General features: G+C 46.3%; 48 protein-coding genes and 1 pseudogene (1 of these 49 running past the window's edge). 35 read left to right on the top strand and 14 right to left on the bottom strand.

Annotation, left to right across the window (positions count from 1 at the left end):
• The 8 genes from ppc to glmS all read left to right on the top strand — a co-directional run.
• A protein-coding gene (gene ppc, locus ASL11_RS19065) for a phosphoenolpyruvate carboxylase (RefSeq protein ID WP_056618199.1) crosses the window boundary here: on the top strand, positions 1 to 47 show its final stretch. 2,740 nt of this gene lie to the left of the window's left edge; only the last 47 of its 2,787 coding nucleotides appear in the window; the start codon falls outside the window, past its left edge; its stop codon occupies positions 45 to 47.
• 119 nt (positions 48 to 166) lie between these two features.
• Positions 167 to 1,036, top strand: a complete 870-nt coding sequence (locus ASL11_RS19060) for a DMT family transporter (RefSeq protein WP_056618190.1) — start codon at positions 167 to 169, stop codon at positions 1,034 to 1,036.
• 80 nt (positions 1,037 to 1,116) lie between these two features.
• Complete coding sequence (gene sigW / locus ASL11_RS19055; RefSeq protein WP_056618187.1) at positions 1,117 to 1,713, top strand: RNA polymerase sigma factor SigW; 597 nt, start codon at positions 1,117 to 1,119, stop codon at positions 1,711 to 1,713.
• 73 nt (positions 1,714 to 1,786) lie between these two features.
• On the top strand, positions 1,787 to 2,392 hold the full coding sequence (locus ASL11_RS19050; protein WP_056618184.1) for a zf-HC2 domain-containing protein: 606 nt from the start codon (positions 1,787 to 1,789) through the stop codon (positions 2,390 to 2,392).
• Positions 2,393 to 2,560: 168 nt separating this feature from the next.
• Positions 2,561 to 3,382 carry a diadenylate cyclase CdaA gene (gene cdaA / locus ASL11_RS19045; protein WP_056618181.1) on the top strand — a complete coding sequence of 274 codons (822 nt, stop codon included), beginning with the start codon at positions 2,561 to 2,563 and terminating at the stop codon, positions 3,380 to 3,382.
• Positions 3,375 to 4,619 carry a CdaR family protein gene (locus ASL11_RS19040; protein WP_056618178.1) on the top strand — a complete coding sequence of 415 codons (1,245 nt, stop codon included), beginning with the start codon at positions 3,375 to 3,377 and terminating at the stop codon, positions 4,617 to 4,619. The genes cdaA and ASL11_RS19040 overlap by 8 nt, the downstream gene beginning before the upstream one ends.
• A 30-nt stretch (positions 4,620 to 4,649) precedes the next feature.
• The gene (glmM, locus tag ASL11_RS19035) at positions 4,650 to 5,990 is read left to right on the top strand and encodes a phosphoglucosamine mutase (RefSeq protein ID WP_056618175.1); all 1,341 of its coding nucleotides are present in this window, start codon (positions 4,650 to 4,652) and stop codon (positions 5,988 to 5,990) included.
• 465 nt (positions 5,991 to 6,455) lie between these two features.
• Complete coding sequence (glmS, locus tag ASL11_RS19025; protein ID WP_056618169.1) at positions 6,456 to 8,285, top strand: glutamine--fructose-6-phosphate transaminase (isomerizing); 1,830 nt, start codon at positions 6,456 to 6,458, stop codon at positions 8,283 to 8,285.
• A 305-nt stretch (positions 8,286 to 8,590) separates the two neighbouring features.
• Here the strand turns inward: glmS and ASL11_RS19020 are convergent, their stop codons facing one another.
• The 5 genes from ASL11_RS19020 to ASL11_RS19000 all read right to left on the bottom strand — a co-directional run bounded on the left by ASL11_RS19020 (position 8,591) and on the right by ASL11_RS19000 (position 12,414).
• Positions 8,591 to 9,013, bottom strand: coding sequence for a hypothetical protein (locus ASL11_RS19020; protein WP_056618166.1), 423 nt, complete (start codon positions 9,011 to 9,013; stop codon positions 8,591 to 8,593).
• Between the two features lie 15 nt (positions 9,014 to 9,028).
• Positions 9,029 to 9,724 (bottom strand): ATP-binding cassette domain-containing protein, encoded by a 696-nt coding sequence (locus ASL11_RS19015; protein WP_082595595.1) that lies wholly within the window; start codon positions 9,722 to 9,724, stop codon positions 9,029 to 9,031.
• On the bottom strand, positions 9,717 to 10,094 hold the full coding sequence (locus tag ASL11_RS19010; RefSeq protein ID WP_056618163.1) for a GntR family transcriptional regulator: 378 nt from the start codon (positions 10,092 to 10,094) through the stop codon (positions 9,717 to 9,719). The genes ASL11_RS19015 and ASL11_RS19010 overlap by 8 nt, the downstream gene beginning before the upstream one ends.
• 2 nt (positions 10,095 to 10,096) lie before the next feature.
• The gene (locus ASL11_RS19005; protein ID WP_056618160.1) at positions 10,097 to 10,819 is read right to left on the bottom strand and encodes a hypothetical protein; all 723 of its coding nucleotides are present in this window, start codon (positions 10,817 to 10,819) and stop codon (positions 10,097 to 10,099) included.
• Between the two features lie 392 nt (positions 10,820 to 11,211).
• On the bottom strand, positions 11,212 to 12,414 hold the full coding sequence (locus ASL11_RS19000) for an MFS transporter (RefSeq protein ID WP_056618157.1): 1,203 nt from the start codon (positions 12,412 to 12,414) through the stop codon (positions 11,212 to 11,214).
• 190 nt (positions 12,415 to 12,604) lie between these two features.
• Here ASL11_RS19000 and ASL11_RS18995 point away from each other — a divergent pair, with 190 nt between their 5' ends.
• A complete protein-coding gene (locus tag ASL11_RS18995; RefSeq protein ID WP_056618154.1) occupies positions 12,605 to 13,183 on the top strand; it encodes a TetR/AcrR family transcriptional regulator in 579 nt (192 codons plus the stop codon).
• Positions 13,184 to 13,396: 213 nt separating this feature from the next.
• Here ASL11_RS18995 and ASL11_RS18990 read toward each other — a convergent pair.
• A pseudogene (locus ASL11_RS18990) lies at positions 13,397 to 14,005 on the bottom strand (MATE family efflux transporter); the annotation flags it as partial.
• A gap of 67 nt (positions 14,006 to 14,072) precedes the next feature.
• On the opposite strand from ASL11_RS18990, the gene ASL11_RS18985 reads away from it, so the two are divergent.
• From ASL11_RS18985 to ASL11_RS18970, 4 genes are all read left to right on the top strand, one after another.
• Positions 14,073 to 14,657 carry a TetR/AcrR family transcriptional regulator gene (locus ASL11_RS18985; RefSeq protein ID WP_056618151.1) on the top strand — a complete coding sequence of 195 codons (585 nt, stop codon included), beginning with the start codon at positions 14,073 to 14,075 and terminating at the stop codon, positions 14,655 to 14,657.
• A 318-nt stretch (positions 14,658 to 14,975) separates the two neighbouring features.
• A complete protein-coding gene (locus ASL11_RS18980; protein WP_056618147.1) occupies positions 14,976 to 15,686 on the top strand; it encodes an SDR family oxidoreductase in 711 nt (236 codons plus the stop codon).
• 54 nt (positions 15,687 to 15,740) lie between these two features.
• Entirely contained in the window at positions 15,741 to 16,958 is a 1,218-nt protein-coding gene (locus ASL11_RS18975) for an MFS transporter (protein WP_056618144.1), read from the top strand.
• Between the two features lie 88 nt (positions 16,959 to 17,046).
• Entirely contained in the window at positions 17,047 to 17,370 is a 324-nt protein-coding gene (locus ASL11_RS18970) for a metal-sensitive transcriptional regulator (RefSeq protein WP_056618141.1), read from the top strand.
• An 81-nt stretch (positions 17,371 to 17,451) separates the two neighbouring features.
• On the opposite strand, the gene ASL11_RS37105 is transcribed toward ASL11_RS18970, so the two are convergent.
• On the bottom strand, positions 17,452 to 17,610 hold the full coding sequence (locus ASL11_RS37105) for a hypothetical protein (protein WP_164483573.1): 159 nt from the start codon (positions 17,608 to 17,610) through the stop codon (positions 17,452 to 17,454).
• 322 nt (positions 17,611 to 17,932) lie between these two features.
• Between ASL11_RS37105 and ASL11_RS18960 the strand changes: the two genes are divergently transcribed.
• From ASL11_RS18960 to ASL11_RS18950, 3 genes are read left to right on the top strand one after another with little or no spacing between them, the layout of a single operon-like run.
• On the top strand, positions 17,933 to 18,133 hold the full coding sequence (locus ASL11_RS18960) for a copper ion binding protein (protein WP_056618135.1): 201 nt from the start codon (positions 17,933 to 17,935) through the stop codon (positions 18,131 to 18,133).
• Positions 18,134 to 18,144: 11 nt separating this feature from the next.
• A complete protein-coding gene (locus ASL11_RS18955; protein WP_442953073.1) occupies positions 18,145 to 20,595 on the top strand; it encodes a heavy metal translocating P-type ATPase in 2,451 nt (816 codons plus the stop codon).
• 25 nt (positions 20,596 to 20,620) lie between these two features.
• Positions 20,621 to 21,487 carry a hypothetical protein gene (locus ASL11_RS18950; protein ID WP_235550513.1) on the top strand — a complete coding sequence of 289 codons (867 nt, stop codon included), beginning with the start codon at positions 20,621 to 20,623 and terminating at the stop codon, positions 21,485 to 21,487.
• A 91-nt stretch (positions 21,488 to 21,578) separates the two neighbouring features.
• Here the strand turns inward: ASL11_RS18950 and ASL11_RS18945 are convergent, their stop codons facing one another.
• Positions 21,579 to 22,799, bottom strand: coding sequence for a BNR-4 repeat-containing protein (locus tag ASL11_RS18945; RefSeq protein WP_063795628.1), 1,221 nt, complete (start codon positions 22,797 to 22,799; stop codon positions 21,579 to 21,581).
• 209 nt (positions 22,800 to 23,008) lie between these two features.
• Between ASL11_RS18945 and ASL11_RS18940 the strand changes: the two genes are divergently transcribed.
• Genes ASL11_RS18940 through ASL11_RS18930 form a run of 3 tightly spaced genes read left to right on the top strand, consistent with a single transcriptional unit; the run spans position 23,009 to position 27,599 of the window.
• Complete coding sequence (locus ASL11_RS18940) at positions 23,009 to 24,019, top strand: aldo/keto reductase (RefSeq protein ID WP_056618126.1); 1,011 nt, start codon at positions 23,009 to 23,011, stop codon at positions 24,017 to 24,019.
• Positions 24,016 to 24,729: an SGNH/GDSL hydrolase family protein gene (locus ASL11_RS18935; protein WP_056618123.1), complete on the top strand. Its 714-nt coding sequence runs from the start codon at positions 24,016 to 24,018 to the stop codon at positions 24,727 to 24,729. Before ASL11_RS18940 ends, ASL11_RS18935 begins: the two co-directional genes overlap by 4 nt.
• Positions 24,730 to 24,755: 26 nt before the next feature.
• Positions 24,756 to 27,599 carry a family 78 glycoside hydrolase catalytic domain gene (locus ASL11_RS18930; protein ID WP_056618120.1) on the top strand — a complete coding sequence of 948 codons (2,844 nt, stop codon included), beginning with the start codon at positions 24,756 to 24,758 and terminating at the stop codon, positions 27,597 to 27,599.
• Between the two features lie 33 nt (positions 27,600 to 27,632).
• Here the strand turns inward: ASL11_RS18930 and ASL11_RS18925 are convergent, their stop codons facing one another.
• The gene (locus ASL11_RS18925) at positions 27,633 to 28,517 is read right to left on the bottom strand and encodes an AraC family transcriptional regulator (RefSeq protein ID WP_056618117.1); all 885 of its coding nucleotides are present in this window, start codon (positions 28,515 to 28,517) and stop codon (positions 27,633 to 27,635) included.
• A gap of 179 nt (positions 28,518 to 28,696) precedes the next feature.
• Between ASL11_RS18925 and ASL11_RS18920 the strand changes: the two genes are divergently transcribed.
• From ASL11_RS18920 to ASL11_RS18870, 11 genes are all read left to right on the top strand, one after another.
• On the top strand, positions 28,697 to 29,494 hold the full coding sequence (locus ASL11_RS18920) for a phytanoyl-CoA dioxygenase family protein (protein ID WP_056618113.1): 798 nt from the start codon (positions 28,697 to 28,699) through the stop codon (positions 29,492 to 29,494).
• A gap of 14 nt (positions 29,495 to 29,508) precedes the next feature.
• Positions 29,509 to 30,660: a trans-sulfuration enzyme family protein gene (locus ASL11_RS18915; protein WP_063795625.1), complete on the top strand. Its 1,152-nt coding sequence runs from the start codon at positions 29,509 to 29,511 to the stop codon at positions 30,658 to 30,660.
• Between the two features lie 59 nt (positions 30,661 to 30,719).
• Complete coding sequence (locus ASL11_RS18910; RefSeq protein ID WP_056618110.1) at positions 30,720 to 32,570, top strand: heparinase II/III domain-containing protein; 1,851 nt, start codon at positions 30,720 to 30,722, stop codon at positions 32,568 to 32,570.
• A 39-nt stretch (positions 32,571 to 32,609) separates the two neighbouring features.
• Positions 32,610 to 33,953, top strand: a complete 1,344-nt coding sequence (locus ASL11_RS18905) for a DUF455 family protein (RefSeq protein ID WP_056618107.1) — start codon at positions 32,610 to 32,612, stop codon at positions 33,951 to 33,953.
• Positions 33,954 to 34,071: 118 nt separating this feature from the next.
• The gene (locus ASL11_RS18900) at positions 34,072 to 35,853 is read left to right on the top strand and encodes a sensor histidine kinase (RefSeq protein WP_235550514.1); all 1,782 of its coding nucleotides are present in this window, start codon (positions 34,072 to 34,074) and stop codon (positions 35,851 to 35,853) included.
• A complete protein-coding gene (locus ASL11_RS18895) occupies positions 35,850 to 37,484 on the top strand; it encodes a response regulator transcription factor (protein WP_056618101.1) in 1,635 nt (544 codons plus the stop codon). The genes ASL11_RS18900 and ASL11_RS18895 overlap by 4 nt, the downstream gene beginning before the upstream one ends.
• A gap of 93 nt (positions 37,485 to 37,577) precedes the next feature.
• Positions 37,578 to 38,651 (top strand): beta-galactosidase BglB, encoded by a 1,074-nt coding sequence (gene bglB, locus ASL11_RS18890; protein ID WP_063795624.1) that lies wholly within the window; start codon positions 37,578 to 37,580, stop codon positions 38,649 to 38,651.
• A 42-nt stretch (positions 38,652 to 38,693) separates the two neighbouring features.
• On the top strand, positions 38,694 to 40,094 hold the full coding sequence (locus ASL11_RS18885) for a Sapep family Mn(2+)-dependent dipeptidase (protein ID WP_056618099.1): 1,401 nt from the start codon (positions 38,694 to 38,696) through the stop codon (positions 40,092 to 40,094).
• Positions 40,095 to 40,285: 191 nt separating this feature from the next.
• Positions 40,286 to 41,245 carry an ABC transporter permease gene (locus ASL11_RS18880; protein ID WP_063795623.1) on the top strand — a complete coding sequence of 320 codons (960 nt, stop codon included), beginning with the start codon at positions 40,286 to 40,288 and terminating at the stop codon, positions 41,243 to 41,245.
• Positions 41,246 to 41,272: 27 nt separating this feature from the next.
• Positions 41,273 to 42,193 carry a carbohydrate ABC transporter permease gene (locus ASL11_RS18875; RefSeq protein ID WP_082595589.1) on the top strand — a complete coding sequence of 307 codons (921 nt, stop codon included), beginning with the start codon at positions 41,273 to 41,275 and terminating at the stop codon, positions 42,191 to 42,193.
• Between the two features lie 179 nt (positions 42,194 to 42,372).
• Positions 42,373 to 44,019 carry an extracellular solute-binding protein gene (locus tag ASL11_RS18870; RefSeq protein WP_056618094.1) on the top strand — a complete coding sequence of 549 codons (1,647 nt, stop codon included), beginning with the start codon at positions 42,373 to 42,375 and terminating at the stop codon, positions 44,017 to 44,019.
• Between the two features lie 79 nt (positions 44,020 to 44,098).
• On the opposite strand, the gene ASL11_RS18865 is transcribed toward ASL11_RS18870, so the two are convergent.
• The gene (locus tag ASL11_RS18865; RefSeq protein WP_056618090.1) at positions 44,099 to 44,677 is read right to left on the bottom strand and encodes a TetR/AcrR family transcriptional regulator; all 579 of its coding nucleotides are present in this window, start codon (positions 44,675 to 44,677) and stop codon (positions 44,099 to 44,101) included.
• Between the two features lie 228 nt (positions 44,678 to 44,905).
• On the opposite strand from ASL11_RS18865, the gene ASL11_RS18860 reads away from it, so the two are divergent.
• The 3 genes from ASL11_RS18860 (at position 44,906) to ASL11_RS18850 (ending at position 49,353) form a co-directional block, all read left to right on the top strand.
• A complete protein-coding gene (locus ASL11_RS18860) occupies positions 44,906 to 46,399 on the top strand; it encodes a DHA2 family efflux MFS transporter permease subunit (protein WP_056618087.1) in 1,494 nt (497 codons plus the stop codon).
• Between the two features lie 176 nt (positions 46,400 to 46,575).
• Complete coding sequence (locus ASL11_RS18855; protein WP_056618202.1) at positions 46,576 to 48,018, top strand: SulP family inorganic anion transporter; 1,443 nt, start codon at positions 46,576 to 46,578, stop codon at positions 48,016 to 48,018.
• A 27-nt stretch (positions 48,019 to 48,045) separates the two neighbouring features.
• A complete protein-coding gene (locus ASL11_RS18850) occupies positions 48,046 to 49,353 on the top strand; it encodes a voltage-gated chloride channel family protein (protein ID WP_056618084.1) in 1,308 nt (435 codons plus the stop codon).
• Between the two features lie 529 nt (positions 49,354 to 49,882).
• Here ASL11_RS18850 and ASL11_RS18845 read toward each other — a convergent pair.
• The 4 genes from ASL11_RS18845 to ASL11_RS18830 form a co-directional block, all read right to left on the bottom strand.
• On the bottom strand, positions 49,883 to 50,575 hold the full coding sequence (locus ASL11_RS18845; RefSeq protein ID WP_063795627.1) for an MBL fold metallo-hydrolase: 693 nt from the start codon (positions 50,573 to 50,575) through the stop codon (positions 49,883 to 49,885).
• 175 nt (positions 50,576 to 50,750) lie between these two features.
• Positions 50,751 to 50,945 carry a hypothetical protein gene (locus ASL11_RS18840; RefSeq protein ID WP_157256973.1) on the bottom strand — a complete coding sequence of 65 codons (195 nt, stop codon included), beginning with the start codon at positions 50,943 to 50,945 and terminating at the stop codon, positions 50,751 to 50,753.
• A 63-nt stretch (positions 50,946 to 51,008) separates the two neighbouring features.
• Positions 51,009 to 51,635 (bottom strand): hypothetical protein, encoded by a 627-nt coding sequence (locus tag ASL11_RS18835; protein ID WP_056618074.1) that lies wholly within the window; start codon positions 51,633 to 51,635, stop codon positions 51,009 to 51,011.
• Between the two features lie 177 nt (positions 51,636 to 51,812).
• A complete protein-coding gene (locus ASL11_RS18830) occupies positions 51,813 to 52,526 on the bottom strand; it encodes a response regulator transcription factor (protein WP_056618071.1) in 714 nt (237 codons plus the stop codon).
• A 266-nt stretch (positions 52,527 to 52,792) separates the two neighbouring features.
• On the opposite strand from ASL11_RS18830, the gene ASL11_RS18825 reads away from it, so the two are divergent.
• Positions 52,793 to 54,064 carry an EAL domain-containing protein gene (locus tag ASL11_RS18825; RefSeq protein ID WP_056618068.1) on the top strand — a complete coding sequence of 424 codons (1,272 nt, stop codon included), beginning with the start codon at positions 52,793 to 52,795 and terminating at the stop codon, positions 54,062 to 54,064.
• Positions 54,065 to 54,096: 32 nt separating this feature from the next.
• Positions 54,097 to 57,396, top strand: coding sequence for a response regulator (locus ASL11_RS18820; protein ID WP_056618065.1), 3,300 nt, complete (start codon positions 54,097 to 54,099; stop codon positions 57,394 to 57,396).
• The last annotated feature ends 275 nt before the right edge of the window (positions 57,397 to 57,671 follow it).

Genomic DNA, 57,671 nt, shown 5'->3' with positions numbered 1-57,671 from the left:
TACTTACAATCAACGGGATTGCAGCGGGACTTCGAAATACGGGCTGATCCTTTCGACAACATAAGAAAAACAACAGGATGACAAAGTCGAGGGCTTGCAGCAATGCAGGCAGCTCGGCTTTTCCTGTAATTACGGGAATTGCCCAAGTCAGGGGGTGCGCGGCAGCATGGGGCGATGGTTGGCAATAATTCTTGTCCTTATTGGGGCATCAAGCTACGGCTTGCTTTCTTCATTTATTAAAATGGCCTATGATCAAGGTTTCACAGATGGACAAATTACACCTGCTCAGATGACGATGGGGACCGTATTCGTATGGGTATTGATTCTTTTCCACAAAAAGTCGTGGGTAAATCCGTTTAGGGGTCCTTGGATTAAGCTGGGGTTGATTGGGATTTTCGGACTGTCGTTAACGACGGTCGTGTATAATATTGCGCTGCAAGAGTTAGATGCTTCCTTATGTATTATTCTTCTCTTTCAGTTTACATGGATGACGATTGCTATGGATTGTATCGTGAAACGGAGATTACCGAAACGAATGGAAGGGATTGCGATTGCGCTAATTTTGGCGGGGACGATCCTTGCGGTGAATGTGTTTGATACCAACTGGGGAGAGCTCAGTATTCTGGGTATACTATATGGACTTATCTCTGCGTTAGCGTATAGTATTTTTCTGTTTTTCACGGGACAAGTCGAAAGTTCACTGCCTCCGCTCATGAATTCTGCAATTATGCTGACGGCTGCGCTGCCGATTATGTATATCTTGTATCCGCCGACGGTTTTTGTTCATGATAATGGTGGTATGCTGTTGCTATGGGGATTGCTTCTCGGGTTCCTAGGCCAGGTTGTACCGACTGTTTCATTTAATATCGGAATTCCCAAGATTGGAAGCGCACTTGCAGCAATGCTAGGATCTGTGGAGCTTCCAGTGGCTATTCTTGCAGCTTATCTGCTCATCGGGGAACCGATTACCGGGTTACAATGGGGAGGCATGGCCCTAATTCTAGGTGGAATTATAATTTCTGAAAACAAATCGTAATTTGTGCGTATATAGTAGAAGAGGGTATTTTGTTATCATTAAATTGTTGTTGAATTGTCGAGAAGCCGGAGGAAAACCAATTGAACTTTGTTGAAGCACGACTGGCTAAGCTGGCCAGTAATGGGGATCGCAATGCTTTTGCAGAGCTCGTGGAGCTCTATAAAGACAAGATCTTTCATTTGGCTTACCGCATGCTGAATAACAAGCAAGAAGCCGAGGATGCCGTGCAGGAAACGTTCTTGCGCGTGTATACGAATTTACATCGATATGATGAGAATCAGAAGTTTTCGACGTGGATTTTTCGAATCGGGACAAACTTATGTATTGATAAGCTGCGACGAAGAAAGCAAACGTATTCGCTGGATGCCGAAATGACAGATGGCGAAGGCAATGATTATTATGCAATGCTACCTAGCGATGAGGATACACCAGAGAAACAGCTGATTGTCTCCGAAACGCAGGCACAGATTCACCGAGCGATTGAGACGCTGCCAGAGAAATATAAATCGGTTGTTATTCTCAGGTATTTGCACGATATGTCACTACAAGAAATTAGTGATGTGCTCGACATGCCCGTTACCACGATTAAAACGCGTGTCCACAGGGGACGGGAGTACTTACGAAAACGATTGGAGCAGGAGGAACAAGTTGTTAGTACAAATCCTGTTCGGATCTGAAACATATTTGAAATCGAAACGTATGGTATATCACAACATGCTCTACTAATTAAAGAAAGGGGTGGCTGTAAACGTGAATTGTAAAGAAGCCCTCCCGCTCATACATGAATATCTCGACGGTGATTTACCAAAGACGGAAGCTCTACCTTTGAAAGAACATTTGATAGCCTGTCAGGCGTGTCATAACACTTTCAAACAGCTGGAGAAAACCGACGCTTTGGTTAGAATGCTGCCCTCCATTAAAGTACCTGATACGTTAACTGCACAGATTATGAGCGGCTTACCACCGATGAAAAAGAAGAATACCTGGACGGATTGGATTCGCAGACACCCTGCTGTATCGGTTGCTGTGGTTTTTGGAACGGTCATGTTCGGAAGCTTCATATCGATGTGGGATGACGATCAGAATCTCATGGTGCAGGGAAGTAACCTTCAGGATGTCGTTATTCAAGGGGATACAGTGATTGTGCCGCAAGGACATACTGTAAATGGTGATCTTGTGGTCAAACGCGGGGAACTGAAGGTTGAAGGCGATGTAACGGGGAATGTCGTCGTGATCGATGGTTCAGTCAACCTAGCCTCAACGGCACACATTTCTGGAGAAGTCAAACAAGTCGATGAAGCATTGAGCTGGGTCTGGTACAAATTAGGTGAATTCGTAGGTAAAATCACGCCATAACGGAATGTCCCCTTATAGCTGAGACTATAGGGGGCTTTCTTCTTTTTTTACATAGGAAAAATGAACCAATTCTCGCGCGATGAGTCTAGATAAATAGAAGTATACTTAGCTTTATGTTATGATTCCTATATAGAGAGAACTTTGTTTAGTCGCCTGGGGGAGAATACAATGGATTTGCTCACGAGCATCTCGGCTAAGGATATTGTCGATATACTCATCGTTAGCTATGTGATTTATAAATTGATCCTAGTGGTGCGTGGGACAAGGGCTATTCAACTGATGAAGGGTATCCTCGTGGTCGTCATTACCTGGGTCATTAGTATTTGGTTTCAGTTAAGTACACTGCAATGGATGGTGAATCAAGCCTTTACGTTCGGGGTGCTTGGGGTTATTATTATTTTTCAACCTGAGCTAAGACGAGCCTTGGAGCAATTAGGTCGAGGTAAGTTATTCGGAAGTAGATCTTCTTCAGAAGAAGATCAAGATGTGAATAAAAGAATCAGCGAAGTGATTCGGGCTGCGAATTATTTGGCCAAACGTAAAATTGGGGCTTTAATTGTTTTTGAAAAAGATACGGGACTTACCGACTATGTCGAATCCGGTATTGCGATAGAGAGCAAAATCAGCGGAGAGCTGTTAATTAATATTTTCATCCCAAATACCCCTCTTCATGATGGCGCAGTTATTATTCGGCAAGGGCAGTTGATGGCAGCGGGTTGTTATTTGCCTCTGTCTGAAAATCCTTTCATTTCGAAGGAACTGGGGACTCGGCATCGTGCAGCGATTGGTATGAGTGAAGTTTCGGATGCGATGTGTGTGATTGTTTCGGAAGAGACAGGTCAAATATCACTAACAATGAACGGACATATCGTACGGGATATTAAAGAGGAATCGTTGATATCTAAGCTATTTGAAGAGTTGAAACCCAAAGCGAAAACAAATGAGAAGAACCCTTTCATGAAATGGTGGGGAGGGCGTTCGAATGGATAAATGGTTACGTAATACAAACGTGGTACGGATCGTTGCGCTTGTTGTCGGGATACTGCTATGGGTAGTTGTCCATATGGAAGAAACGAATATATCCGGGAACACAGCACTGCGCGAGCGAGTGGAAACGATTAATAACGTCTCCATCACAACCAAATATGATGAAACGCATTACTTCATCTCGTCGATGAATCCCGCGAATGTACAGGTGATTCTGAAAGGGAAGGAATCTTCCGTTAAGAAAGTGACGGCTAGCAATACGTATCAGATTCAATTAGATTTGACGCAGGTCGGCAAAGGTGACCATCAGGTTACCCTAGCACCGGTAGGGATACCGTCAGATGTGGATGTTGAGATCGTTCCTAGAACGGTCCACGTCATGATTGAAGAGCTACAAATGAAAGAGGTACCTGTCGTCATAAATGTCAAAGGAACGCCTGCTGCAGGCCTCAAAGCGGGACAACCTATTGTGAAGCCAGGTAAGGTGTACATTACGGCACAAACGAGTAAACTCGATCAGATTGAGAATGTCCGCGGTGAGGTATCTGTGGATAAAGCACAATCAGCGGTGACGAAGCAGGTCAGACTGCAGGCTTTTGACAAAGAAGGCAAAGAAGTAACCCTTAACATCAATCCTTCGGTTGTCGATGTTGAGGTGCCTATCACAAGCCCATTCCAAACCATTCCGTTACAGATCAAAGTAAGCGGTGAACCTCCTGCAGGATTTGCCATCGCGATGATTACACAAACCCCTGATAAGGTGACTGTATACGGAGCACAAGACGTCGTAGACCGCATGGAATTCTATCAAGGGCCGCAGCTTAGTCTGCAGGATGTGAAGGAAACGAAAGATTTCGCACTGGACATTCCTCTCAGGAATAAAGTAACTCAATTAGATCCTGCTAAGGTGACGGTCCATGTTGAGGTTGTGCCTTCAATCACGAAAGCTGTAGAAAATGTACCGATTACGATTATTGGTCAAAATGAAAATTACGAAACCAAAGTGACGCAGCCAGCGTCGGCTACCTTGAATATTACAGTAGAGGGTGCTCCTGCCATAATTGATCAATTGAAAGTTCAAGATATTCAAGCGATACTAGATGTTAGTAATTTACCGCCTGGTAAGCATGAATTGAAAGTGACTTTAAATCTGCCTACTTTCGTGAAGTTAGGACTTCCACAAGAAGTGAAGGCGATCGTAGAAATTAGTGAGAAAAATGTTAAAGCAGCAAATCCATAATGGGGAATAGAGAAAGAGGAGAATACAAAAATGGGGAAATATTTTGGTACAGATGGTGTGCGCGGTGTCGCGAATGGCGAACTCACACCAGAATTGGCTTATAAGGTAGGACGCTGCGGCGGGTATGTGTTAACAAGACAGGCAAAGCATCCGAAAGTCGTGATCGGGAGAGATACACGTATTTCGGGGCCGATGCTTGAGGCATCCCTTGTAGCAGGATTGTTATCGATTGGTGTTGAGGTGATTCGTATTGGTGTGGTGAGCACACCAGCGGTTGCTTATTTGACGAAAAAGCTAGGCGCAGACGCAGGCGTTATGATCTCTGCTTCACATAATCCAGTTGAGGACAACGGGATTAAGTTCTTTGGCGGCGACGGCTTCAAGCTATTGGATGAGACGGAGCTTGAGATTGAACAGCTGCTCGATGCAGCTGTGGATGAGTTGCCTCGCCCGGTTGGCGGCGAGATTGGTACGGTTTCGGATCAGCCAGATGCGAAGCACCTTTATCTGGCATTCTTGAAGGAGACGGTGTCGAAGTCCTTCGACGGCGTGAAGGTTGTTCTTGATTGTGCGAATGGCTCAGCCTATGAGCTGGCGCCTTTGATTTTCCGCGAGCTAGGAGCGGAAGTGATCACCATCGGCGCGGAGCCGAATGGGCGCAACATCAACGATGATTGCGGCTCCACCCACCCAGAGACGCTTCGCGCCGAGGTGGTTAAGCATGGCGCAGCCATCGGGCTAGCTTTTGACGGCGACGCGGATCGTCTGATCGCGATCGATGAGAAGGGCGATGAAGTCGACGGCGACTTCATCTTGAGCATTCTTGGCGATGCGCTGAATCGCCAGGGTAAGCTGAACCACGGCACCATTGTGACGACGGTGATGGCGAATATTGGCTTTTTCAAAGGCATCGAAAAAGCGGGCTTGAAGGCTCTGCAAACAGCTGTAGGCGATCGCTACGTGATGGAAGAAATGCGTAAAGGCGGATACAACTTAGGCGGGGAGCAATCTGGTCATGTTATTTTCTTAGATTACATCTCCACTGGGGATGGTATCCTTACGGCGTTACAATTGGTGAATACGCTAGTTGAATCGGGACGTAAGCTGAGTGATTTGAAAGGGATTATGCGTAAATTCCCGCAATTGCTTGTTAACATCCGTGTAGCGGATAAAAGCAAGTTGAAGGACAATGCGGTAATCGAAGAAGCGATCCGTAAAGTCGAGGATGAGCTTGGCGATAACGGTCGTGTGTTGGTTCGTCCATCCGGTACAGAATCCTTGATTCGTGTTATGGCGGAAGGCCCTGATAAAGAGCAAGTAGAAGCATACGTTCATGATATTGCGAAGGTTATTCAAGAGCAATTGGTATAATTATAGGCTACTAGTCCCTCATTTTTGCTGGAAAATGGCGAGATGGGGGATCAGGTATGCCAAAAACAAGTTGCATTACTGGGTCAAAATGCATATGATGAAGTTACTCAAGAAGGAAAGGCAGGGCAGAGGTTATTCGTAATAAATAGCGCCAGAACTCGCAAGCGGGACGGAAATGTAGGCTTTATAGGCTTACTACTACGCGGTGAGTTGACGAGGTGAAGGTGTTCGAAACATTCGGCGGGGACCTTCCGGCACGAGGAGTGCCGTTAAGTTGGAGAGCAAAATCGTTCGGGCGACCGGGCAGACAAGTATCCAACATCTATTAACGATTTATTGAATCTTACACGTAAAGAACGCCCTTATAGATGGTTTATTTCATTATGATTTATGACTGATTGAAAATCAGATCCTTGACAAACAGCCCTTGTAGAAGAGGCTTATACAAATTTGGAGGTTGTAACTATGTGCGGTATTGTTGGTTATATTGGAAAGCGTAATTCTCAGGAGATTCTATTGGATGGCCTTAAAAAGCTAGAGTATCGAGGCTACGATTCTGCTGGGGTAGCGGTGTATACGGCAGATGGCTTGCAAATTAAGAAAGCCAAAGGCCGTATTGCGAACTTGGAGTCGAAGTTGGGTGAAACGCCTTTAAACGGAAGTGTAGGTATCGGGCATACACGTTGGGCGACACATGGTAAGCCTTCGGACGTGAATTCGCATCCACACACCGATAATTCTTTGAAATTCTCCGTTGTGCATAACGGGATTATTGAGAATTATATTACGCTGAAAGAAGAACTAATTGCGAAAGGCCATGTTTTCGTATCGGAAACGGATACAGAGGTTATTTCGCATTTGATCGCGAGTTTGTACGAGGGAGATATCCTCAAAGCTGTTCAGAAGGCCGTGAAGCACATGACAGGTGCGTTTGCGCTTGGTGTTTTGACAGAGTTCGAACCGGACCGCCTCGTTGCTGTGCGTCAAGCTAGCCCGCTGATTATCGGGATTGGCGAAGGCGAGAACTTCATTGGTTCAGATATTCCAGCGATTCTAGAGTATACACGCAATGTGTTCATTCTAAATGATGGCGAAATGGCGCTATTGACGCGGGATGCTGTCGAATTAATGACGTTAGAGGGGAATTTTATTTCCAGGGAAATGTTCCATGTCGATTGGGACATTGTTACGGCGGAAAAAGCCGGATTTGATCATTTCATGTTGAAAGAAATCTATGACCAACCGAAAGCGTACCGCGATACGATGGGAAGTCGTATTTCGCCTGACGGTAAGAGTGTGACGTTGAACGAGCTTACGATTACACCTGAGGCAATTCGTAACATCAGCCGTGTGCATATCGTCGCTTGTGGAACAGCATTCCATGCTGGTATGGTTGGGAAATACGTCATTGAAAAAATGGCGCGAATTCCAGTGGAAACGGATGTAGCGTCTGAATATCGTTATCGTTCCCCGATTATTACGAAGGATACGCTCGTGATTGTTGTGAGCCAATCCGGTGAAACGGCGGATACGTTGGCAGCACTTCGTGAAGCGAAACGTTGTGGCGCGCACGTGTTGGCGATTACAAATGTTGTAGGCAGTTCTGTTGCGCGTGAGGCGAACGATATTATTACAACATGGGCAGGACCGGAGATTGCGGTAGCTTCCACGAAAGCGTACACGTCGCAATTGATCGCGTTCTACCTCTTGGGCTTGCACCTGGCGCAAACATTGGGCACACAAACGCCTGAGGAAATTGCTGAAGTAATTACAGCGATGAAGGAATTGCCTGCGCAGGTTAGCGAGATCCTAGAGCAAGCGGAAGCATTGAAGGTTGTTGCTGAAGAGATGGCGAAGCATGATAATCTGTTCTTTATCGGCAGAGGGTTGGATTATGCGGTAGCGCTTGAAGGCTCTTTGAAGCTGAAAGAGATTTCTTACATTCACTCCGAGGCGTATGCTGCGGGTGAGTTGAAGCACGGAACGCTCGCGTTGATCGAGGACGATATCCCGGTGATCGCGTTAGCGACGCAGCATGAGTTACTTGAGAAAACCGTGAGCAACATTAAAGAAGTGAAGGCGCGCGGCGCGAACGTATTGGGTATTGCTGTGGAAGGTGAAACGGAGCTGCAGAAGTCAGTTGATAGCACGTTCATTATTCCAAAAACGTTGGATGTGTTGACGCCTGCGTTGTCTGTAATTCCTTTGCAGTTGCTATCTTACTACGCGTCGTTGGCGCGTGGGAATGACGTTGATAAGCCTAGGAATTTGGCGAAGAGTGTCACGGTGGAATAGGGTTATTTTAATAATTGTGAAAAAAAATAAAGTTATAGACTATCATTTCAAATGAGGAAAAAAACGGCCTTATGCTAATATAATATCCCCTTTAAGTAGACACTCAAAAATATCCTTGTGGTACCATAAGGAAACGAGTGCAACTTGGAGGGGATTTTTCTATGGCTAAAAAAGGACAAACATGAAATCAAATCACGGATGAATTAAAGTTAGTTGCTGTTCCTGTTCAGAAATACATGAAAGGATTATCCAGCTATAGAAGGCCGGGCTTCATCTTCCTTTTAAATATCGGTACTTATCCCCATTCACCCGGCAATTTCGGACTTCCCGCCAACCCAACGATCCGAACGCTTCACTATATAATGATTGAACACATAACGCCAAGGAATACAGAAGGGGAAGATCGCCACGATCAAGCATTCGAACACGACTCCCAAGGTAGAGTCGTCTATCTGCCCGGCAGTCCAAAGTGGGAGAGCGACGACAGATAGCCAGATCAGCTTCCAGACCATCTCCCAAAGGAGCAACGGGAGCATCTGCAGAGGATACCGGAGACCCAACAGGGAGAGAGCCGAGAAGGCGGCCAGCATGCATTGGACGATGCCCTCCATCAAATCCCACTGTTCGTGGTGGATGACCCCGGGCCATACCACGATTCCAAGTCCTACGACAACAAGAAGGTATAGGGCACGCAACAGGTAGAGACGAAACACAGAGACTTCTTTCATAAGTAACCGCTCCTCTTAATAAGTTTTCTTCATCCACGCCGTGATGCCAATTCCATCCGAGTCATGCAATTCCTCGACATCGGCATAGCGAAGCAAAGTTCCGTCCTTGATGGCGATGAAGCTATCCCATATCGACTCGAGTTCCGGGATCACGTGGCTGGTCATGATTAGCGTCTGGGATTCCAAGTCAAGGTAAGAAATCATTCCTCTAACAATCGATTCCTGTACCATCGGATCCAGTCCGGACAACGGTTCATCCATCAAAATGTATGGCACTTCTCTGGCTAGTGTGAGCATGATTTTAGCCCGGCTGCGTTTACCCTTCGACAGATCCCTAATTCTCACAGTCGGTTCCAACTGCATGAACACCATGATCTCTTCCGCCTTAGTGACATTAAAATCGGGGAATTGCGCAGCCTGATAGGCGATTGCTTCTTTTACCGTAAACCAAGCATAAGTCGAGTCTTGGTCGGATAAGTAGGAGACAATCGTGCTGATTCTTCGGTGCGCCTTCTTCCCATTTATAGTGACAGAGCCGCCAGTTGGCTGAAGAAGTCCCGCAATGAGCTTTAGTAAGGTAGATTTTCCGCCACCGTTTTCTCCTACGATTCCAATGATTTTCCCCATAGGCAATGTTAAAGTAATATCTCGAATGATGGGTTTCTTGTTATAAGTTTTCGAGACGTTAGACAATGCGATCACATTACTCATCTCCCTTATCTCTTTTGTTCAAGTGATCCTGCAATCCGGTCACGATCTCCTCCGAGCGATAGCCCATCTCCCGCATAACTAGAACAAAGGAGGCAATCTGCTCTTCGATCATGCTCGAGCGAAGCTGAGTCAATAGCTCTTCCTGCTCCGTGACGAACGTGCCTTGTCCTCTTCTCGTCTCCAAAACCCCTTCTCGTTCCAGTTCGCTGTAGGTGCGTTGGATGGTATTCGGGTTGACATTATAGGTTACCGCCATCTCCCGGACGGATTGAAGCTTCTGGCCCGCTTGCAGTTCCTGGCTTACGATTTGCCTCTTAATTCGATCGGCAACCTGGAGATAGATCGATTTGGAAGAATGAAACTCATCCATGATTAAACCTCGACTTTCCTGTCAACGATCCATGAACTTAAATAGAACAGAACGATGACAATAATCAAGTTATAGAAGTATTCGCCCAAGTAGAGGGGGAACGGATCTACTGAGAACGTCGGAAAATAGATTTCCATGCCACCCCATTGCGTAACGAGCTTATAAAGACCCGAGGAAGTGATAATATTATCGATCCAGCTCGACAAGAGAACGGCGCCGATAAGGACTAACCAGGCTAAACGGCCGATTCGATTTTTGAGTGCATAGTACAGAGACCACAGAAGGATGACCCAGACGCCGATTGCCACGGAGATAAGGATTGCGTGCAGGAAGATCAACCATGCCGCACTCCAAGTATCCGTCCAGTACTCTTCCATTAAACGAAACTTCGCCCGGAGCAAGATTCCCGCCATCGAGTACAGAACAGCCAAGGAGACGAGCATCGTCACCAATCCACTCGTTAGTTTGCTTAGAAGCAAGCTGATAGCTGACCTCGGATTGTGAAGCCAAACGTGCAAGTGCGAGGCTTCTGTTCGTAGGCTTGCGAATAACGCGATCGGAAGATAGAAGACATGGAATCCGGCAGCGGCTAACAACGGAATGAACAGATATTGGCCGATAAGTCCAGCAATGATGATGCTAATGACGTTAATAACAAGCCCCGTGAATAAGACGGTCGTCGATAATCGCAAATCCTTTTTTACTATAGCTGCCCATTTGGCCATTGTGCTATCCCCTTTGAATTAGGAAAATTGTATTAGTTAAATAGTACACCAATACATTAGAACACGTCAAGGGGCGAAAATATGCTGATTGCGTTCGAGCATCGAGTCGTCAATATGAACGCTGTATCCCGATCGTCGCGGTTAAATTCTCTACACGACGAATGGTTTCGCTGCTCAGTGTCAACTAGAATTTTCGCCACGAGCACCCGCTAGGATTGAGGAATTGGTGAAATCAGCGGAACCACGTTCCGTAACTTCAGAGTGGTACAGAGATATCGCGCTTGAGGTGGGCGGAAATAGTAGCTATACATTATAATAAAAACGGCTACGCTGTCCTTGAAGGACGGCGTAGCCGTTTTTATTATAAAGAGTTGACTTGAATTGTTCCATACTTAAGCTGTAGCTTTAGCTTTGGCTTCAGTAAAAAAATATAAGAGTGCAATCAAGGGAAGTAAGGCACCGATCCAAGTTGTTATCACCCATCCTCCATGCGCATAGGTTAACCCACCTACGAACGATCCTACGGCTCCCCCGATAAAGAAGATAGCCATGAAAAGGCCGTTGAGCCGCCCTCTAGTTTCATTTCCCAATGAATAAATCGCCCGTTGTCCGACAACGAGATTGCCGGAAACCGCCATATCCAGTGTAATTGCCGCAATGGCAAGTAATACGAGTGAAACATTGGATTTGTTATGAACAAGTGCAAGCATAAAGAAAGATACAACAGCAATCAATATGGCGCTGAGCGTAAGTGGTCGGGTCCAGTTTTTATCAGCCAACCTTCCTGCAATTGGAGCTGCAATGGCTCCGGCAACACCAACTAAGGCAAACAGCGCTATCCCTTGCTGGGACATCCCGTATTCGTCCGCTAACCGCAAGGGGACTGTCGTCCAGAATAAGCTGAATGCGCCGAATAGGCAAGCCTGATAGAAGGCACGACGTCGGAGTAAAGGTGTTTGTTTGAATAATCGAAGTAAAGAAGCCACCAATTGTCCATAGGTTAGACTTTTCCCAGGCCGCCGTTCAGGCAATCGACTTAGCAGCAAAAGCCCCAACAATACCATGAGTCCAGCCGATATGGCAAAGATCGCTTGCCAGCCCCATACGCCAGCGATTAAGCTTGCAATCGGACGTGCCAACATGATACCGAGCAAGAGCCCGCTCATGACATTGCCGACCACGCTGCCACGTTGCTCTTCGGTTGATAAATAAGCGGCGAATGGGACTAGAATCTGTGCGACGACAGAGCTTAGACCAATCATCAGAGCTGCGGTCATGAAGAGAAATGCTCCTTTAGAAAAGGCAGCAATAAATAAAGCGAGCACGATAAAAAAGAGCAGGGAAACGATAAGTCGGCGATTCTCCAACATATCACTTAAAGGCACGATGAAAAGTAGACCAGCGACATAACCAATTTGTGTAATGGTTACAATAAGCCCCGCGATTCCTGAAGGAAGCCCCAAGTCCTCGCTAATTGGGCCAACAAGTGTTTGGGAGTAATAAAGGTTGGCAACAATAAGTCCGCATGCCGCGGCTAATAGAAACATCATGCCTTTCGAAATGCTTTGCGTAGCAGGAGCATTTGATTGATTCATCGTCATCACCCTTTGTCAGTTATGAAAAGAAGTTTACTAATAATTACTGAACGATACGTTTACTTATTCTGATGAAATTAATATATACTGAACGTATCGTTTTGTAAATAGAAGAATATATAACTTTATCAACGTTAACAAAATTATTATACTAAGTTATAGATATTTACTGAACGAAGGAGAGAGTATGATGTCATCGAAAAGAGGAAGACCACGAGATCCGAATACTCAAAAGTCCATTCTGGTTGCTTCCTACGAGCTTCTTTTGCTACATGGATTCAAAGGTGTCACTGTTGACAAGATTGCGGAGCATGCGGGAGTCAGTAAAGCTACTATATATAAATGGTGGCCTAATAAAGCCGCTGTGGTGATGGATGGTTTCTTAGACGCGGCAACCGAAAGGCTGCCAGTCCCTGATTCAGGAAACGTATTCGAAGACGTGTTAATCCACGCTACGAACCTATGTAGATTCATGGTTAGCCAAGAAGGGCATATGATTGCAGCGATAATCGGTGAGGGTCAAGTTGATCCTATCTTAATGGAAGCTTGCCGGACCCGTTACATCCTCCCTCGCAGATCAGAAGCGCTTACGATCTTGCATAAGGGGATAGAACGAGGAGAGCTAAGGCAAGGGCTTGATTTAGCGATCTGTGTTGACTTAATTTATGGTCCTCTTTTTTATCGTCTGCTGGTCACAGGCGAACCTTTGCAGGATACGTTTGTAAAACAACTGGTTGAAGCTGCATTTTATGGACTAAAGCATCGCTGATGGTTGAATAGGCCGGTTCATGAAAAGTAAAAGTGCTAAGTGTAGGAATACTATATACGACGTTCGGTCGTTTTATTCGGCTACCATGTAATAACCTTACATAGAGGTAATAACAATGAAAAGAAGCTATTGCGTTACCCAGTGGGTGTACGGAATAGCTTCCTCCAGGGACGCCGCTAGGCGCTTTTCCTAAAGCAATCCAAGAAAACATATCTAATGCACCAATTGCTCTAAATCCGGCTGTAGTTTATTCCGCAGCACATAGAGCATGACCGCCCCGACGAGGAAGGCAACGGCATCCGCAATAACGAGCGACCAGACAACACCATGGAAGCCATTCAGGCGATTCGCGAGATACAGAACAGGGATGAGCGTCACCCCTTGCACGATGGCCATGACGAAAGCAGCTTTTCCTTGACCTGTCGCTTGGAAAATTCCTGTGAAGAGTGTTGTCGTCCCCGAAATGAATAGGGACAAGAATGTGACGTGCAAAATATAGCTGCCTATTTCAATCAATTGTGGGTCGTTCGTGAAGAAGCCAATCAAATGATCCGAAGTTAAGTACACGATAACACCGAAGATCGTAGCCAAAGTAGCGACAATCATGATCGTAAAGCTGATCGTTTGCTTCATCCGCAGTTTATTGGCAGTGAAGGAAAAGGCGATGAGCGGTACAACCCCTTCACATAGTCCCATCAGGATAAACTCAGGGAATTGCAAGAGTCGTGACGAAATGCCAAATCCCGCAACGGCATGATCTCCATATTCAATCAAGTAGTGGTTGAATATGAGACTCATAGCACCTAAAAATATGCTCATAATGTCCATTCTTTACTGAGCATTCTTAAACATGTATGATAGCAAGTAGCAGGGAAAGGAGGTTATTCAGATGGCGAGACCTAAAGAGTTCGATCAGGAAGCTGCGCTAGACAAAGCGTTGGAGGTGTTCTGGGAGAAAGGTTACGAACGAACATCGATTCAAGACTTGGTGGAACATACAGGCGTTCATCGCGGAAGCTTGTATGATACGTTCGGGGATAAGCATAAATTATTCTTAACCTGTTTGGACCGGTTCCGAATGGTTGCGAAGGAACGTGTATATTACATCTTGGAAGAGGAAGGCGAACCCAAAGAGGTATTGCAGCGCTTCTTTACGAAGCTGATCGATGTATCACTAAGCGATGAGCATCAGCGCCGCGGATGTTTTGTCGCGAACACGGCAATGGGCATAGGTAACAGCGATCCTGTTATAGCGCTACGTGTGGAAGCTCATACACTCGATTTGGAAACGACGTTCTATCACTTCCTAATTCGAGCGCAACAAAAAGGAGCACTCAAGAGTAAGTTTGGCATTCGTGAGCTTGCACGGTTTCTCGTAAATACAAGACACGGTCTGCACGTTATGGCCAAAACAGCAACAGATCGCAAAATGTTGGAGGATGCAGCTGCGGTGGCTATGTCAATCTTAGTGTAGTAGATGACATAGTCGTCGGTGCTTGTTTGTTAATTAAAGAATTATAATTCTTTAATTAATCTCATTTTTCCGCGAGTATTGTGGAGATATAGGAATAAAATCCGATTGGAGAAGGATTGGTTAGAAATAGTTATTGACCGATCATTCTTAAATAAGGTATGCTGTATGGCGTAGGGGAAATGAAGAACGCTTGAAAGGTCGAACGCTAAATCTGCACTGAAGTGTAAGTGTTTCATGGTCGACTTAAAGGCATTTTTTTTGATCTTTTAAAGAACAACCATTCTTAAATAATTATAAATATGAACTGGAGGAATTACAATGAACATGACAAATCAAATTGCATTAGTAACAGGAGCGAACAGAGGTCTCGGCCGTCAATTAACGATTGAATTGATTGCTAGAGGGGCCAAAGTATATGCAGGTGCTAGAAACCCTGAAACTGTAGATATCCCAGGTGCCATTCCGATCCAATTAGATATTACGGATCCGAAATCGGTAGCCGCGGCTGCGGAGGGAGCAAAGGACGTAACGTTGTTGATTAACAACGCAGGATCATCAACGGGCGCTTCGCTGCTTGAAGGTGATTGGGATAGCATTCATCTTGAATTTGATACGCATGTATTCGGTACGCTTAGCATGGTTCGTGCATTTGCACCGATTATTGAGCGAAATGGTGGAGGAACCATTCTGAATGTACTCTCTGCCCTGTCCTGGTTCAGCATCGGAGACGCTGGAGCTTATACCGCTGCTAAATCGGCAGAGTGGGGGTTGACTAACGTACTGAGACTGAATTTGGCTCCTCGTAACATAAGAGTTGCTAGTCTGCACGTAGGGTTTATGGATACGGATATGACTGCGGATATTCAAGCGCCAAAAGTTAATCCTACGGATATCGCCAAAATTGCTATTGATGGCATTGAAGCTGGAAGCTACGAAATCGTGGCCGATGATACGAGTCGTCAAGTGCAGAGCGGTCTTGCAGGTGGCGTGACGAGTCTGTACCCGCAATTATTCCAGGCTAAGAAGTAAATCATAGATCTCATAGATAGGGCGAGTCCATAAATACTGAAGGAGGCAACGTGAATGAAACCATTGTCAACGAAAGCAGCATTCTGGGCAGTAGCCTGGATTTTGACCATCAGTTTGTGGGTCAGTACAGCTCCCACGATTGTTTTCCCTATATATGCTTCAGAATGGCATCTCTCTAAGGCAGTAACGACAGGTATATTTGCAACGTATCCGATAGTACTTATTCTGGTCCTCGTTCTTCTAGGGAATATTTCAGATTACATTGGTCGTCGAAACACGTTATTGATCGGACTTACTTTTCTACTCATAAGCGCATTAGCATTCGCATCAGCACCGAACGTATTCTGGCTGTTCGCTGGTCGTATCTTGCAGGGAATTGGCGTAGGACTAACGGCAGGATCTGGCGCCGCCGCACTTGTAGAATTTAATCCGACGTCGAATAAGAAATACCCTGGATCTATTAATACAATCACACAGGCCTTTGGTCTGTTCCTGGCAACGATTATAGGTGCAGTTCTTATCAAATATGCCCCATCACCGCTGCATTTTAGCTACTGGGTGTTGACCGCTATTGTGATCATCAGCATGATCCTATGTCTCTTCATTCCTCAAAATAAAACACCGGAGTCTATCCAGAAAACGGGCTGGAAGCCGCAAGGTATTCAAATCCCGCCAGGTCAATGGGGGTTATACGCATTAGCTGCCTTAGCAGTTGGAACGGGTTTCGCGAATGGTGCAGTCTTTTTATCGCTAGGCGCGCAAATTGCACGCGATGTCATTGGAACGAATGACATTCTTGTCATTGGCACCGTTCTGTCGATAGCGTATCTGTTGGGCGCCGTTAGCGCTACAATTGCAGGGCGCTTGGGTCCTAGAACATCGATCCGTGCGGGGATGATCTCGGTCTTTTTGACAGTGATTATGCTAGTTACTGCTTCAGAGTTGCATTCCTTTATGTTGTTCGTCATCGCGGCGATTCTCGGCGGACTTGGCTATGGCTTCTCGGCTGCAGGAGGAATCGGGATTGTCGTTATCAACTCGCCGGCTCAGTATCGCGTACAGTTTATCTCAGCTGTGCTGGTCGTCGCATATTTGTTCCAAGGACTCAGTGCCTATGGTGGCGGGGTTGTCTCGACGGCTTTCGGCTTCAACAACGCGATTTGGATCCTGTCTATCGTTGTGGCCTTCCTTGCACTCCTTACCTTATTCCTTTCGGTGAAAAACCGAATGGTAATGGTGTCAGCCCCTGTAACGCCGAAGCCAATTAGATAATCGAAAATGTTAATGTGGGTTATGTCTTATTCCGTTTGCATAGGGTGGGGGGCTATGATAAAATGCAATCAACAAAGGAGTGATTGGGATGACGGAGGAGAGCCACTCACACGACATGTGTGCAACTTCAAGCGAACGAAAGAGTCACCATTCCGATAAAGCCAAGAGTAATCTAATCACCCGATTGAACCGGATTGAGGGGCAAATTCGTGGGGTTAAGGGGCTTATTGAGAAAGATACGTACTGTGACGATGTGCTGAATCAAATTTCATCCATCCAATCCGCGTTAAATGGGGTAAGTAAGCAATTACTTGAGCATCATATGAAAAGCTGTGTGATTGATCGCATTCAAGAAGGCGATGAAGAAGTAATAACCGAGTTACTAACAACGATAAATAAACTCATGAAATGACGGATCTGGAGATCCTACCAACGTAGGTAAAAGGACTTCACCAAATAGGTGAGGTCCTTATGCGAGTTAGATGCTATGTGTCTATTTCTTGATAAGGTTCAAATTAATCGCCTGTTGTTCCGTTAGAATAAACTCCTGTTGAGGCCAAATATCCTCATCTTTATCTCTGCCGAAGAGACGAAGGAGCTCTAGCCAAACCCCTTTTTCTATAGCCTCTGCAGCTGTGATCATGATCTTCATAATAAAACACCTCCTGTGTTTAATTACACGGATCTATTGCTTTTTAAACGAATTAGGCAGGATGTTCCGAGGTGCTTTATTGATAGGATATGCTCTAGGGTACGAATTCATCCTCTTAAAGTTAGATATAATCGATATTCGTATACGATGTAACAAGGGGAAACAAAAAGATAAAATAAGTTTCCGACTTGACTTATATAGGGTAGGGGGGTATACTAAAAATAAGATAAGGTTGTTGAACAATTTCAAGTTGGCCAAACGGAAGTAGTCGGTAACCTTTTACAAAGATGAAATAAATCTAATATATAAAGGAGAATGAACGATGCAAAATGTAACGTTGAAAGTAGCAGGCATGTCCTGTAACCATTGTGTAAATTCCGTTGAGGGAGCTTTGAAAACGATAGGTGCTACAGGGAAAGTTGACTTAGCGAACGGAACGGTCCATGTGGAATTTGATGAAAATAAGCTGACACAAGATGCGATTAAAGAAGCGATTGAAGATCAAGGCTACGACGTCAACTAAAAGAGGTGTAGATGATGGAAACTGCTGATGCTGCAACAAATACGAAGCAAACATCATTGCAGATAACGGGAATGACATGCGCCGCTTGTGCTAATCGGATTGAAAAGGGTTTGAATAAGCTGGAAGGGGTCACGGAAGCCAACGTCAACTTCGCGATGGAGCGAGCCACGGTAATTTATGACCCTAGTCGTATCGACGCAGCCAAGATGGAACAAAGCATACAGAAACTAGGCTACGATACGGCGAAGGAATCCGTTGATTTACAGCTTGAAGGCATGACCTGTGCGGCTTGTGCCCAGCGGATTGAGAAGACCTTAAACAAATTGCCAGGTGTGAGAGCGGCTACGGTGAATTTTGCAATGGAAACGGCCCATGTCGTGTACAATCCTGCTGATCTTACGATATCTGATATGCAGAAGCGGGTTGAGAAGCTTGGCTACAAAGCTGTTCCTAAACAAGAGCAAGGCGACCCCGCGGAACACAGGCAGCAAGAGATCGGAAAGCAGAAGCGTAAGCTTCTGATATCAGCCATCTTATCATTGCCGTTGCTGTGGTCGATGGTCAGCCACTTTTCGTTTACCTCATGGATTTGGATACCGGAATTGTTCATGAATCCGTGGTTTCAATTGTTGATGGCAACGCCGGTTCAGTTTTACATCGGAAGACAATTCTACGAAGGTGCTTATAAAGCGCTGCGCAATGGCTCTGCCAACATGGATGTACTGGTTTCACTAGGAACGTCAGCAGCTTACTTCTATAGTCTGTATTTGACGATTGACTGGGTTGTCGGAGGCGCCGGCATGCATCATGGACCGTCTCTATACTATGAAACAAGCGCGGTGCTGATTACGCTAGTCATCATGGGGAAATTGTTTGAAGCTTTGGCTAAAGGACGGACATCGGAAGCTATTAAATCTTTGATGGGGCTGCAGGCGAAGACCGCAATGGTTATCCGCGAAGGTCAAGAGCTCAACATACCCATTGAAGAAGTGATAACTGGGGACGTCCTGCTCGTCCGCCCTGGAGAGAAAATACCGGTAGACGGAGAAGTACTCGAAGGTCGATCCGCGGTGGATGAATCGATGCTTACTGGCGAAAGTCTACCCGTGGCAAAGAAACCTGGTGATGCGGTTATAGGAGCAACCATTAACAAAAATGGCATGCTTCGCATCCAAGCGACGAAGGTAGGGAAAGATACTGCACTGGCACAAATTATTAGAGTTGTCGAAGAAGCGCAAGGCTCGAAAGCGCCGATCCAACGGGTGGCCGACGTTATTTCAGGGATTTTTGTCCCTATCGTTGTGGGAATATCCCTTATCGCTTTCTTAGTCTGGTATTTCGTAGTGACACCGGGCGATTTTGCAGGGGCTTTGGAAAAAGCTATAGCCATCTTGGTTATTGCCTGTCCTTGTGCGCTGGGCTTAGCGACACCGACTTCGATTATGGCGGGATCAGGGCGCGCGGCCGAACTGGGCATTTTGTTCAAAGGCGGCGAGCATCTGGAGAAGACCCATCAGATTGATGTGATCATTTTAGATAAAACAGGTACAGTCACCAAAGGAAAGCCAGAACTTACCGATGTATATGCGGAAGGTGACGAAGCGGAATTCTTACGACTTGTAGGCGCCGCGGAGAGAAACTCGGAGCATCCCCTCGCAGAAGCGATTGTAGCAGGGATTAGAGAAAAGGGCGTTGAACTGCCCGCGGTAGAATCATTCGAAGCCATCCCAGGCTATGGCATTAAAGCTGTCGTTGAAGGGAAAGAGCTGCTTATCGGAACACGACGTCTCATGGAGCAATTCGGTGTAGATGCGAAGGGTACTGAAGACGACACGATGTCGAAGCTGGAGGAGTCCGGTAAAACAGCTATGCTTGTTGCCATCAATAAAGGGTACGGGGGTATAGTAGCTGTAGCGGATACCGTCAAAGAGACATCACTTGCCGCGGTTAGCCGTTTGAAGGCTATGGGCATTCAGGTCATCATGATCACCGGTGATAACGAGCGGACGGCCAAAGCAATCGCAGCTCAGGTGGGTATTGAGCATGTACGTGCCGAGGTTCTACCAGAAGGTAAAGCTGAAGAAGTGAAGAAATTACAGGCACTAGGAAAGAAAGTAGCGATGGTTGGAGACGGTATTAACGATGCACCGGCGCTAGCGACGGCTGATATCGGGATGGCGATCGGAACGGGCACGGATGTGGCCATGGAGGCTGCTGATGTTACACTCATGCGCGGGGACTTAGCCAGTATTCCGGATGCGATCTACATGAGTCGCCAAACGATGCGCAACATCAAACAAAATTTGGTCTGGGCACTCGGATATAACACGTTAGGTATACCCATTGCTGCGCTTGGCTTATTGGCACCTTGGGTGGCAGGCTTAGCCATGGCATTAAGCTCGGTTTCTGTTGTTCTTAATGCACTTCGTCTTCAACGTGTGAAGATTCGTAACGAATTGTGACCTTAGATAGAGGAGAGAGAAACGCGTGAATATTCATAAAATAGGGCTTATCACAGCTATGCTCGCGGTACTGTTACTTAGCGCATGCGGGAGTGTCAGAGAGGCATCGAGCAAGAGCCCGCATGGCGGTCATGAGGCATCCTCTAGCCCAGCAAGTGGGGATGAACACAGCGGACATGGGGGCAAAATGCCTGAGGCATCCACGAACCTGAAAGCATCGTTCACCTTCGGATCGACAAGTCTGAAAGCCAATGAGAAGTCGGAATTAACGATCCAAATTGCGGACGATGCCGGCAAACCTGTTACTGATTTTCAAGTGAATCATGAGAAGCTGCTGCATTTGATTATTGTGAATCACAATCTATCGTCTTTTCAACACATCCATCCAGCCTACCAAGGAAATGGCAAGTTTACGGTCAGCGCAAGCTTCGATGCAGGTGGAGACTATAAGCTCATCGCTGATTTTATTCCGAGTGGCGGAACTAGCACAACGCTCAGTCAATGGGTGAAGGTTGCCGGTAAAGAGGCGGAGCATACCGTGCTTAAAGCGGATGCCAAGCTGCGGCAAGAGGTCAGCGGTAAGGCAGTTGAACTTTCCTTGAGCAGTACGAAAGCCAAAGAAGAGGTAACGCTCAGTTTTACAATTCGAGACGCTCAGACGAATAAGGAGATCACGAATCTGCAGCCATACTTAGGTGCTGTAGGCCATGTTGTGATTCTGTCAGCCGACGCCGAGCAGTACATTCATGTACACCCCCTTGAGGAGAAAGCGACAGGCCCTGTTGCTAAGTTCGCTACCTCTTTCCCAGAAGCGGGAATCTATAAGCTGTGGGGACAGTTCCAGCATAACGGAGAAGTGTTTACAGTGCCTTTCGTTGTTGATGTAAAATGAGCCCGTTATTATGCGCATGAATAAGCCCTTGCGTCCTTCAATAGGAAGGATGCAAGGGCTTATTTGTTGTGAGCGGCTTATGATGGTAATCCTACCGATGCCCCTTAACCAACTTCATCTTCAAAGCCGTCTCATAGTTGGTAAAATGCACATAATCCCCATGCATCCACAGAAGGAGCGCGTCTTCTTGCCCGTTGCTCCTAGCTAGGACAGGCCTCACGTTATTGTGAGATGAACCGCTGGTTACCGCAGTCGATTCCCACGTTTTACCATGATCTGTCGTATGCCAATGCTCGATCTCGAATATACCATTGACCGAACGCGATAGATACACGTTAGCTGGGTTGGCATGATCGAGAATAAGACCGCCTGAGTAGAAAGGTTCCCGTTCCACAGCGCCTTGCTCGGTTTGCGGGAACCAGGAGCCGCTGGCTGTCATTTCATGATTCTCCCAGGCATCGTCGTTCCAATAGCTGTACCAGTAGCGGTGATCCGTATTGGCGTGGAAGACGGCGTACACGATGACAGGACGACCGCCCTCGTCCACCGCAATATCCCAGATCCATGCCTTCGTATCGTGCAGGATTCCGTCGAACACCACATCGGCTTCACTGGGAAGCATAGGCAGGTCAGATAGCGGTTTAATGGTTGAACCGTCCGCGTGAGAGAGGTTGCCATCTTGGATGCAAGCACAGTAGATGCTGTTGTGCGTTTCTATATTAGGATGTCCGTCTGTAAAAGCAAACCAGATAGTATCCTCCCCGTTGCTGGCATACTTAACGTAGGGGCGGGCTCCGTCTCCCATGATTAAGGTTCGGGCTTCCGACCACATCCCCTCTTTATCGGGTAAAGAACTGAAATTGGGTTTGAAATTACCACCACGCCAGAACAAATATTGCTTTTGTTCCTGGTGGAGATAAATCGGATTGGGATATGTATATCCATGCATGCCGCTCGTATTCTCCGGAAGTTCTTGTTCGGCGCCAAAGGATGCGATATCCTCTGCGGTTTCCATTTGACGGTAATACATCGTCTTCCCATTATGAGCAGAGTAGTAGATGATCGCACGTCCATCGGCAGGAAAATACAACGAGGGATTCGCATGGTCATCCTGCTGTAGACTTGGTTTAATCATGACGGAGTTAACTGACCAATCACGATGATCATAGGCGCCGATCATGACGTGGCCGTGCTTCGTTAACCAACCGACATAAGTACGGTCATGCTGCCCGACATAACGGACTGCCCGTGGATCAGCGAAGAAACACCACGCCCCATCCTCGGTAAAACTTAAATGATGTTCGCCTCGCATAGAAATCAATTCCTCCTTCATATACTTTTCGTCCCTCCATGTATTCGGACGCAGATACGTGGGAATGTCCGGAATTTCCTACATTCTACCTCATCCGTTCTGAGCTGTGAAGTTCGAATTTGGCGTGCTTTTTCTGGCAGATCGACCAAGAAAATCACTTCGTAAACGCCTTATACTGAAAGGTGATTCGAGGGAGGAGAATGCTTCTTATGCAATATCGGAAATTTGGCAATACGCAATGGGACATTTCAGAGGTTGGTTTCGGAGGCTGGCAGATTGGGGGTGGCGGGGCTTTCGGTCAAGTGGATGACCGTGATTCAGTTAAGACGCTGCTTGAAGCCTGGGATCGGGGAATCAACCTGGTAGATACAGCTCAAATGTATGGGAAAGGCCACTCTGAGGAAGTCATCGGTCAGGCACTCAAGGAATGGCACCACAATCATATCTATATAGCTTCCAAGGTGCAGCCCGTTCAATGGCCGCATCCGAATGAGCTTGATCCAGCTATGATAGGGCGCTATCCCAAAGCTCACATTCGCAAGCAGTGCGAAGACAGCTTGACAAGGCTAGGTGTGGAAACCATTGATTTGTATCAGCTGCATGGTTGGTTCCCTAAGGGGTTAGAGGATCTAGAATGGCATGAGGCATTGATGGAGCTCCAGAAGGAAGGCAAAATCCGTGAATTCGGTGTGTCCATTCGGGATTATCGTCCGCAGGACGGTATTGCGCTTGCCGAGGCAGGGCTGATCCAAGCCCAGCAGGTTGTTTATAATATTTTTGAACAGAGGCCGGCGGAGGAACTGTTACCTGCATGTAAGAAAAATGGCGTCGCTGTTCTTGCCCGGGTCCCCTTTGACGAAGGTTCACTGATCGGCAGCTGGACACCGGAAACTTACGATACCTTCGCACCAGGCGATGTTAGACGTACTTATTTCAAGGGCGATCGTTTCCTGCGGACACTGGAGAAGGTGGATGCGATCAAACGGATGATCCGTGAATACGATGCTACCATGACGCTTGCTGAAGTGGCGCTTCGTTTCTGTCTGTCGGATGAAGCTGTAAGCTGCGTCATTCCGGGGATGCGCAACGTGAACGAAGTGGAAGTCAATCTCAAAGTGTCGGACGGCAAGCCGTTGCCGCCAGAGCTGCTGCAGCAATTAAAGCCGTTCAATTGGCCACGTAATTATCATAATCCGGATACGTTGGTGGATCCGTTATGAGTGCTTTTGCCAGATTCCATAAGCGCCTAAAGGAGAAAGCAGATGATGTCCGGGCTCGCCCCGTTGCCTACGTGGCCTTCGGTGATAGTGTGACCCAAGGGTGTATGGAATACGCTACCATCGAGCATGTGCAAGTCTACCACAATCTGCTAAAGAATCGAATCGTGAAACGGTATCCTACGACGATTCTGAATGTCATCAATGCTGGTGTATCCGGTGATACGGTTGTTAAGTCGGAGGCGAGATGGCAGCGAGATGTGATTGCGTATCAACCGGATCTTGTGACCATTGGCTTCGGCGTGAATGATTGTCATGCTGGGGAGGCAGGGCTTAAGCCGTATTTGGAGAAAATGGACGCGTTAGTGCGAATTGTGAAGCGAGATACAGAAGCAGATCTCCTGTTGCTTACGCCAAATATGATGATGTTGCATGACAACGATTCCATGCATGAGAAGGATCGAACTGTATTGCCTGGATTCTTACATGTGGCAGAGAAGGGATACTTACGGCTGTATACCCTAGCGCTGAGGGAGTATTTAGAGCAAGAAAAGCTGGCTTATGTGGACGTATATGAGCTATTCGAGGACTGGTTGCTGAAGGGGCAAGGACCTCATGCTAGATTGGCCAATGGCATCAATCACCCGGATCGCGCACTGCATGTCCAAATAGCAGAACGAATCGAAGCTCGGATATTCGAAGAATACGAATAACTTTTACAGAAAGTGGGGAGCGCCGCATGTTCGAACAGGCGAATTGGATATGGAAGTCGGGAGACCGAAGACCGATTAATGAGCACATCCTGTTTCGGAAAACGTTTACATACGAGACAGAGGCAGCTAATCGAGCGATGTTGTATATCTCTGCGGATACCAAGTATAGATTATGGGTGAATGGAGCGGAGCTTGGAGAGGGTCCTATTCGTTCCACAGCGGATCATTGGTATTATGATGAGTTTGATATTACTCACCTATTGCAGCCTGTCACGAATGTCATTGCTGTGAAGGTCTGGCACTACGGCCATTCCAATTATCAATACATTGAGAATGAAGCAGGTCTTATTGCTGAATTATCCTTGCAGGGCGACGAAGGTATTCAAGTGATCGGCACAGATGAAACATGGTTCTGTTGTAGACATGATGGATATGATGCTGATGTCGTCAAGCGAAATGTGAATTTGGGTTGGATGGAAATATACGATGCCAATGTGATGGGCGATCAATGGTTGCTTCCCTCCTACGATGACGGGAGTTGGGCGCGAAGTGAAGTTGTTGCTACCTACGGCGGCGCGCCTTGGGGGAGACTGTATCCCCGAGTCATTGAGCCGTTGTCCACACAGATCGTCAGGCCGAAGCAGATGCTTGCACTTAGTGAAATTGCACCCATCCGCCAAGTGATATCCGTCAATATGCGGGATAATCTGTATCCAGGCTCGCGCGATGCGAATGCGAAGATATTCAGCGGGTTTTTGGCCGTTAGGCTGGTGGCGGAAACAGAAGCCAAAGGTCGTTTAACATTTGCACATTCCAAATGGAATGGTGTTCAGGGACGGTTCAAGATCGATGACCGCTGGTATGTTCATCATGACGAGATACAGCTGGCTGCCGGCGAGCATCTATTCATGATGGAAATTTGCGGCGTTCATAATGATTTGTTCTGCCATATGGAATTCGATTTCGATTCGGAGCTACAGTTTGCTCATCCAATTAGTGGTGATCAAGATGCCTCATTCGTAACCATTGGCCCATTCGAGACAATAGAATCGGTTGCCGATGGCTTTAAGCCAGTATACGGGGGCGTTGAGAAGAGAACAGGTCTGAATCACGAACATGCGCTGCTGCTGGAAATCGGGGCTTGCTCCACTTTGAAGGCATTCGAGGCGTACCATGACATGTGCAAAAATGTTCATTCTAGGCATGTGCTCGTTAATAAAATGATCTATTCGTTGATGATGCGTAAACGATTCGTCAAGCACTATCCCATTACGAACCAGCTAGAGCGAATGCTCCATGATCATCTGCTGCCTACAGTACTTCCTGATACCGTAGAAGGCGGGGATCTCGAAATTGTATTGGATTTCGGGAAAATTTATGTAGGTACGATTGAACTAGAAGTTGATGCACCCCAAGGGACGGTGATCGATGTTTATGGCTTCGAGAACCGCGTCAATGGCGTCAATGCCTATACATCCGGCTGCAATAATTCATTCCGATACATATGCCGTGAAGGTAGACAGGTGTTCAAGAGCTTCACCCGGATGGGCTTCCGATATGTGATCGTGGCGGTGCGTAACGCTAATACGCAGATACGGATTCACCGAGTTCAGCTGAACCAATCTAGCTACCCGGGCACGGATAAAGCGTTATTCCGCTGTTCAGATCCCTTGCTGAATGACATTTGGGAAATTTCCCGACATACATCGCACATGTGCATGGAGGATACGTTCGTCGATTGTCCCACCTATGAGCAGGTATTCTGGGTAGGTGATTGCCGAGTGAGTGCACTTATTAACTATCAGTTGTTTGGTTCTTATGAGCTTGTCAGGCATTGCTTGGAAATGGTACCGCGTTCGCGGAGTCAAAGTCCGCTTCTGCTTGCCTTATTCCCTACGGATTGGCAGGCGGCTATTCCAATGTGGACTTTTAGTTGGATAATCGCCTGTAAGGAGTACGTCGATTACAGCGGCGACCCTACATTCATCGAGGCGATCTATCCGGAAATCAGGATAACACTCGAAGCGTATAGAGGGTTTCTCAACGAAGATGGCCTATTCGATACCAGCTCTTGGAATATGCTCGATTGGGCGCCGATCGACATTCCCTCGGTTGGTGTCGTCACAGCGCAGCAGGCACAGTTGGCCCAGTGCCACCGAATCGCAGCGGAGATGGCGGAATCTCTGGGCCTACGCAGCGAGGCGGGGGCTCATCTTCATCACGCGGAGCAGTTGAAGCGGGCGATTGATGAACATTTATGGGACGATGAGGCTCAAGTCTACCTAGACGGTATCCACCGTAACGGTAAGTCTTCGACAACAACAAGTCTCCAGACACATGTGTTGCTGTATCTGGCGGACTGCCTGGGAGAGCGACAGGCAGCGGTTATCGAACCTCAGCTGCTCCATCCAACGAAGGATTGGATTCAAATTGGCTCTCCCTTTTTCTCATTCTATTTGTTTGAGGTGTGGAGGCGTTTCGGTGAACTGGATCGCACACTGGCGCAGATTAAGACTGACTGGGGTCAAATGATCCGATATGGCGCCACTACCACGTGGGAAACCTTTCAGGTATTCCCAAGGAGTCATGCGCATGCTTGGTCAGCTGCGCCAGCTTTTGTCCTTGGTAATCAGCTGCTGGGCATTGAGAAAGTAGAGGAGGGCTACCGGAAAATTCGAATCGCCCCGCCTGTGACGGAACTGCTCTGGGCAGAGGGGATCGTTCCGACTGCTTACGGGCGTATCGATGTATCGTGGTCCAAGGAAGATGGGAAACGAGTGATGCACGTAGCTGTTCCGGTAGATATTCAAGTAGAGGCAATCCAAGAGCAGTTGGCGGATTGGGATATTCAGATTCATGTGGTTAGATAGATCTGGATGGCTCTATTCAGGCAGGTGCTGATGTTAAGCTTCCTTCTGGTTTTTGCGGAATTTCCCGGGCGAGATTCCATGCATCTGTTTAAAAAGCTTATTGAAAAAGCTCAAGTCGTCGAAGCCGACCTCTTGTGCTATCTGTAAAATGTTGCTATTTGAAGAAAGCATCAACTCTTTCGCTATCCGTATGCGAATTTCATTGCGGAATTCGATGAAGGTCTTGCCCATGTACTGCTTAAACCTAGAGGTGAAGGCGGACTGGCTCATGCTGCACATCTGGCTGACTTGGGCAAGCGACAGCGGATTCGCGTGATGCAGCTCGATAAACTCAGCTACGCGCTCAATAATTTTATGCTCAGAGGCTAGCGCTGTCATCGGTTTGTGCAGCATTTGGTCGTAACAGCGGCTGAGGAATACGAACATTTCGATGAGTCTGGTCTTCACGAGCAGGCGATAACCGAGCATCTTCTCGGTGTATTCGCTAAGGATTCGGTCAAGCAGCAATTTCATCTCGATCCTTTGGTGTGGATTCAGCCTGAGATGAGACTGGAAATGGACGGACTGCCGCAGAAAAGGCTCCACATAGAAAAAGTCGACGAACGACGTTACATTGGACAACGACTGCAGCTCGTGACTTAAAATGGATGGAGCAAACAGTATGTTGTAAACGATGAGATGTTCATCCACGAAATAAGCATGCTCCACATCTGGCTCGATGACAAATACATCACCTTCTTGAATAAGGTATTCCGCTCCTGCATAGATATGGCGACCCGATCCCTCTACCACATACACAAACTCGACGAATTCGTGTGAATGTGGCTTGACGGATTCTTTTTTTTTGAACGTGTACTGCTCGAGATGAAAGGGGAATTCGTGCGCTTCCAAGTAGGCTTCATTTTGAAATCGGGTCATCGGGCAAGACCTCCAGAAAGGAAGATAAGTGCTTTATTTCTATTTATCATAGAGTATATGCAGATAGAAGGAAAGCTGGTAAATCACCTTGAAACTCTGACGGATTCCCCAAGTCTGCTCCCTTGTACACATGATAAAGTGAAATTAAAGTACAGAAAGTACAAAAGGAGCTGGCTGCCATGACCAATGCAATTCAATCGCTATTAACCTTGGAGCAACGCACATTTTATCAGGAGAACGGGTTCGTACAAGTCGATAATGTCCTGAATGAACAAGAATTAATAGAGCTACGTCAATGTATGGAAGAAGTGATGGTCGAAGAGTCTGCGTCGCTGTCATTGCAAACGGATAAAAAAGGCGGCAGTTACTACCGCGTGCTTAACCAGCGTGTTAATGTCTGGCGGGATCATGCCGGCATGCATAAATATTCATTCAACCCGCGGTTTGCGCAAATGGCACTCGAGCTTACGGGGGCTAGCGGCATTCGTCTCTTTCACGATCATGCTCTGTGGAAAATGCCAGGCGATTCGAAACCAACCCCGTGGCATCAAGATTACCCTTATTGGCCGATGACGGAGCAGGGGGCTATGTCGATATGGATCGCACTCGATGATGTGGATGAGTCGAATGGTTGCATGATGTTCGTACCGAAATCGCAAAATGCCGGTAAACTCAACCATATCGATTTGGCCAATCCTCAGGATTTATTCGAGTTCGTTAAAGGGACCGATTATGAGAATGCGAAGCCTGTAAAAGTGCCTTTAAAAGCAGGTAGTTGTACGTTTCATAATGGACTTACCTTTCACTATGCGCACTCGAATGTAACGGATAAACCTAGGCGTGCACTAGCGATTATTTATATGCCGGACGGAACAACTTTTAACGGGAAGAAGCATGCGATAACGATGGATTTGAACTTGCAGGAAAATCAACCGCTGGCAGGTCGGATGTTCCCACTATTAGCCTCCAGATCGTAAGGAGAAGGTCAGACATGGACAAAGATGATATGAAGAGTAAGGAAGACCTTCTTGCTCATCTTGGTGACGATTATGACCGTTTTTTGGGTGCAATCGTCCCACCTATTTTCCAAAACTCACTGTTCACAAGGAAAACGGTTAATCACGGGTATACGTATACGCGCGTTGCCAACCCGACGACGGAGATTGCCGAAATGAAAATTGCAGCCCTCGAGGGTGGGGAGGAAGCACGTTGTTTCTCTTCGGGAATGGCCGCTATAAGCGCTGCCTTGTCCTACTATCTTGAGAAAGATAGCCATGTGATTTGTCCCCGTGCTGCCTACGTGCCGGCGAAAGCATTTTTGGAAACCTACATGAAGAAGTTTGGCTGTGAGGTTACGCTCGTATCAGGGGAAAGCATCGAGGAATTCGAACAAGCGATCCGCCCGAATACGAAAGTTATTTATTTGGAAAGTCCGCTATCGAATATTTTCTCGCTCCAGGATTTGCAGGCAATCTCCGCGTTGGCGAAATCTTACGGGGTTGCGACGATTATTGATAATACATGGGCGACGCCGCTCTATCAGAATCCCCTTGCCTATGGCATTGATCTCGTGGTTCACTCCGCATCTAAGTATTTGGGTGGACACAGCGATATTCTGGGTGGTGTCATTATAGGCAGTAAGCAGATTCTAGAATCGATTACCAATAACGAAAGAAGTTTGTTTGGAGCTGTTATGGATCCCCACCAATCCTGGCTGCTCATTCGGAGTTTGCGGACCCTCGCGGTTCGGATGAGGCAGCATGAGGAGAATGGTAAGAAGGTCGCTGCTTTCCTTGAAGGTCATTCTCAAGTATCCACTGTCTACTATCCAGGCTTGCCTAGCCATCCGCAATACGAGCTTGGGTGCAGGCAGATGTCCGGTTACTCCGGTTTACTAAGCTTCGTGCCTAAGGGGGACAAACAGCAGATTATGAAGATGATGAAAAGCCTGCGCTATTTTGAAGAAGGTCCCAGCTGGGGTGGTTTCGAGAGTCTCATTAATTCACCTGGGCTATGGGTAAACGAGGAGACATCCCTCCTATCAGGAATTCCGATTGGTCTAATGCGCATTTCGGTTGGTCTGGAGAGTGCAGACTCGATTATTGAAGATTTAGATCGCGCACTGATCGGAATGACACGATAGTCGTTAGGGGAAACTGTCGATCGTAAATTGCACGAAGTATGAAGGGGACGAGGGTTAACGTGAGCTATGTACAGGATTGGCAGGCTGTTCAAGAGAAAATTCGGACGGAAGCGTGGGCGAAGACCGTCTATGATACGCTGCTTGAGACCACGGAGTGGTGGGTCACTCATTACGCAGATGATCCAAGGAGAATTACGGGGTGGGGTCATAACTATTTCTGTGAAGCTTGCGGGAGCAGGATTGATTTCGAGAGGGAAGCCCCTCATGTGAATAGCTGCGGAAGCTGTGGCCACGTCAATAAGGGTGCACGTTTCGATCAAGCATGGAATTATTTGTACCGGGATGAAGCGCACAAACACGTTTTTTATGCAGGGGTGTTGTATCAGTTCACGGGCGATGAACGTTACCCGGCTTACATCCGCAGCGTCTTGTCATTCTATAGCGATCATTATGAGCAGCTCCAGGTAGACGTTCCCGCCGGTTATGTTGGAAAAATAGCCGGCATTAATCTCTGCGATGCGGTTGGCATGATTTGGCTATTGCAGGGCATGGAGATGGTGAAGGAGACGCTAAGTGCCACAGAGCTTCGGCACTACAAAAGTCATCTATTCGATCCCCAGGTAGAGCTGCTGGAAAGACTCTGTACGAGTATTCACAACATTACGTGTTGGATGAAGGCAGCTGTGGGCATGACGGGGATGTTCTTCGGTGATAGCAGCTACGTGGAGAGAGCCTTGGAGGGGCCATTCGGCTTGCTGCAGCAATTGCAGCAGGGCGTAACAGCAGAAGGATTCTGGTACGAAGGTTCATTTCACTATCATTTCTATTGTGTAGAACCGTTTACTTATTTCCTCTTGTTCGCCCGTATGTATGATGTGACATGCAAGGGAATGGAAGAGATTGTTAAACGGATGTATGTGTTCCCAGTTGAGCTTGTGTTTGATAACGGTGTTTTCCCGAATCCGAATGATGGCTGGCCAAATATCGCACTGACTCACTATGCGGGACAGTATGAGTACGCGAATCGATTGTTTCCAGATCCAGCCTTTGAATATGCGCTTTCCAAATCCTATGAGGCGTACTACCAGCCGACGATGGCCTATGGAGGGATGATCGAAAATTCACCTGAAGGGTGGGTTCAACGTCTCCTCTTCGGCAAAGGGGAATATGCAGGGGAAGAGATGCTCCGCGTCACGAAAAACTTTCCGGCCTCTCTTATTTGCTCGTTACGCGCAGGAAAAACGGCTTTATTTATGAAATACGGACTGAATACGCGGAGCCATGCGCACCCTGATTTAATGAATATCGAGCTGTTCGACGCGGATTACCTATGGTCTCACGATATTTCCTCGAATGGCTATGGTTCTTTCTTATTTCTAGAATGGCAGCGGAAGACAATTGCCCATAATACGGTCATCGTCGATGGCGTCGATCAGATCTGTTCGGAGCGGGGGTTTGTCGAACAATTCGAACCGGAGAGGAACTGCATCCGTGCCAAAGCTAAGGATGTATACCCTGGAGTCGATTATGTGCGTGATATTCAGCTTAAAGAAGGACACATCTCGGATACGTTTGAGGTCATCACCGCAGACGAACATCAGACAGATTGGCTTTTCCACTGCCAAGGGGAGATGGCGACGGCGTTCGAAACACAGCCGTGTGCGCCCATCGGGAATGAGTTTGGCTATCAGCACTTGATGAATCTGCGTGTATGCACGACGGATGAGAGCTGGTCGATACGCTGGGTTTTGGCAGAACGCACGTTGACGCTTCGAATGGAAGGGTGCGTGGGCACCGAGATATATGTATTTGAGGGCTACGAAGATACAACAGCTAAGAAACGATCCGGTGTATTGGTAAGAAGGCAAGGGTATGGAACGGAGTATCGTGCCGTTTACACGATAGAGTGAAAGCTTAAAGTCATTTCTTCTTATGGGGGGGTAGTATCAATGGCGAAGAGAATTGAAGTGGACGTAACGGATTACAGCTTCCTTGAAGCTGCATCTTCCTATAAAGGCTCGCTGCTGCGACCGATAGATACCGCAAAGCTGCTGAAGATGTGTTTCTGGTTAGAGTTCGAACTGTCACGAATGACGATGGGATGGGTCTCGTCTGTTCCAGATTGGGATCTGAAAGGGGAACTTGTGCGATTGTCGTACTTGCACACGCAGCATATGGTACAACTGCGTGAACGAATCAGTGAGTTACCGGGAGCCGATATCAACGATAAAGCCTGGACGCCAAGTGGTCTCCAAGAAGCCTGTCAGCGTATTACGCAAGCTGGAGGGCTGATTGAATTTGCTGCGGGCTATAAGTTCATCGTCCAGAAGCTTTATGAGCAGTATACCGCATTTCATGAAACGCTGGATCCGATCCTCGACGGACCGACGTTTGATAAACTGCGATATATCGAGCTGGATAAGGAGCAGATGCTTTCTTGGGGCATTCCTTACGTGAAGTTTGCTTATGTGGAAGATGGGCAGAAGCGTGAGGCGTATCATAGTTGGCTAGTTTATATCGATCACGTATGGAAGGTGCTTGAGAAATCATCATCTGGGAAAAAGATTGATTGGCCTGACCATCCGGTTCTTGAGCCGGCCGGCCCGATCCCACTGAAGCCTGCTAACGATCCCAAGTATCCGCATGTCGATCTGACTAAATATAAAAGCGCCATGTTCGATCCGAAATCTCCCACTTACGATAGCTTGAAACATATGATTTTCATCAATGCCAGTGAAATGTCGGCTGTGGAAAGCCTCACCTATCTGTACTACGGCGTACAGAAAATGCCCGTAGATTTCTACCTGGATGTAGCACGGCACACGTGGGATGAAGTTCGTCATAGTCAAATGGGTGTTCGTCGATTGAAACAGATGGGCTATCGTACGGAGGATTTCTCTTGGCATCCGTCTACAGCGCCGACGCCAGAAACGATGGATCAGGTGTTTCCAGAGTTCTATGCCAGTCTAACCATGGTTATGGAGCCCTGCTCCTTCATAAAGAAACGGAAGTCGATTGGTGCCTTCATGAAGCACGGTGATCCATTGTCATCGATCCAATCCGAATATGATATTGCTGACGAGCGCCTTCATGTTGGATTTGGGCAGAAATGGGGTGCGAAGCTATTCGAGCATATGGAGGATTTCATATCTGCTCAGAATGCCGCCGAAACGGTTAAGCAGATGCATCTTCGTAAAATGGGCTATAGCCAGGATGAGATTAACAAAGTGCTGCACAGCTTTCCAGAGTTCTGTGGATTTGCAACGATGGAACTCAATTATGATAAGTACTAAAGAACACAATCGATAGCCGATTACCGTGGAAAGGTTTATAATGCTAACAATAAGTGCGTGAGCTGTTGGCTCACGCACTTGCCATTCCATCAGAATGCAGGTGAAGCGTTTGTCTAAGGTGATTTCCAAATTTCTGAATTTGAAGCTGCGCACGAAGTTTCTGTTGTCCTTTTCAGTGATGATCTTATTAACCGTGCTGATGATTAGCATCGTTAATTACTATGTATCTGTAAGCGTAATCAAACAGAATACATCGGTCTTCTCTCAATATTTAATTGAACAAATTGGGATTAACCTCGAGAAACGAACCAAGGATATCGAGGAGCACGTATTCCAACAATTCCGCAATTCCACGCTCAATACGACGCTGGGCATTTCTGAAGACGCAAGTGAATCAGATTTGTATATGAAAAATAAGGTGATTAGTGAATTCATGAAAGATTTAGTATTTTCCAAAGATGATTACTTGTCGGTCATGGTCATCGATACGGCAGGCAACCCCTTCGGATTCGAACGCAGTGCAACCCAGAACTACAATAAACAATTGATAAATCTGGACGTTGAGATGATTAAAGATAAGCGTGGTCGCACTTCCTGGGTTCCGGGAAATAGCAACGTTATCTTCATGGAAAAGGCTGTATATGACGTTACGTCTAGCCGTTATGTGGGTATCATTATCGTCGGTGTGGATATTAATCTGATCGGCAGTATTTACACGAATGTGGACGAACTTACGAAGGGGAACATCGTCATCCTAAACGAAGTACTCGAGCCGCTGTTGTTCGATAGGCTTGTTTCCGAGCCGACTCGCTATTTCATCGAAAACAAGATGTACGCTCAAAAGCCCAGTCCCAATGAAGGTTTTCAATTTGAAGGGCAAACGTACATTTCTACTATAATTTCAACACCTTATGACAAGTGGATGATTGTCCAAGTCATCGCTGTCAACGAATTAACACGTGGCACGGAAGTCATCAAGTTTTGGACATTGAGCACCATTCTTATTTCACTATCCCTGGCGTTCATTCTAGCAGTGGTTATTTCTAGAAACATCACAGGTAATGTTCGACTGCTGCTCCAGAGTATGACTCACTTCTCCGTAGACTTCACCCATAAAGTGATTGTTCCCAGAAGTAGAGATGAGGTAGGGCTGCTTGCGGAGAAATTCAATTCGATGGCTCAGAAGATCAGCGAGTTAATCCACACCGTCTATGAGGAGAAGCTGCTTAAGCAAAAAGCGGAATACCGCACGCTGCAGTTCGAATATAAAGCGCTGCAGGCGCAGATTGACCCCCATTTTCTCTACAATACGCTAGAGTCCATTCATAGCTTAGCCAAGCTGCGTGGCGACGAACAAGTCAGTGAAATGATCTACCTTCTCGGCAAGCTGCTGAGAGAGAGTATTAGCAAGAAGGGGGATATTATCTACCTGCAGGAAGAAGTGGACTATATTAGGAGCTATTTATCTATTCATCAAATCATCTATGGCAATCGAATAGAAGTTAATTATTATTTTGACACGAGCCTGATGGCCTTTAGAGTTCCTAAATTCATTCTGCAGCCACTCGTAGAAAACTCAATCAAGCATGGCATTGAAGAGAAAGTAGGTAAAGGGATTGTCAGTATAGGCTGCTGGATCAAGGAAGACGTTCTATATCTCGAAGTATCCGATAATGGCGTAGGCATAGATGAGGAAACGAAGGAACACTTGCTCAACCCGCCTGAGCACTCGAAACTGAAACAGAAGGATAAGCATACGAACGTCGGGATCATCAGTGTGCACAAGCGGATTCAAATCTTATTTGGAGAAGCATACGGCTTAAGCATTATGAGTGAAATGGATCAGGGGACAACGATTCGGATTCGTCTTCCCATCCTAACGGAGGAGAGCTCCAAATGACATACAAAGTAGTGGTTATAGACGATAAGCCGTTGATTCGGCAAGCAATTGTGCAAACGATCGCCTGGGATAAACTGAATTGTACCGTAGTCGGTCAAGCGGAGGACGGAATTGAAGGTAAACGGTTAATTATGGAGCTGCAGCCAGATATTCTTGTGACCGATATCAAAATGCCCGGCTTAAGCGGGCTGGATTTGGCTGAAGGGATGAGTAAGGACCTTCCAATGGCTAAGACAATCCTAATTACCGGTTACCAGGATTTTGAATATGCGAAGAGGGCTGTTCGACTCGGTGTATTCGATTTTATCGTCAAACCGATCAATTACGATGAGCTAAGCCAAGTAATCGGTAGCGCTGTATCCGAGATCGATTCCAAGCGCAAGGAGAATGAGAATACGGTCAAGATTGCGTCTGCTTACGTCGAGTTGGAGAAACAACATATCGATTCTATACCCTCACTTAGAAGCAAGCTAATTGGTGATTTGATTACAGGAACAGACGATATGGAAGAACAAGTGAAGAAACTTGAAATCCTGTATAGCCGATACCTTGTGCAAATTGTTCGTCCAGAAAATAGAAGGGGGCAGTCTGGTGAAACGAACGCAGTCAAGATTAAGCAACAGATGCAACTCCGTCTAACGGAACAAGCGCATAGTCTAGCTGCCAAGCGTGATTTCTATGTGATTGAGTCTCTGCGGAATAACGATCTCATATTTGTATGTCTATTCTCCAAGGTATTGTCGCAAAGGGAGCTCAGAATGAAGCTGCAGAGCTTCTGCAATGAGTTTATTGATATGGCTAAAATGAAGGAGCAAATTTCCTGTCATATCGCGGTCAGTTCTGTGTATAAATCACTTCTTGAGCTGCCGGAGGCTTTCCGGGAAGCTTCTTCGATTATGGATTCAAGCTTTTTCCGGATGGAGGAAAGTGTGTTATTCCCAGATCATAGCCAGCAAGAGAAGGAGCTAGGGAAATTCTCGATTATTCAGGATTTGGAGCAGTTCAACCAAATGTTGGAGGACAAATCCAGCGAAGAAGTGATTGCTTATTTGGAGCGTTTTCTACAACAAATTACTGCTTATAGTGAAGGGAATATTCTTGTCGTGAAGGGCTTGCTCTCTGAAGTTTGTCTTGCGGTGGCGCGCTACTATTTCCGTGTAACCGGCGATGAGTTCGGTCTTGGTAAAAGCATCGACCAAATTCTTGAGGATGTATATCGGCTCACGAGTATGAAGGAAGCTTCTACCTACCTGACAACGTTTATTGGGACGATTAAAAAGAAGCTTGAAGGCGGGGATAAGGTATATAGCCTTGTTGTAAAGAAGGTCATCGATTACATCAACAGCCATATCGCCGATACCATTAACTTGACGTCAACCGCTGAGCATTTTGGTCTGAGCTCGAGTTATCTAAGCAGGTTGCTGCGTACAGAAACCGGTATTAATTTCGTGGATTTGGTATCTAAGGCTCGGATCGAGACCGCCAAGCGTCTGCTCATGGATCCCAAGAATAAGGTGAATGAAGTAGGCGAAATGGTAGGGTATAAGGAATACGCCTATTTCTATCAGGTTTTTAAGCGGCTTGAAGGTCAATCGCCGAAAGAATACAAGAACAGAGGTAAAGAAATCTAATAAAAAGGTAAGATTCTCGTATGTAAACTGCTAGGCGTGTGCGTTACATTATGGTTATAAGCACTTTATAGTGCGTATTGGGAGGTGCTTACCATGACTATCGCGCAAATACAGCGGCAAGAGATAGAGATCATGATTCATAAAGTCATTAGTGGGATGAAAAATCTGGAGGCAACAATTCAGGAAGACACGCCAGTCAGCATCATTACAATGGATAAATGGGACTGGTCCCAGGGAGTCGGCTTGTTCTCCCTCTATTTGTATTACAAGGAAACCCAGAATCGTGATGTGTTTACGTATTTAACCGATTGGTTCGACAGTCGGATTCGCGAGGGGCTTCCACAGAAAAACGTTAACACGATGTGTCCCCTGCTTACACTAAGCTATTTGTACGAGGAAACGCGTAATCCAGAGTATCTGCGGATATGTGAAGAGTGGGTTAGTTATGCGGCTGATGAGATGCCCCGTACGCCTGAGTTTGGGATTACGCACGAGACGATCGACAATGCGAATGAAGGTGAGCTGTGGGACGATACGCTCTATATGACGGCGCTGTTCATGGGCAGAATGGGCATTTTGTTGGCCAAAGATCACTATGTCCAGGAAAGTATCCGTCAGTTCCTCGTCCATCTTAAATATTTGACGGATAAGAAAACGGGACTATTTTTCCATGGTTGGAGTTTCAAGGAGGGGCATAATTTCGCGGAAGCGCTCTGGGGTCGCGGTAATGCGTGGTACACGGCCGGGTTGGTCGACTACCTAGATATCGTTAAGATCCCGCTAGGTGTGGAAGTATTTCTGCTTTCTTCGCTAGAACGTCAGATTCAGAAGCTGACTGAGCTGCAAAGACCGAGCGGGATGTGGACGACACTGCTGAACGATCCGACATCCTACGAGGAAACCTCAGCAACTGCGGGTTTTGCATATGGCATTCTGAAGGCTGTTCGCAAAGGTTATATCAGCGAAGTCTACAAAGAAGTCGGGTTGAAGGCACTGCAAGCGGTTATGAATAAGGTTGACGCTAAAGGAGCCGTTCACGGCGTATCTTACGGAACGCGCATGGGGCGTACGTTACAGTTTTATCGCGACATCCCGCTATGCCCGATGCCCTACGGGCAATCCATGACGCTGCTGATGTTGGTGGAAAGCCTTCATCATGTCGACTGACTGTTGGTTGGAAGCGAATGTGGATAAGTGGGAGGTATATAGATGATCATTGGGAAAGAAATTCACAAATATCGGGATGCGATTACGGCTGGTATTTCCGAACTTGTACAAATAAGAAGCATCATGAGCACCCCGAAGCCGGGAAAACCGTTCGGGGCTGGCGTCGATCATGCTTTGAAATATATGCTCCGATTGGCTGAATCGTTAGGGTTCGAAGTGACCGACGTGGACGGGTATGCAGGTCATGCCGAATACGGACAAGGGGAGGAAATCGCTGCAGTGCTTGTTCATCTGGATACAGTTGAAGAAGGAGAGGGATGGACGTTCCCGCCATTCGGCGGTCTCATCGAGAATGGCAAGATTATCGGAAGAGGTGCGTCCGATAACAAAGGACCAGCTGTAGTCGCCTTGTACGCGCTGAAAACGCTAATGGATTTGGGCATTACCGGCAGTCGCCGTCTCCGCTTGATCTTCGGTACGAACGAGGAGAGTGGCATGAAAGACCTCGACTACTATTTCGAGAGGGAACAGCTTCCGGTTATGGCATTTGCGCCTGATGCGGGCTACCCTATTTTCAATGTGGAAATGGGCAGTATGAACGTGGTGTTCTCAAGTGCGCAAGAACCGTCTTCCACGAAACCGCAGCTGACGATCTTATCTCTGAAGGGTGGAAACATGCTTACACTCATTCCGGAGACCTGCACGGCGTCGCTGTCTCTGGCTCTCCTTACTGACAGCCAGGTGGCAAACTTTCTCGAAGCGGTTAACCTTGAGGTGAACATGTCGTTCTCATACGACAACAATGGCAGTCTGGTGTTAACAGCAGGAAGCGAGTTTCTGGCAGACAGTCCAACAGGATCACGTAATGCAATAGCGAATATGGTTGCCTTCCTGAGTGGGCAAGGACTGACTACCAATTGGGACAACTTTTTGCAATTCCTTAACAGTAAGATTGGCGCCGAGAAAGGCGGACAGTCACTCGGAATTGCTTGTAGCGATAGTGTGTCAGGTGCGTTAGTCGTTTATTTGCGCACCATTTCCTGTGATCTCCATCGTGCGGAAGCACTATGTAATATTCGGTATCCAGTTAGCCATGATGGCGCTGGTATATTATCTGCGGTTGAGGGTCTAGCGGGCAAGGCTGGCATCCATATTGAGTTGACGCGACATCTACTTCCTGTGTATGTGCCAGAGACCCATCCGGTCATTGTCCGGTTAAGCCGCGCTTACAAGAAAATGACCGGTGATAAAGCCGTGCTGCTACGTATGGGCGCCGGCACCTATGCTCGTAAATTGCGAAACAATGGTGTCGCATTCGGTGCGGGGCTGCCTGGGGGCGTCGATACCCGTGTCCATCAAGCAGATGAGTTCATCTTTATTGATGACATGATGAAGCATGCAGAAATTTGCTTACAGGGCATGTATGAATTATTGATCGATTAACAGAAAGTAAGAGAGATAAAACTAAAAGTAAAGAAAACTAATAAAAAGTAAAATTTCTAGCATGTCAATCATTTTCGCAAGGCAGTACACTTGCAACATACCTAGAAGAATAGGCTGTGCAGTGAGTTTATTTATTAGTATAGAAAACGCTTTCAGTTGTGGGGTTAGCATTTGGAGAAAGGAGCAGGGGTATGGAAGTACAATCTCAGAAACGCCATGTAATTGCACAGACGGACAGTAAACCAAGAAACGCTTTTACAAAAGAGCTGTTCAAAAATTACGATTTGTACTTACTGCTTGTCCCGGGCATTATTTTCTTCTTTGTATTTTGTTATATTCCTATGTTCGGGCTTGTCGTTGCTTTTAAGGATTATAACATCTTCAAAGGGATCTTTGATTCGGATTGGATAGGGCTGCATCATTTCAGGGAGATGCTGCAGATTCAGGATTTCTATAGGATCGTCCGCAATACGCTGCTACTTAACGTGCTGGGTCTCATTGTGGGATTCCCAGCTCCAATTATTCTGGCCTTAATGCTGAATGAGATCAGAGCGAAATATTTCAAGAAAATATCGCAATCGCTTCTGTATTTGCCTCACTTTATGTCATGGGTCATCATGGGCGGGATTATTTATAATCTGCTTTCCCCGAAATATGGGATCATCAATAGTATGATGAGATTCATGGGAATGGAAGAGATCTATTTCATGATCGAAGAGACCTGGTGGGTCATCGTCTACACATTGTCCAGCGTATGGGCAGGAGCGGGCTGGGGAACGATTATTTATCTTGCAGCGATGACAATGATCGATCCTTCTTTGTACGAAGCAGCTGTCATGGATGGTGCAGGTAGATGGAAGAAAATCGTGCATATCACGCTGCCGGGAATTATGCCAACGGTCATTATCCTGTTGATTCTCAATATCGGTCATATGGTATCTATCGGTTTCGAGCATCCTTTTGCCTTACAGAATCCTGTTGTTACGAATATCTCAGAGGTAATTAGCACATACGTTTACTCTTCGGGGATTAAGCAGGGACAATTCGGCATTACGACGGCCATCGGGATGTCGCAATCCATCATTAATCTTATTCTTGTGCTTGGTGCGAATTATTTTGCCAAGCGACTGGGTAAGGAAGGACTTTGGTAAAATTCGATTGAGTAGGAGAGTAGAGATATGGCGATTACTGCACACAAACATGGAAATAGACGCAGCTTATTCGGCAAGTATTCAGGATGGGACGTCAGCTTTAACATCGTTAATTATACCCTGCTCATCCTATTTACCTTCATTTGTATATTTCCCTTCATTAATACATTAGCTAATGCCTTTAGCAGCAGTCATGCCATACAGACGGGTAAAGTAGTGCTTTGGCCTGTCGATTTTCAGCTTGATGCGATGAAATCGGTCGTTACAGATTCCAATATTATCAGGTCGTTAGGGGTAACGATCTATATCACGGTAGTCGGTACTGCACTTAACATGCTCTTCTCGATCACAACGGCGTATCCCCTTTCTAGGAAGGATTTGAAGGGCCGCAAATATTTTATGAATTTCATGATTGTGACCATGGTTTTCAGTGGCGGTATGATTCCCAGTTACTTGTTGATCAAGTCGTTAGGGCTGTTAAACAGCTTATGGGCGTTAATGCTTCCAGGTTTAATCAGCGCCTTTAATGTGATTATCATGAAATCCTTTTTTCAGGATCTCCCTGAAGAGCTGCGCGAGGCGGCCGTCATGGACGGCTGTGGCAATTTGCGATACTTAGCACAGGTGGTCCTTCCCCTATCCGGCGCCGTATTGGCAACAATCAGTCTGTTTTATGCGGTCGGTCATTGGAACTCCTATTTTGCAGCAGTCTTGTACATCGACGATTCGGCGCTCTATACGTTACAGGTGAAACTGAGGAACATTTTGCTGCTTGCCCAGATGGATACCTCTTTGGAAACGATGCAATCGTTGGATAATCTCAATGTCATTGAGGAGTCTCTGAAGGGAGCCACGATTGTCTTCGCCACGGTTCCGATTCTCATCGTATACCCTTTCCTGCAAAAGTATTTTGTGAAAGGGTCGTTCCTCGGATCTGTTAAAGGATGAAGCATACAGCTGTATAACAAAAAAACTATTAAAATGTCAAAATTATCGAATAGAAACGCAGAATGAAAGCGCCTATATTTACATTGCAAGCGCTTAAGTAAAGTGTTATCTCAACAAGATATGGGTGAAATCCCAGTTCAACGAGTAGGTCTGCAAATGAAAACTAGGGAGGAAGCAGTATGGTAAAGGTATTTAAAAAAGGGGTATTAGGAAGTATGACTGTGATGCTCATGCTTTCGGGTTTCTTGGTTGCTTGTTCCAAGGATGAGGGAGCTAGCACAGCAACAACTTCACCTAGTGGCAGTAACTCAGCGACACCTAGCAAAGAACCTGAAAAACCAGCCAAAATCCGTGTCACCTTGTGGGACCGCGCCAATGCGCCAGAGGGTCAGAACCTGGGCAATAACTCGATTATTAAATATGTGATTGATGAAACGAAGAAGGTTGGTCTCGACGTGGAATTCGTTTCCCTGCCTAGAGCACAGGAATCGGAGAAACTGAACGTATGGATGGCTTCTGGCGAAGCTCCTGACGTTATTCTAACCTATTCCATGGATACGATCTTCAAATATGCTGAACAAGGTGGATTATGGGAGCTGGATACCTATCTAGCCAAGTATCCAGACTTGATTAAGAATAACAAACTAGCGCTTGACCAAGTGGGCATGTACAAAGGTAAGCGATATGCGATTCCTGCTTTGAAGGCAAACACATACTCCGGTCCTAACATGAAGATTCGTAAAGACTGGCTTGATGCGTTAGGGATGAAGAATCCGACTACGAACGAAGAACTCTATCAGGTATTGAAAGCCTTTAAAGAGAAAGATCCGGGCAACGTAGGCAAAGACAAAGTGATTCCATGGGCGCTCCCTGCAATCAACCAATCTATGAAAGCCTTCTATTATGGTCCAATGTTTGGCTTCGGTGTCAATATGGATGGTCCAAGTAATCAGTTCTATGCACCAGATGGCAACTATAAGAATGGTGTCTTCACATCAGCGGTTGCTACGCCTGAAGGAAAAGCCTATTACCAATGGATGAACAAAGTGTACAAAGAGGGACTGATCTCCAAGGAATTCGTCACCGATGTGAACTCTCAGCAATTTACGCAACAGGTTAACAGCGGTGTTGCCGGCTTCGTCGATTCCAACGACACACCTTGGAACCTGAATGTGAGTACACGTAAATCGGTCCCAACAGCCAATTGGGTACCTGTAGAACCATTTAAACGTCCAGACGGAACTCAGGTGATGTCAAAGGTATCGGATTTTTCCATGCTTGTCGCAGTTCCGAAATCCAGCAAGAATCCGGATGCTGTCATGAAGTATCTGAACTGGATGGTTCAACCGAAGAATCTTGCGACCGTACAAAGCGGAATTGAGGGAGTAAACTGGAAGGATGACGGCGGTGTTAAAGTCCAGATTGATCCTGAACTGAATAAGAAAACCACGTGGGTATCTCTGGCGGGAGACCTTGCCATTGTTCAACAAGGGGGACCAGCATTAAACAAAGAACAACTCCTTAAGTCAGTAGCGCTCTCACTTCCGGACGATAAGCAGCGAGAAGAATATGCCAATTCATTCGTTACTTACTATGATATTTTCAAGAAATTCGGCAAACCGAACACAGTGATTGACTCACCTCGACCTGTAGCTCTGAAGACCGTAGCAGTCATCGAGAAAAGCCTGTATGAAGGGATATCCAAAGTGATTATTTCTACGGATTTCGAGAAGACGTATGCGGAGATGCTTGGCAGTTGGGAAAGAGCTGGAGGAAAAGATTACGACAAAGAGATTAGCGACGCTTATAAAACGATGAAGAAGTAATAAGGCAGTTGCATGTAGGGGAGCGAACCGATATCTGGTTCGCTCCTTTGTTTTTTACTATACCCGCATGATCGTAGGGTTATTCTGGTTTGGGCAAATGCAGTAGCTCCGCAAGCTGTGCAGCCAAGAATACTGGCGTGTAGGGTAAATCATTGCGAAGCCAGAAGACAATTGTACCAATGATAGCTGAGGAGCCGTACCAGATTGTGATATCTTTCTTAACCTTCAGATTGACAGTTGAGGACGCTTCTAGCTTGTCCATGCGAATCGTGATAAAATCAGCGATCAGCTTCATAAGCCGTTCCGTGAAAACAGGAATACGTTTGGAAGCAAGAAGAACTTTATAGAAATTTGAATTTTCCGCGATATGTTCAAGCATATTCAGGAGGATCTGAATAGTAAAACCAGGTGGGTCAGGAGCTTCCTGAAAGATCGCTTGGATTTCGTTAATCATCTCTTCAGCCAACTTATCAATCATATCGGGAATGTCTTTATAATGAAGATAGAAGGTGACGCGATTTATCGTCGCTCGCTCCGCAATGCGATTCACGGTGATTTTCTCAACTTCAAGCTCCTGAAGTAATTCAATAAATGCTTCTCGGATCAAAAGCCTCGTGCGAAGCACGCGGGGATCTATTCGTTGTACTTTTGTTGACATAATAAAGCACTTCCTTCCTCGGTTAGGATAGACGACAAATTCTGCGAGATTTGTGGATTATGTATGGAGTAGACGACAAATTTATTAGAACTGTAAACTAATAAACATTTATAAAAAAGCTGTTGCTTGTGAACATGAGGATTGATGACTATAATACTATTTACATCGAGTTTATTATACAACACATTGTCAATTAGTTAGAAATTGAATTTGAAAGGAATATGTGAAATGAGTAAAATTGCTGTATTTGATCCTAGTTCCATTAAGAAAGGTCCCCTATTATTCGTTATGATTCTGGGGGCATTCATCGCCGTTCTGAATCAGACGATTATGAGCGTTGCTTTACCGCCACTCATGGTCGAATTCAATATTGCCGCTTCAACAGGACAATGGTTGACCACTGGTTATATGTTGGTTAACGGTGTTTTGATTCCGATAACTGCGTTCCTGATGCAACGTTTTACGACGCGGGAGCTGTTCCAAGCGTCCATGATTATTTTCCTCATTGGTACCATTGTATCAGCTGTGGCGCCAGGCTTTGAGGTATTGTTGACGGGTCGTCTGATTCAAGCAGCTGGGGCAGGTATTATCATGCCGCTACTTATGAATGTTATTTTGACGATCTTCCCGGCAGATAAGCGTGGTGGAGCTATGGGCATGGTTGGATTGGCAATCATTTTTGCCCCTGCTGTCGGTCCTGCTCTTGCTGGTTATATTTTGGAACATTATTCGTGGCGTACTCTTTTCTACGGTATCATACCTATTGTTATTGTCGTCATTGCTGTTGCTTTTATCTATCTGAAAAATGTCTCTGAACGTCAATATCCCAAAATTGATATGTGGGGTGCCATTCTTTCAACTATCGGATTCGGTTTCCTTCTTTACGGTTTCAGCAGTGCTGGTGGCAAAGGCTGGTCCAGTGCGGAAGTTATCGTATCTATTATTGTTGGTGTAGTTGCCTTAATTCTATTTACATGGCGTCAACTAGTTATCAAAGAACCACTATTAGATCTTAGAGCTTTCAAACACAATATGTTTACCCTGACTACGTTAATTAACATTGCAGTTACCATGGTTATGTATGCCGATATGATGCTGCTTCCGTTGTATTTGCAGAATGCTCGCGGCTATACCGCGTTGGAATCAGGTATTCTTATGCTCCCTGGCGCATTGCTTATGGGCTTGATGATGCCAATAGCTGGTAAGCTGTTCGATAAATTCGGAGCGAAGTGGTTGTCCATTATCGGTATGGTTATTACGATCGTAACCACACTTGGATTCATCAATTTGACGGATTCTACAAGTTATACCTATTTAGTTCTCATGTCGACAGGTCGACGCTTCGGGATGGCGCTATTCTTAATGCCGATCACGACGGCGGGACTCAATCAATTGCCTGCAAGGCTGAATGCGCATGGTACTGCGATATCCAATACCATCAAGCAAGTGGCGGGTGGCGTTGGTACGGCACTATTGATCACCGTTATGACGACTAGAACCAAATCTCATGTCATCGAGTTAATGACGGCTGGTAAAACAGCGACGGCTACGAAGGAAATGATTAAAGAAGCATCTATCCAGGGGATTAATGATTCTTATCTCGTTATTATAGGTATCGGGGTTGTTGGTTTGATTCTTTCCTTCTTCATCAAACGTGTAGGTCAAGCAGAGGAAGAAGAAACAGAAGTTGCTACCAATCGCAAACCAGTTAGTGCTTCGTAAGACAAATAGAAGTCTCTCGATTAAGCGCAGTACGCTCCTTTGGAGTGTACTGTGCTTTTTCTTTTTGATCTAGAGGGATGTCGAACATTTGTGTATAATGAGACAAGTTGACGACGGACCCGACTTTTCTGAGACTGAAAGGTCAAGAAGTACGTGGAAGGAGTGGAGATAGGTTGTTGGTTCGGAAGTTTAAAATAGCATGGTTCTCGAACGTCCGTAAGGATATCCTCGCGGGGATAACGGTTGCCTTAGCGCTGATTCCCGAGGCTATTGCTTTTTCGATCTTAGCGGGTGTGGACCCGATGGTTGGGTTGTACGCTTCTTTTTGTATTGCAGTTACGATATCTATTGTAGGCGGGCGCAGAGGAATGATTTCGGCTGCAACAGGGGCAATGGCTTCGTTGATGGGACCTGTCGTGGCGAAATACGGGATCGAGTATTTATTCGCCGCGACGATACTTACCGGGGTTCTCCAGTATGTGATGGGGCTTTTGAAATTTGGCAGATTCATTACATTTATCCCCCATTCGGTCATGACGGGATTCGTGAATGCATTGGCGATCATTATTTTTATGGCGCAGTTCCCCAGCTTCCAAGGGGCGAATTGGCAAATGCTGCTGATGATTGCTGGTACACTTGCCATTATCTATATATTGCCGAGATTCACACAGGCGGTCCCCTCACCGCTCGTGGCCATTATTGTGATGACAATTATTTCCATGAGTCTGCATCTAGATCTTCGGACCGTAGGGGATATGGGCAAAATCACACAAGAGCTGCCATTTTTCCATATTCCACAAATTGATTTGTCGTTAGAGCTGGTCTGGCGTATGCTGCCGTTCTCCTTAGCACTTGCGGTTGTGGGTATGACGGAATCCCTGATGACGGCCACGATTGTAGATGAAATGACGGAAACGAAAAGCGATAAAAATAAAGAGGTAAAAGGCCAAGGGATCGCGAATGTGGTCTCAGGGTTGTTCGGCGGGATGGCAGGCTGTGCCATGATCGGGCAAACTGTTATTAATGTGAAATCCGGAGGGAGAGCACGGTTATCGACGTTCGTATCTGGAGTGTTTCTGCTCTTCCTTATACTTGTTCTCGGCGATGTTGTTCGGCAAATTCCGATGGGTGCGCTGGTAGGCGTGATGTTCATGGTGTCCATCGGGACCTTCGATTGGAGCTCGGTTCGAACGTTAGCTAGAATTCCGCGGAGCGATGCCTTGATTATGATCGTGACGGTTGCTATCGTGTTGGCTACTTCAGATTTGGCAATAGGTGTTGTATCGGGTGTGCTATTAAGTGCATTGGTGTATGGCTGGCGATCCGCAAGAATCAAGGCTCACGTGAGTATGGAGAAGAATGGTTCCAAAGTGTATCGGATAACGGGACAGCTGTTCTTCGGTACGATGGCACATTTTGTAGAGCTTTTCGATTATAAAAATGACCCGGAATACATTGTCATCGACTTCAGCTCTTCGCATGTATGGGATCATTCCGCAGTGACGGCGATTGCCAAAGCCATGCAAAGATACGAGCAAATCAATAAAACCGTAACGATTATTGGCTTGAATGCGGAAAGCAAGCATCTGATGGATCGAGTCGGACCACTGCAAAACTAGGCCTTTCAATGAGGGGTGAGAATTACGTTGAAACATCGTCTAAGGGCACTCGCTGAGTATGCCGCATCATTCATACATGTTGCATTAATAGGTTCATTCATCAAATGGATTTTCTATGGAAGCCTAGTCGGCATTGTGACAGGTTCGGCTTCTGCGCTGTTTCTAGCCAGCTTAGACCTTGTTACCGAGAAGCGATTGAACCATCCGTGGTTGTTGTTCCTTTTACCTCTGGGCGGGGCGCTGATGGCTTATGTCTATCTGAAAATAGGCAAAAATTCGGGCAGGGGGAATAACCTGATCCTCGAACAGCAGCATAATGGCAAGGAGAAGATTCCCTTTCGTATGGCACCTTTGGTGCTGGCAGGGACACTTGTCACGCATCTATTTGGCGGATCAGCAGGTCGCGAAGGGACGGCTGTTCAAATGGGGGGAAGCTTCGCCGAATGGATCGGGCGCATCTTCCGAGTGGACGAAGCTGATCGGAAAATCCTGCTCATGTGCGGCATTAGCAGCGGGTTTGGCTCTGTTTTTGGGACGCCGCTGGCGGGAACCGTCTTCGGCTTGGAAGTGGTCGCCATTGGGATGGTGAGGTACCAAGCGTTGATCCCCTGTTTTATTGCTAGCTTGGTAGCCCATCTCGTTACCAAGGCATGGGGGATTCAGCATATTCATTATGAGATGGGGATCGTCCCTGAGTTATCCACAGGGGTTATACTCAAGGTCGTGTTGGCGTCGATTCTATTCGGATTAGCCAGTATCCTATTTAGCGAGCTTACCCATGGGATGAAAAAGCTGTATACGCGGCTATTCGCGAGCCCGGTATTGCGAGCCTTTGTCGGCGGTCTTGTGATTATCGCGCTTGTTGCGGTATTCAGAACGAGGGACTATTTGGGGCTGGGCATTCCTTTGTTGCAGCAAGCTTTTGAAGAGCCGGTAGCTCATTTCGCCTTCTTATGGAAAACGGTGTTCACCGCGCTTACCCTCGGTGCTGGTTATCTCGGCGGGGAAGTAACCCCGCTGTTCGTCATTGGCGCTACGCTGGGCAATTCGCTAGCGGATCTGTTGGGGCTTTCCGCGCCATTCCTAGCGGCGCTGGGGCTGATCGCCGTATTCAGCGGCGCGACGAACACGCCGCTAGCTTGCTTCATCATGGGCGTGGAGCTGTTCGGCTCCGAGGGGATCCTTTACATGTTCATGGCGTGCATCGTGAGCTATTTATTCTCTGGCCACTCAGGAATCTACACGTCACAGCGAATCGGATTGTCTAAATCGAGAGGACACGCTGTGCCTGAGGGAGCCACCCTAGCTTCGATCAGGATGAAGAAGAAAGAATGAAAATAGGCCGTCCTGTAAAGTAGATGTTCTACTTCGGGGCGGCTTGTTTTTATTTGAAATCCTCGATTAGTCCGATTCTGCCGAACTATTTCCCACATTACTCGCGGGAGTGGTGTTTGGGCCGATTTAGTGGGGCTATTTCGGACTAATTGAGCTTTATTGGCGCGCGCGGTGAGATTAATTCGGCAAAAACGGACTAATCGGTGACGTGGGAGTAGTTAGGCCAGAGATAGTTTAAATAATCGACTAACGCGGGCGTAAGAGAGGCAAAAGCAGAGGAGATAGTCGAAATAATCGACTAACTCAGGCGTAACAGAGGCAAAAGCAGAGGAGATAGTCGAAATAATCGACTAACGCGGGCGTAACAGAGGCAAAAGTAAAGGAGATAGTCGAAATAATCGACTAACGCGGGCGTAACAGAGGCAAAAGCAGAGGAGATAGTCGAAATAATCGACTAACGCGGGCGTAACAGAGGCAAAAGCAGAGGAGATAGTCGAAATAATCGACTATCTCCTCTGCTTCACCAAACCTACGCCCATTTGGCTCGAAACGTTTGCGATGCCCTCTCAAGCAAAGGCTTGCCGTGGCCGAAGCAAGCGACATTGAACTCCGCCTTCCCTAGGCGGATTAAGTCCTGCTTCGCTCGTGCGAAGTTCTCGTGGCCGATGCTCCAGCCAAGGCCCATCATATTGGCCGCTGCATCCGCGGCGAACATCACGCCGCCTTGCTTCGGCAGCAGCAAGGCTAATTGCCCTGCGCTATGCGCGGGAGCAGGGATTGTTTGCAAACCAGCAGCGAAATCTAGCGTGTCATTCGCTATCAGATAGCCATCGATAGGAAAAGTTTCTATCGGCGTTTCTTTGATGAATAAACGGAACAACAGTTTATTCATGAGCCCAGGCGTTGCCGTCAGCGGACGCTGCGGCTGCCCCTTCTCTACGATCGGCGCATCCACTTCGCTGATATAGATCTTCACATGCGGAACCTCTCGCTTCAGTGCAGCTGTACTACCTACATGATCAGGATGACCATGCGTAAGTAAAATGATTTTCAAGTCAGGCGGCTTGTGGCCGATGGCTTGGATTCCCTCCAAAATTTTGGGAGCACATCCTGGTGTACCGGTGTCAATCAGAATAAGCCCATCCTCAGCTTGGATCAAGTAAGCATTAACGGTCCCAAGTGGTAACCAATAAACACCTGTAACAACTTGTTGAACTTTCATCTTCATTCCCCTCTCCCAAATAAAGATAACTAGTAACTAGCTGTAATAACCTTCGTTTATATTTAGTTTACCTAAATAATAGGACAGAGAAATACCTGGTTAATAAAATACCTAAACGAGGTCATTACCAATAAATGACCTCGTTTCAGGCTAGTTCTATCGCAGATAGGGTCAGTTAAGACTCCTTCGGAAGATGTGTATGGATCTTCTTCATCCAAACAAGAAGGAGTGACGATTCCTCTGGTGCTAAGCTATCTCTAAGATGCTGCTCCAACTCGGTGATCATGGCCATGCAAATGACGCGGTGAGCATCCCCGAATGTCCAGAGTATTTCAAGAACATTCACCTTTGAAGCTGTTAGTCCATACACGGCTAACTTCTGATCATAGAAGAGGTTGAAATCTCGAACGCATATTCCCTGCATTGAATTTACTTAGATTAGCCCTGTTAAGGAAGTGGATTCCAACGTGTGCGGCATGAATTTAGAAGCGCCTGATTTGAACAATCCTGCTAGAATAACGCAGTGCAAAGCAATAACCTCCTGCACCCATAAGGGTTTCGAAGGGGAATCAGGGGCAAAGGTATGAAACTCTTGAAGGGCCAATTGCTGAGCAAAAAGAAGGAAATCCTCACGTAAGCAATAGCGATCCTGTTCAAGCTCAACGGCTGATTGTTGAAGGGAATGAAGTCCTCTGCCGATACAAGCGAAAGTCTGTAAGGTAGGCGGCAGGCGACAAGACAGCCATTTGATACACAGTGCGATCTGCCTTTTGTTAGGGGCTTTCCGTAAGTTGAATTGATGATTCAGATCGAGGATACCGTTGGGAATGACATGGAGGGTTTCTAGTGAGGAGCTCAAGATATGTATATGGTTTTCCCCCACATGAATGATATCGAGATGGTTCGGGATTCCCGCAGCCCAGACAGGCTTCTTCAGAGCGACTATATGATCTTCTGTTCCATGCTCAGCGTACTCTGGGCTGTCAGCTAACAAATCGGATAATTCGTTCTTTTCTTGACCAAGCGTATCCAGCTTCCTCATGTACTTATCATTGTGCATTCGAATACCTCACCTGTAAGTTACATAGTTATAGTTACCGCCCGCGGCAGCGGTTCAGAATTCAAATGATAAAGGAATAATATTGGAAGGTCAACCCATTTTTTACTAATTTTAATAATAAAAGCAAAAAATAAGACCCAATCCAATCTTGGATCAGGTCAATATGTAATTGGCTTTTTAGATGACAAATTTATAGCCTACGCCCCATACGGTCTTAATATATTTTGGCTCTTTGGGATTGACCTCGATTTTCCTGCGCAAATTCGTAATATGTACATCAATCGCCCGCTCATTTATGTAGGAGTCGAATCCGCGTAATGCATTGATCAGGTCTTCGCGACGGTATACCCGTTCAGGATGTTCAACTAGCAATCGAATGAGCTCAAACTCGGAGAAGGTCATTTCGATTGATTCACCTCGTACGTGCAAGGTTCGTTTCTCTAAATTAATTTGGAGCTCCATGGCGGGAACGGTAATCCGTTGGCGTATCGGGGTAGGAGTAGCAAGTTGCTGCTCAGCGGGTAGTTCCTTTTTGAAGCGGCGTAATAGGACTTGGATGCGGGCCTTCATTTCATGCATACTGAATGGTTTGCATAAATAATCATCGGCACCAACGGTAAAGGCTTCGATTTTCTCGCTGACTTTGGAATTAGAGGAGATGATAATAATCGGAACAGGTGTTAGTCCTCGTAAGGAATTGCATAGCTCTGTACCTTCAAAGTCTGGAAGAATAAGATCAAGTAGAATCAGATCGGGTTGGAAATTGTGTAAGGCCGTTAGACCCTCCTGTCCATTGTGGCACCTGAGTACTAAGAAATCTTCCTCCTTCAGATACATGCAGATCATCTCACCGATAATATCATCGTCCTCAATTAATAGAACTCTGTCCATTAGAAGTTCCCCCTAACGCATAGTTTTCTAATTTGATATTCGTAAAAGTGATGAGGTGAGTGATGTTGCTAATATTTAGCTAATAATTCTATTATACGCTGTCGAATTTTAAGAGTAAACCGTTTTCATCTAGGAAATCCAAAAAAATGTTAGTAAAATATTAGCGAAAAGGAGGTGTGAAATTCATAAGATTTAAGTAAGTGTCCTAATAAGTGGAAAGTATACTGGTAGTATAAGTAAGAATGGCTTGAAGAGGTGGCGGAAAAATGAGTCTGATAGGCAGGCATAGAGTACTAGTAGTGAGTGAGTCGGAACAAACCGAGGGGGTCATTACGACCATCCTGAGGGAGGATGAACAGCTTATACTGTCAGGAGTTGTAGCAGATGGCAGTGCTGTATTGGCATATGTGTTTCGTGACAGGCCGGACTTGATTCTCATTGATATGGACTTGCCTGATTTATCGGGACTTTCGGCACTCCAACTCATCATGGACCATAGTCCTATTCCTGTAATTATACTGAGCACACTTACATCAGAAGGCTCGGCTCAAACGATCCAAGCGATGCGTTTTGGCGCAGTCGATTATTTTCATAAAGAAATGTTAGTTTCGGGACTTACGGGTGATGGGGTAGTCACCTATTTCCTCGAACGTTGCAAGCTTGCCATTCAAAATGGGGTAAAAGGCGTGTATCCCGCAAGCACACAATCTGACGGATACATGGATAGTTTGCAGCCTGGCGCTCCGTTAATCAATGGCGCTTTGCTGCAGAGACGGATGGATATTGAACTGTATCTCCGCCATGCCATCTCGAAGAACGAATTTAATCTGGTCTATCAGCCTGTCGTAGATATCAGTACGAATTGTGTTGTTGGATTGGAGTGTCTTCTTCGCTGGGACAATGCTTATGTCGGTTATGTCCCGCCTTCGGAATTCATTACGATTGCAGAAGAAAGCGGGCTGATCCACGAGATTGGGGAGTGGGTGCTGCGAGAAGCGTGCAGACAGAATCGGAAATGGCAGCTTGCGGGTCTTCCCCCCATGTTTGTAGCTGTCAATTTATCGCGTAAGCAATTCAATGATTGTCGCTTAAGTGGAACCATAGCAGCGATCCTGGAGGAAACCGGCTTAGAGCCGAAGTACTTAGAACTTGAAATTACAGAGAGCTTAAGTGTAGAAGCCAGACTAGCCGCGGATACATTAGGGAAACTCAAAGAGCTAGGACTCCGCATTGCCATGGATGATTTCGGTACAGGCTATAGCTCGCTTGGATATCTGCGTGATCTCCCGATGGATAAAATAAAAATAGATCAATCGTTTATTAAAGGGTTACAACACGGTCAAGTGAACGCGATTATCGTGAGCACGATGCTCGCAATGGCGAAGCAATTGAACCTTGCTGTGGTTGCAGAAGGCGTTGAAACTGAAGAGGAGCTGCAAGTGCTGCGCGAGTATGGCTGCTGCTTCGTTCAAGGCTATTATTATAGTAAACCAGTGGAAGTTAGACATATTGAAGAAATGTTGTATCAACTAGCCTAGATGAAATGATAGAATGATGAAGGATATGTGAAATGAGTATCCTCACTAGAGTCAGAAACGGGTTGGTGATTGCTCTGTTACGTGATTTGATTGTCAATTTTGCGTTAATAACGGTCTTTGTCGTAGTTGTGGAACATTTCTTTCTTGTCATGAAGCTTGATCAGAGGCCAACTTGGTTACATAAAGTTTATATCGGATTGGCACATGGAGCGCTTGTGGTTGTCTTGATGAATTTCAGTATTCAAATGGCACCACAGGTGAGTCTTAATTTCCGCGGTGTTGGTTTGCTGCTAGCTGCCTACATGGGAGGAATGCTTTCTCTATTCATTGCGTTTGCTTGTGCGTGGATAGCTAGGTTTGTCGTGGAAGGTGCGATTTCTTTGCCGATTTTGTTAATTGGCCTTGCAGCGATTGCGGGGACTGGCATCATTTTTGCCCAAGTAAAAGCGTATTGGATGAGATGGCTGTATGCGTCTACGTTCTTTTTTGTTTTTTATTATGCCATGGTATGGCTCGTATTCGGGACTTCACTGGATGTTATCTGGAAATACGTCAGCTATCAGTTCATGTGTGTTTTTGTAATCGCTTGCTTCATGCGCTATTTGCTTCGAAATCGGGAATATAAGGGGCAGATTCGGCAGGTGGAGGAAGAGCTGCTGGATATGCTGCGTTTTCAACCGGGATTCACGTTTAAGCTCCATAAGCACCGTGATGAATTAGTGTATATTGTGATTGAAGGACAGCTGCTGCAAATGCTAGGGCTGAAACCAAGTCAGTTTATTGGGAAGAAAATAAGTGAAGTGAATGTATTTAACGAATCTTTTCAGGCTCGTATCCAGCAATATTACGAGAGGGCTTGGCAGGGTGAACGTGTCAATTACGAGTATGACTACAACGGTTTTACAATCCTAGTCAGTCTACAGCCCATCTACAAAAATGGTTATGTGATTGAGTTGATTGGTTCTGCTTGTGATGTTACGGAGCAACGCGCTGCTTTAATTAAAGCAAGAACTAGAGATGAACAGTATCGGACTTTGGTAGAAAACTCGGAAGATTTCATATTTCGATTTCGATTGGATGGTACTATTGCCTCGTCCAATAGTAAGATGTATCTTACGTATCAGATGGATGCCGAGCACGTGAAAGGAAAGCTGCTTACGGAATTGGTCCAAATGGACGATACGGAGACATGGGAAAAAGGGTTCGAGCAAACCATTCTGGAGCGGAAAACGCAACAGTTCGGTATTCACCTCTTGCATCCGGATGGGTCCGAGCATGCCTATAATGTGACGTTATCACCGCTATTTACGGAAGGTGAGAAGGAAATTGATGGTGTGACGGGGACAGTCCACGATATTACGGATCTGAAGAAGCGGGAAGAAGCGGATCAGTCCAACAGGGCTAAGAGTCAGTTCTTAGCTAGGATGAGTCATGAAATACGTACGCCGCTCAACGGGATCATCGGTTTGTCTTTGCTTTTACAAAGGACAGAGCTAACTACCATTCAGCAGGATTATTTAAGCAAAATTGATTCCTCCTCTAACGTTCTGCTGGCTACGATTAACGATATTCTTGACTTCTCGAAGCTTGAAGCGGGTAAAATGTCACTAGAAACGGTAGATTTCTCTCTGGAGGCATCACTCCAAAAGGTAGCTGATCTTACGAGTGTATCGTTAGGCAAGAAGCGAATCGAGATTATACTCGAAACGTCGGAGGACCTGCCTGATCTCGTCAGTGGAGATCCATTTCGTTTAGAGCAGGTGCTCATTAATCTAACGAATAATGCCATTAAGTTTACTAAGAGAGGCTATTTGCGATTGAAAGTCGCGCTAGAGGAAAGGTCAGATGAGGGTTACTTACTCTCGTTCGCCATGGAGGATACGGGCATCGGAATCTCTAAGGAGCAGCTCTCGAAGCTCTTCGTTCCGTTCTCACAAGCAGATACGTCGATGAGTCGGCGATATGGGGGGACAGGCCTAGGGCTTGTCATCTGCCAACATTTAGTACAGTCCATGGGCGGTGTCTTGCAAGTTGAATCGACCCTTGGTCAAGGAAGCCGATTCTATTTCAACTTAATGCTAGGGAAAGCTTGTGCTGAAGAGGAAGTGCAGCCTACTATCGTACAGACGAAGCTTAGTTCTAGTCAGAGTCAGCGAATTCGGATTGCCGAAGATCATCCTCTTGTTGCTAAGCATATCGCTGAATTACTCGAAGCGATGCACTTGCAGACAGATCGCGTAGCGACAGCTTCGGAGTTGGTGGCTGCGTTAGAAAAAGATGCGTGGAACGACTCGCCTGTTGACTATGTGCTTCTCGATATGCAAATGGAAGATCTCGAGTATCAAGATGGGTTAGAGCGAGTGATCGCACCTATTGACCGTTCACGTACGAAGATAATCGCGTATACGACACTGGATGGCAGGGAATGGATGTCAGAGTTGCCAGAGGCTTTGCAAGCGGATGCCGTACTCGTGAAGCCAGTAAGCAGAGCCAATCTGAAACTGGCTATCGAGGGACTAGCTCAGAGGGAGTTTCGAACGGTAGTAGCGGAAACTGCTCCGATGGCTCACACGGAGGCGGAGCGGGCAAAGGAGTCCAAAGGGAACATTCTTGTGGTAGAGGACAATGAGATCAATCAGCTCGTTATCTCTGAGCAATTGAAGCAATTGGGCTATCATACGGTGATCGCACAGAATGGCCTTGAAGCTTTAGAATTAGCTGACAGCCAGCCATGGAAGCTGATTCTCATGGATATACATATGCCAGAGATGGATGGCTATGAGGCTACTCAGAAGCTGAGACAACGCAAACATTTGAATCTCGTGCCGATCGTAGCACTCACGGCGAATATGCTTATGCAGGATCGCATGCAGCTGCTGAAACTGGGCATGAATGATTTGCTCATTAAACCGATTACGGAACGGCAGCTGACAGATATGTTAGGGAAATGGAATCAATTGAGCTTGTTGAACCAATACCCAGGAGTGGGTGTGGAGCAATTGCTGCGGAATATTGATCAGAAGCTGCATATATTTCAGTATATGATGGAGAAATTTAAGCAGGATTATTCTAACTTCTATGATCAGCTGATCCCATTTATAGATGACGGGGAGCTTGTTGCCGTTAAAAGAAAGATCCACACCCTGAAAGGGATCGCAGTGAATTTCTATGCAGATGCGCTGGTGACGGAAGTACTCGCTATGGAAAAGGTGCTGGAGAATGGCATCCATCCAAAGGAAGTCTTACACATTCTGAAGCAAATTCAGCATGAGATCGACGCAATTCTTGGACAGGGCAACAGTCCCGCCATTGTGTTAAGTGAAGCACATTGAGCATGTAAAAAATGCAGACGAAGAGGCCTGATGTTGACGTTGATACCGAGTAAGACGGTCGACGTACATCAGGCCTCTATTTTTTGTTTCGTACATCTGCTTTGCTCCAGGCAAATTGATGGATTTTATACAGTTATATCTCAGGTTTTTCCGATTAAACTCGCTATAGATGGATAACTGCACTTAGAATTAATAGTGGACGTCTCTTAGTGTAGAAGTGATAATAATCTTAACTATTAACTAAGAGGTGTCTTTCCATGAGCGAATCAAGACAA

The sequence above is a fragment of the Paenibacillus sp. Soil750 genome (assembly GCF_001428045.1).
GTDB lineage: Bacteria > Bacillota > Bacilli > Paenibacillales > NBRC-103111 > Paenibacillus_E > Paenibacillus_E allorhizoplanae.
Note: the sequence above shows the minus strand (reverse complement) of the source record. Positions and strands in the feature narration are given on the sequence as shown.

Excerpts from the sequence above, each read along its gene's own strand:
- ASL11_RS19060 (WP_056618190.1), top strand. The coding sequence starts at position 167 with ATGGGGCGATGGTTGGCAATAATTCTTGTCCTTATTGGGGCATCAAGC.
- cdaA (WP_056618181.1), top strand. The coding sequence starts at position 2,561 with ATGGATTTGCTCACGAGCATCTCGGCTAAGGATATTGTCGATATACTC.
- ASL11_RS19040 (WP_056618178.1), top strand. The coding sequence starts at position 3,375 with ATGGATAAATGGTTACGTAATACAAACGTGGTACGGATCGTTGCGCTT.
- glmM (WP_056618175.1), top strand. The coding sequence starts at position 4,650 with ATGGGGAAATATTTTGGTACAGATGGTGTGCGCGGTGTCGCGAATGGC.
- glmS (WP_056618169.1), top strand. The coding sequence starts at position 6,456 with ATGTGCGGTATTGTTGGTTATATTGGAAAGCGTAATTCTCAGGAGATT.
- ASL11_RS19020 (WP_056618166.1), bottom strand. The coding sequence starts at position 9,013 with ATGAAAGAAGTCTCTGTGTTTCGTCTCTACCTGTTGCGTGCCCTATAC.
- ASL11_RS19015 (WP_082595595.1), bottom strand. The coding sequence starts at position 9,724 with ATGAGTAATGTGATCGCATTGTCTAACGTCTCGAAAACTTATAACAAG.
- ASL11_RS19010 (WP_056618163.1), bottom strand. The coding sequence starts at position 10,094 with ATGGATGAGTTTCATTCTTCCAAATCGATCTATCTCCAGGTTGCCGAT.
- ASL11_RS19005 (WP_056618160.1), bottom strand. The coding sequence starts at position 10,819 with ATGGCCAAATGGGCAGCTATAGTAAAAAAGGATTTGCGATTATCGACG.
- ASL11_RS19000 (WP_056618157.1), bottom strand. The coding sequence starts at position 12,414 with ATGAATCAATCAAATGCTCCTGCTACGCAAAGCATTTCGAAAGGCATG.
- ASL11_RS18995 (WP_056618154.1), top strand. The coding sequence starts at position 12,605 with ATGTCATCGAAAAGAGGAAGACCACGAGATCCGAATACTCAAAAGTCC.
- ASL11_RS18985 (WP_056618151.1), top strand. The coding sequence starts at position 14,073 with ATGGCGAGACCTAAAGAGTTCGATCAGGAAGCTGCGCTAGACAAAGCG.
- ASL11_RS18980 (WP_056618147.1), top strand. The coding sequence starts at position 14,976 with ATGAACATGACAAATCAAATTGCATTAGTAACAGGAGCGAACAGAGGT.
- ASL11_RS18975 (WP_056618144.1), top strand. The coding sequence starts at position 15,741 with ATGAAACCATTGTCAACGAAAGCAGCATTCTGGGCAGTAGCCTGGATT.
- ASL11_RS18970 (WP_056618141.1), top strand. The coding sequence starts at position 17,047 with ATGACGGAGGAGAGCCACTCACACGACATGTGTGCAACTTCAAGCGAA.
- ASL11_RS37105 (WP_164483573.1), bottom strand. The coding sequence starts at position 17,610 with ATGAAGATCATGATCACAGCTGCAGAGGCTATAGAAAAAGGGGTTTGG.
- ASL11_RS18960 (WP_056618135.1), top strand. The coding sequence starts at position 17,933 with ATGCAAAATGTAACGTTGAAAGTAGCAGGCATGTCCTGTAACCATTGT.
- ASL11_RS18955 (WP_442953073.1), top strand. The coding sequence starts at position 18,145 with ATGATGGAAACTGCTGATGCTGCAACAAATACGAAGCAAACATCATTG.
- ASL11_RS18945 (WP_063795628.1), bottom strand. The coding sequence starts at position 22,799 with ATGCGAGGCGAACATCATTTAAGTTTTACCGAGGATGGGGCGTGGTGT.
- ASL11_RS18940 (WP_056618126.1), top strand. The coding sequence starts at position 23,009 with ATGCAATATCGGAAATTTGGCAATACGCAATGGGACATTTCAGAGGTT.
- ASL11_RS18935 (WP_056618123.1), top strand. The coding sequence starts at position 24,016 with ATGAGTGCTTTTGCCAGATTCCATAAGCGCCTAAAGGAGAAAGCAGAT.
- ASL11_RS18930 (WP_056618120.1), top strand. The coding sequence starts at position 24,756 with ATGTTCGAACAGGCGAATTGGATATGGAAGTCGGGAGACCGAAGACCG.
- ASL11_RS18925 (WP_056618117.1), bottom strand. The coding sequence starts at position 28,517 with ATGACCCGATTTCAAAATGAAGCCTACTTGGAAGCGCACGAATTCCCC.
- ASL11_RS18920 (WP_056618113.1), top strand. The coding sequence starts at position 28,697 with ATGACCAATGCAATTCAATCGCTATTAACCTTGGAGCAACGCACATTT.
- ASL11_RS18915 (WP_063795625.1), top strand. The coding sequence starts at position 29,509 with ATGGACAAAGATGATATGAAGAGTAAGGAAGACCTTCTTGCTCATCTT.
- ASL11_RS18905 (WP_056618107.1), top strand. The coding sequence starts at position 32,610 with ATGGCGAAGAGAATTGAAGTGGACGTAACGGATTACAGCTTCCTTGAA.
- ASL11_RS18895 (WP_056618101.1), top strand. The coding sequence starts at position 35,850 with ATGACATACAAAGTAGTGGTTATAGACGATAAGCCGTTGATTCGGCAA.
- bglB (WP_063795624.1), top strand. The coding sequence starts at position 37,578 with ATGACTATCGCGCAAATACAGCGGCAAGAGATAGAGATCATGATTCAT.
- ASL11_RS18885 (WP_056618099.1), top strand. The coding sequence starts at position 38,694 with ATGATCATTGGGAAAGAAATTCACAAATATCGGGATGCGATTACGGCT.
- ASL11_RS18880 (WP_063795623.1), top strand. The coding sequence starts at position 40,286 with ATGGAAGTACAATCTCAGAAACGCCATGTAATTGCACAGACGGACAGT.
- ASL11_RS18875 (WP_082595589.1), top strand. The coding sequence starts at position 41,273 with ATGGCGATTACTGCACACAAACATGGAAATAGACGCAGCTTATTCGGC.
- ASL11_RS18870 (WP_056618094.1), top strand. The coding sequence starts at position 42,373 with ATGGTAAAGGTATTTAAAAAAGGGGTATTAGGAAGTATGACTGTGATG.
- ASL11_RS18865 (WP_056618090.1), bottom strand. The coding sequence starts at position 44,677 with ATGTCAACAAAAGTACAACGAATAGATCCCCGCGTGCTTCGCACGAGG.
- ASL11_RS18860 (WP_056618087.1), top strand. The coding sequence starts at position 44,906 with ATGAGTAAAATTGCTGTATTTGATCCTAGTTCCATTAAGAAAGGTCCC.
- ASL11_RS18845 (WP_063795627.1), bottom strand. The coding sequence starts at position 50,575 with ATGAAAGTTCAACAAGTTGTTACAGGTGTTTATTGGTTACCACTTGGG.
- ASL11_RS18835 (WP_056618074.1), bottom strand. The coding sequence starts at position 51,635 with ATGCACAATGATAAGTACATGAGGAAGCTGGATACGCTTGGTCAAGAA.
- ASL11_RS18830 (WP_056618071.1), bottom strand. The coding sequence starts at position 52,526 with ATGGACAGAGTTCTATTAATTGAGGACGATGATATTATCGGTGAGATG.
- ASL11_RS18825 (WP_056618068.1), top strand. The coding sequence starts at position 52,793 with ATGAGTCTGATAGGCAGGCATAGAGTACTAGTAGTGAGTGAGTCGGAA.
- ASL11_RS18820 (WP_056618065.1), top strand. The coding sequence starts at position 54,097 with ATGAGTATCCTCACTAGAGTCAGAAACGGGTTGGTGATTGCTCTGTTA.